This window comes from Butyrivibrio sp. INlla16 (assembly GCF_900104155.1).
Classification (GTDB): domain Bacteria; phylum Bacillota; class Clostridia; order Lachnospirales; family Lachnospiraceae; genus Butyrivibrio.
In genome coordinates, this window is sequence record NZ_FMYB01000026.1 from 1 (window position 1) to 55,358 (window position 55,358).

Genomic DNA, 55,358 nt, shown 5'->3' on the forward strand with positions numbered 1-55,358 from the left:
ATGCTTTTCCTTGGAGGCAATGAGGAATCGACCTTGAAAGACCTCAATACCCTGCTGGGAAAAGAAACAATTGATCTATGTAATACCTCTGATACGAAAGGAAATAACCCGACCTACGGAAACAACTACCAGAAGACAGGCCGTGACCTGATGACTCAGGATGAACTGGCGGTCATGGATAATGGCAAGTGTATCTGCAGAATCCGTGGCGTAAGACCTTTTTTATCAGACAAGTATGATATCACCAAACATCCGAGGTACAAGGAGCTTTCGGATTATGACGAGAGCAATGCTTTCGATGTCCAGGACTATCTCAATCTTGACCTGGTACTGACACCGGAAACCGTTGTGAACGCAGAAACGGAAGTCATTCTTGAACCGGATGCCAAAGAATCTGACTCTGCATCGGGAGATGCAGCAGATTCAAAAGCCGGAACGGTGACCGGCACGTAACCATCAATCGTAAGGAGAGGATATGACAGCAACATGGGCGAATGTACAACGCATAAAAAAGGAGCCAGTACAGGGATTCATTCTTTGGACGGAAGATCACTGCACCGGCTGCAGGAGTAATTTTGCTGAAAATTATCCTTTCCCCATTCTATCACAAAAGAGTTCTTCTGCGGGAGAGAAAAAAGAATCCTGCAAAGAAACGTAACAACAAACAACAACTTTAAACAAAGGAAGGGGGATGATTGTGCGGGAGAATGTAAAAAAAGAAAGGAATTACATACAATCAGATTGCGCACAATCGAATATCATGGAATTTTTCAATACAGCAATAACACAGCTTTCAACCGTAGTTTCCGCACTGGGCGCTGGTCTCGGGGCATGGGGAGTCATAAACCTGCTTGAGGGATATGGAAACGACAATCCTGGTGCGAAGAGCCAAGGAATGAAGCATGTTATACCAAATTTGATGGAACATTAAACAAGAAAGGATAAGCATAATCCAGATAGCAGTAGAAGTGATATAGAATACAGCATTTTAAGAAAAGTTCATACAGTAGTTATCGTGAGAACGTGATTAAAAAAAGTCTTAATGAGGAAATTATCATTGAGGCTTTTTTATTTTGCATTGTGACGTTAATTATCGGAGGGAAAGGAGCTGATAAAAATATGTCAACGCCATTAACAAGACATGAGCAGGAAACCATTATCAATTTCAATGCTGGGGAACAGACTGCCACTATATATACAGCTGATAAGGCTGTTATGAGGAAAATTGATGCGTTAGTTGCCGATTTCCCATCCATCTATCGCATCCTATCTGAAACAACCTATGCTAAGACCTACGAAGTGCCTAAAAAGTACATTAGTTATCGTAAGCCAAGGAGGCTAACTGAAGAGCAGAGAGAGCAAGCAAGAAATAGAATAAAGATTCTTAACAACGCTACAACAAATTTTAACAATATTTTAGATGGTTTGCATTGAAAAAAGCCTGTTTCTAAAATATAATTAAATTAGAGAAATAGCGAGGAAAATATTGTATGGCAGAGACAAATAATTTCATAGATTTGGATGAAGTAAAGACTGAGGACGGAGGATTTGTTAAGCGAACCGTTAAAGATAGCGTATTTTCAGATTTATTCGAGAAAAAGGAGAATGTACTTAAACTTTACAAAAAGCTTCATCCAGAAGATGTTGATGTTACTGAAGATGATTTGTCAGATATTACAATTCAGAATGTCTTAATAAATGATGTATTTAATGATTTGGGCTTTATGGTAAGAGATAGGTTGATGATTTTGGCAGAGGCTCAGAGTACATGGACTGTAAATATTATCATCAGGGCATTGATTTATTTAGCAAGGTCTTATCAGTTATACTTCGATGATGTAAGAGAAGAACTGTATAGTGAGAAAAAGATGGAGCTTCCTGAGCCAGAGCTGTATGTTATTTATGTAGGTGATGGGGATAAGCCTTCTGAAATATCATTGTCAAACGAGTTTTTTGGCGGAAGAAATACATCACTTGAAGTTAAGGTAAAGGTTATTTCTGAATCCGATAGTGACGATATAGTAAATCAGTATATAATCTTTTCTAAGGTTTATAATGAACAGCGTGCAATATACGGTAGGACAAAAGAAGCAATAGAAGAGACAATTCGTATCTGTAAAGATAGGAACATTTTAAAGGATTATCTGGAAAGTCGTGAAAAGGAGGTTGTTACAATGATGATGGCTTTATTTGATGAAAAAGAAGTAATGGAAACTCATGTACTTAACAGAGAAGTTGAATCTTATGTAAGCGCTTGTAAATCATTTGGCGCAACCATTGAAGAAACAATAGAAAAAGTTGTTAATCAGTTTAGACTTAAGGAATTTACAGCGAAAAAAATGGTTGAAAGATTCTGGTAATCAAAGTTTAAGGGTATAGAATGGCTTGAATTTAATATTGTTACCCATAGCGGGCTGACTAATCATAATTGATGAGTCGCTCGCTATTTTTATTATTGGCGGTTGTGATTCTAGGAGTCATGCCGCTTTTTTAATGTGAGGAGATGTGATTATGGAGAAGCAAGAAAAAATCTATGGTTATGCGAGGGTTTCAACCCGAGAGCAAAATGAGGACAGACAGATTATTGCACTTAAGGAGATGGGAGTTCCTGAGAGCAATATTTTTTTGGATAAGCTGTCTGGAAAAAACTTTGAAAGGCCGCAGTATAAGAAGCTTCTTCGTAAGCTTAATGAGGATTCGGTGCTCTACATCAAGTCTATTGACCGTTTAGGACGTAGCTATCGTGATCTCAGCGAGCAATGATGAGCTATACAGAAATTGACAAGTTATTGCATCCGGACGGTTACTATACAGGGAGCTATGACTATATCACCCAGCTCATATACAGATTTCAGAGAACCTACAAGACATACTTCCCTGATAATGCACTTTTTAGCTGCGACCGGAACTCACAGAAATACTATTTCAGGGATGAGCTCAATATCAAGTCTGACCTGGATGAGCTTCAAAGGCTTTTTGACCTTGCTTTATCGGAAAGTAATCCGAATCGGAAGCTGGTAATTATGAGAAGGTTTGTCTGGCTATATGGGGATGGGATACTTCCGGAGTACGATGAGTGGCCACTGCTGAAAGAAGTGCGGCATAAGTATGAGACCCTTTACTATAGGATTCTTAGAATGATGGTGCCGAATATCCGCAGTGAAATGTCAAATTCGGCAGACCAGAAGTTTTTTGATGATATATTGTGATTATTTATCATCAAAACCTTATTTTGGTACTTTGTGAGCGCTTTTTTCGATGCTTTTAACTTGAATATTCTCATCTAAAACAAAAAACTGTTTTAGATGAGAATATTGTGCTATAATATGCTTAATTCAAGGCATGGAGGTATCGAAAAATGCTGATCAGTTTCAAGTTCAATAATTTCTGTTCATTTAACGTAGACAGTGAATTCAGCATGGAAGCACCTACAGGAAAGGTTAAGACCAGATTCCCGGATAATTATGTATCTGCGGGTAATGGCTATGATCTGCTGAAAACAGCAGTTATAGTCGGAGAAAATGCAGGTGGTAAGTCTAACTTTATCGGCAGCCTTAAATTTCTTAAGGGACTTTTTGATAACAATCTGCAGGTGCAGTCGATCGGGGCTTATGTTAATTCGTCAAGCCTCCTTAGTGACAAGAATCCTGTGCAGTCGTTTGAAGTCACCTTTGTTGCAAGTGGTCAGAAGGTTTATAAATATGCTCTGTCCATAGACAGTAAGGGGATAGTTTCCGAAGGCTTATACAAACAGAGTAAGAGAAAAGCGACGTTTATAACAAGATTTCTTGTAGAACGTGGTGCTGATGGCAGATATTCAGAAACTGAAGGCAAGACTAAGGAGCTTACGACTGCGCTGAAGAACAGTAATAACAGCTATGGTCTGTTCGTAAGTAAGCTGGCTCTTCTCGGAGATGAGGATGCCATTAATGTTGCTGACTGGTTCAAGAATATATTGCTTCCAGGAGCTGTGCCTGTTGATCAGGAAAATGATCCTGCCAGAAAAGATGAAGACATTCGGATATTCAAGGACAAAAAGTTCCTGGATATATTCAGAATGGTAGATTACAGTATTGACAGTGTTGAGGTCGATCCTGACAAGCCATATTCAAAAACATTGGTCATCAGGAAAGATGCTGATGGCAATGAGATAAAGCGAGAACTTCAGCAGGATTCAACAGGTGTGCGTGAGTTCTTTGCCTGGGCAGTACAGATATTCAGAGTGGTATATGAAAACAGAGTTGTCTTTGCTGACGAGATGGACAGGGTTCTGAATCCTATTCTTTCGGACAGGGTTGTGGCATTTGTCAACGGAACAGAACACAGGGGGCAGTTTGTTTTCTCAACACATAATGTCCTGCATCTCAATCTTAAGACATACATGAAAGAGCAGATATATTTTATTACAAAGAGCAAGGATAGTCTGACATCAGAGATATACTCGCTTGCGGATTTCCCGGATGTAAGATATGAGACTACCAAGGTCTATGAATTCTACATGAAAGGCATTCTGGGAGGTACGGCATTTGAGTAGAAAACAGCGTGTTTTAAAGAAAAGGTATGCCATTTTCTGTGAAGGCGACAGTGAATATAACTACATAGAGAAGATGCGCAAGAATCAGGGAGTAGAACTTGTTCTTAAACCTATAAATATGCACGGAGGTGGCTATTCCAATTTTCTCAGGCAGATAAAGAAAGAGTCACAGACTAATTATCTTGCGAAGTTCATTATTGTAGATGCAGACAGAATAGAGACAGTTCCAGGAGAGAAGGAACATTTCATAGAATTGATGAATTATTGCCAGCTTCAGAATCAAAAGGGCAATATACCGCATTTTGTCATCGCGGATAATCCCGACTTTGAGTATGCGGCCTGTCTTCATGACTCAAAATATAATGGTCAGAATACCAAGACCTATATCGAGAAAGACTGGGGTTATAAGGCCATAGAGATATTCAAGGCAGATAAAAATATATATGATTTTCTTAATTCCCAAAGCCGCGTATACACTAACCTGCTGGATGCAATAAGGGGACAGAAGAAGCTCGTATGTAACGAGTATGAGATCAAGAAAAAGAGCTTCGATATAGTCATTAAGAAGGCGGTTCTTGATTTTAATAGTCTTGCACATAAAGGAACGAACATAGAAGAGTTCTTTGATGTGATTGAGTGGTAGGAAACGATTGTGGGCTGCAAGTGTATTGCAGCCCTTTTTATGATTTTGGCATTGTTATTGGTAAAATGAATTTACAGCAATATATCATATATGGTATATTGTCCAAAGAGGAGGCGCAAGGATGACTTTTAAGGAGTATAAAGAGAAAGCACTTAAAGATTCTGAAATCAAGATGATTTATGATTCTATGCAACCAGAATATAATCTTCTTGAGCAATTGGTTACTGCACGTAAAGAACTGGGGATGACTCAGAAAGAACTTGCAGAGAAGGCAAATCTGAAACAGTCCAATATAAGCAGATTTGAAAATGGAGGTGTCTCCCCTACTTTCGAATTCGCAGAAAAGATTGCCAGGGCATTAGGATTTACCATTCAGTATCAGCTTAAGCCTATGAAATGATAGAAGAATATTGTAAAATACAGAAAGATGCAGACGCTGCATCATACATTTCTATAGCAGAGAACCCTGCTGTGAGTGGGAACTATTGAAGCAGAGAACCCTACTGCGAGTGGGAGCTATTAAAAGCGGTGAATCCTACCGATAAGTGGAAACGATTATGGGCTGTAAGTGTATTGCAGCCCTTTTACGTTATTTAGAATAAAACATTTTAAAAAGTGTTATGTAAGCGGTAAACAAACAGCGTCTAGATAATGCTCATCCAAATGTATAGACTTCTATTGATAAGATATTGGTCTGGATGAGCTTGTTTTATGGGTCACAAAAGTCACAAAAGTTCGCAGTTTTTTGTGACTTTTGTGTTTAAGGTACGCAAATTATCCTGCCACATCGTGTCAGGGGGTGATTACGTTTTTGATTGTCTCAAATTATGCGGAATTCTGCCCCGAATCTACTAGGGCGATTGACTTCACTCTTTTTGGCGCCTTAGGAATTTCAGGCTCAGGAAACATCCCAGAGTAGAGAATACGCCTGGTTTTATTTATATCCTTTACATATTCGTGGAATGATTCTGACCATGGCATCATTTCTTCAAAGCCCTCCGGATCTACAACATTACCCTCATCGTCAAGGTGCTTGGGCATCTTCTCAAGGAGATATTTAATGTATTCATAGGGATTTACCTTGTTTGCCTTTGCTGTTTCAACAATGGAATACATGGCAGCATTTACATTCGCGCCCACAAGTGTATCGGCAAAAAGCCAGTTGGCTCTGCCCCTGGAATACGAGGATATATACCTTTCACTTGAGCCATTATCAATCGGGATATTTCCGTCTTCAAGAAATCTGCGGAGATACTTTTCCTGATTTATTGCATAGGAAACAGCCTTGGAAAGCTTCTCGGAACGTAGTTCGTCAGAAGCATCTAATTCATGTATATATACAAACAGTGCTTCAACTTTAGGTGCGACAAACTCTTTTCTTGCAGCCAGCCTGTCATCAGCAGTCATGTTCTTAAGTTTCATTTCTTCGTGATAGATTTCTCTTATGAGCATGAGCACTTTTGTCTCAGGCATCTGCATTATCTCATCTTCAGACATGTTCTTAAGGTCATTTACAAAAAGGGAAAGTGCAAAATATCTGCGGCAGTGCATCATACACCCCGTAACAGAGATCCTGCCTTCGCTTTCTGACTCGATTACATGGTAAGATATGTAAGCATCACAAGTCAGGTACCCATGGAATTCAAGTAATAGCTTCCTGAGATGGTCTGTACCTCTTGTCTGTTCATATATGAAGATGATTATCGGATGTCCGTCATAGAGTTCACCAGTGCTGTGCACCCAGAGAAAGCCCTTGGTTCCAGGGGCACGTCCATCATGTAACACTTGAAGATATGTTTCATCACAATTATGGTAAGGGCATAGCAGCATAAGCTGTGTCATGTGTTTTATGACCGGAGTCATAATGAGTGGCACAAGTTCGTTTACCCAGCCTATTATCACCTGGCGTGATAGTTCAAGGCCCTGCATGGAATAGTCTGCAGCCTGTCTGAAAAACGGCAGTGCAAGAACAAATTTTCTGTACAGTATGTCTGCCAGGATTGACGCTGATATATAGGTTCTGTCTTTTAAGGGGTTTTTATAAGGAATGGTAGTCATCACATGCTCAAGGCCGGATGAGATTACCGGAGTGAGTATCTTTTTTACATACAATGGTTTTTCTATCTTTTCGACAACATAATGCTCATGCCACATGGCTATGCGCCAGTTGCCTTCGCCATAGTCATTGTTAAGCTTATCGATGTCAAGGTCATAGATCAGCTGTGCAGGAAGTTCTTTCAGCGATTCAAGGAGTCTGCTTATTTTCGATCCTTTTCCACTTTTCCTGTCTTTACCAGATTTGCTTCCTTTATGACCTTCAGGATTATCTTCTCCGTTTTCTTCCAGGGATTTCTTATAGTCATCAAGGCTAATTATAATACGGCTTCCATTGCTTTCTTCTTCGCAGTCCTCTGTCTGGCTTTCATCTTCGAATTCTTTAGGAGGATTCTCGGAAGCATTGAGTGTATCAAGGAACTTTTCGGTGTTTCTCCCAAAAATGGCTCTATTCTTTAGTTCAAGCTGATCCGTCAGCTTCTTTACAGTTTTCTTCAGCTGTTCATTCTCAATCAGGGCATCTTCATAATCCTTTTTTAGCTGTTGGAACTGGATTACACCCTCTGTAGTGATTCTTTCGTTTGCACGTTGATTGCGGAGCAGCTCCTCATATTTCATGTGAAGATCAACATATCCTGAGAGCAGACTTTCCCAGTCAAGTTTTCTGGCTTCCTCATAGAATCTTTCTTCATCTGCTCTCATGACTGTTTGCTCCCCCTGAACCACTTAAGACCATTTCTTTAAAAGCACTTCCAACGCATTAAGTATTTCTTGTTTTTCTTTCGTCAGACGCCTGTTCTCTTCCTTAAGGGAACTGATCTGTGCATCTTTTTGCGCAAGAAGATCAACCTGGTCTGTTATGGCTTCGGGAGATGTCCCCAACTGCTGTATATCTGCGGCAGTTGTTCTTTTCTTTCCGCTTTTTCCGGTAGACACTATTTCACCTGTTTCTTCATCAATCTTGCCAATGAGCGTACGTTTTGAGCGGGGCTGCTTCTTTTCCTTATCCCAGTAGGACTCGGATTCATATACATAGGTTATACCGGAACGTTTATCAGTGTGCTTTACTATTGACATCTTTATACCCTCCATAGTGATATTTTAGCACATACCTATGCTAGTGTCAATAACCTAGTGGTAATTATTTATAAAATATCACTAGGTTTCTATCGCTTCCAGTTCACCATCACAGGCTCGGGTTCATGCTTCTTACCAATTGAAGGATCAATATCAAAGCCATCCATCAGTCGCATAAATTCCTCACCATTTATTATTCTCGCCTCTGCTTCTGTACGGGGCCATTTGAAAGTACCTTCAGTTAGTCTTACGTATATCATCACAAATCTGTCTCCAGTCCACAGAACGCCCTTGAGCCGATCTTTCCTTGTTCCGCAGAAGAGAAACAGAGTATCTTTTTCCAGAGGATCTTTGTTGTACTGATACCGTATAATAGAGCAGAGTCCATCAATACCCTTTCTTAAATCACACCTTCCGATCAGGATAATGATTTTTGAAAAAGTAATACCATCTTTGTTAAGCATGTTTCACCGCCTTTAGAACTGATAAAAGTATCTGTTCATCAACATTTCCTGAAACATTGATAGAAAAGCCACCATATGTAATGGACATAGCAGCTAGTGAAGTATCAATAGTACCGCCGGAAATGCAGGGGCGTCCTTCTGCACGGCTATCTGAGATTTCCATAGCACAGTCAGATGAAGACGTGGTAGCCAGTTCAAAAAAAGCAGGTTTTTCGCCTGAGGAATCATTGAAGGATTGGGCTGGAGTAGGGGGAGTGTCTAAGTACCCGGCTTCTCTTGCGAGTTTTTCCCGAAATATTTTTTGCCACTTAAAAAAGGCACCTTTGCTTATTCCGTTTTGTCTGCAAAAATCATGCTTGCTCAAACCACTCTTGATCTGTTCTTCAAAGATTGGTATCCAACTTTCAAGGCGGATATCCATTACAAATTTGTCCATAATAATAGCCCTCCAATACCAATAGTTTCTCTAAGAGAATACTACTGATCTTGAAGGGCTTTTCCTAGACGCGGTTTGTTTACCGCTTACAGTGTTATCGACCGGCCACTGAGATACGTATATAAGTGTGCTATAATCCCGTTATCGACAAAAGCGATGACGATGCTGCCAGGAAGGAGTATTATGAACGAAGAATTATTGGCGGTAGAGACTCATCCAATAACGGAGATGCGAGCTGAGCCGTTGAAAGTCACATGCCCGAAATGTACAAGATGGTCAGGAGTAGAAGTTCCGGAAGGATCAACTGTGATTGCTCACTGTAAGACCTGCGGTCTGACATATGTAGCAAAGTGTGTAAACAGTCAGCTGATTACCTACAAATCAAAACGGCGTGATGATAGTGGTTTTCTGGGGGAGAAGCAGCACATCAATGGCGAGACATTTTGTCTCGGTCGTAGCAAGGCAAGAAGTATAAGGCAGCATGCAAATAAGAAATAGACATCCATTATGAAAATGGGAAGATCAATATAAGATCTGTTATGAGATATCAGGGCAAGGCGGTATGTTCACTCCCTGATAATCAAGAGTTTGCAAAGAGTTAGATTCGACAAGTAACAAGAGCATCGTCAGAAACCTGCAAAACGTATTTAGTCTGTGATAGTATTCACGGACTGCGTTTTGCAGGTTTTTTCTTTTGTCTAAAGGACTTGTAAGTCCTACAGAGCATACAGATTGGCTGTGTGTTCTCCGGGCTGATAAGACCGGTAACAATGAACCATGAAAACTGAATAGAGGAAAGCAGGACGTATGAAGCAGACGAGCCGTTTGTCTGATACGCGATGAACCGCCTGCCGGTATGATACCGGTCAGTGACTGCGGGTGCTACGCTGGCATCCGGGCTAAGGTAGGAAGCGACAAATATCAGGCTCAGACGGGAGTGGGTTCCCGGAGGCGATGACTTATGCTTACAGATAATGATACTTCCGCGAAGGCGGTCCAATAAAGGATGGTGCGAGTCCAATGTGAGCCTGTACCCACAGGCTACCTGTTTTAACACTCCTCATGAAATTTGTGTATTACTTCTTTTAGTATACATATCCCTGCGACAAAGACAGGTCCTTCTGTAAAAATCCATTACATCTATACTGTATTACGCTTAAAATTAATATGATAAAATAGATATACGGCTGTTAAATGGATTTCTACAGGTGGATGTGCCTGGTCAACGATTTTAACAGAAAGGGAATGAGCAATGAAAAGAGAAATCGATCAGAAGAAATTTGTAAGACTGGCAGACGGGCCGGAAATCTATGATGTGAGCTATAACACATTTGTTAAGATGGCTAAGGCTGCTCATGCGATTCACAAGTGGGGATCAGGTGTTACACTTATCAATACGGCAGATCTTGACAGATATCTTGAGCACTACCGTGTAGATGAACCGCTTCCTGAAGAAGCATGATCACGAAATTCTGCTGATTGGTTTTGATAGTCTGAGCCTGATATTTGCTGAAAAACTTGTCGATGTCATATTGACATAGTGTAAGACAATAAATATAATAATATCAGGTCAGGAAAGGAGGATGCTCAGATGGCAAAGATGGGGAGACCCTTTGCGGAAAATCCCAAGAATGTTCAGATAACCATACGAGTGACGGCTGATGAGAAAGCTGCACTGGATGAGTATTCTGCCAGACATGATCAGACCATGACGCAGACGCTTGTGAGCTCGTTTAAGTATATGCTGGCTCACGAAAAAAGAAAACGGTAGCTGACTATCATACGGACTGTCTTTTCCTTATTCAAAAGTAAGGAGGCGGCAGTGGGTAAAAGAAAAAACAAGTATGATCCCAATAAGATTCTTCTGAGGGATAATGAAGGCTACAGAAGCAGTAAGAAATTGTATACTTACAGGTATACGGACCCGTTTGGGAAGAGAAGGACGATCTACGCCAAGACACTTAAGGAACTCAGACGTGCCGAGGAATATCTGGTAAGAGACAGGGTAGATGGTATAAAGACCTACTTATCTGATGAGGTTGTTGTAAATGACATCTTTGCCAGATATATGGCTACCAAATACGGTCTCAGTGACAGAACCATGATCGGGTATCAGTATTTCTATGATCACTTTGTCAAAAACAAGCTTGGTTCTAAGAAAGTCACAAGCATCGGGTATTCTGATATCAAGATTTTCTACGTCGAGCTTCTTGAGAAGAACAAACTCACAGTAAATACAGTGTCGAACATCCAGTGTGTACTTAGACCTGCTTTCCAGATGGCTGTCAGGGATGGGCTTATCAGACTTAATCCCTGTGACAATATCATGAGAGAAGTCACTCAGGCAGCCGGTGCGGAAAAAGGAAAGAGACATGCACTGACAAGAGAACAGCAGAGAGCCTTTATGGATTTTGTTGCTGAACATCCTGTCTATAGTCACTGGACACCGTTGTTCACAGTAATGTTCGGGACTGGCATGAGGATTGGCGAAGTTTCGGGACTGCGTTGGGACGATGTGGATTACAAGAAGAGAGTTGTGAACGTCAGACAGACTGTATACTACGGTCTTGGCAAGGACGGAAGCAGCGATTTTCATTTGACAGATCCCAAGTCTGATGCAGGATTCAGGAAGATTCCCATGCTTACCGGAGTGCGTGAAGCTTTTCAGGAAGAATACGAGTTCCAGAAGAGTTCCGATTCATTTAATAGAACCAAGGTGGACGGAGTTGATGGGTTCGTGTTCAGGAGCAGATTCGGATCTCCCATAACCCAGGGTAATCTTAACAAGACAATCAGCCGTATAACTGAAGAGTACAATGCTCTCGAAATCGTGAATGCAGAGAGGGAGAACAGGGAACCTGTAATTATTCCCCACTTCACGTGTCATGTTATCAGGCACACGTTCTGCACTCGCCTTTGCGAGAAGGAAAACAATCTGAAAGCTATCCAGTATATCATGGGTCACGCTGATATACAGACTACCATGAATATATACGCAGAAGCGACGAAGGAATCAACCGCTGAAGCAATGGCTAAGCTTGACGATGACGATGATATCATTTGAGGAAAAATGTCCGCAGATGATACCGTACACAATACGGAGGTGTACCACAAATACACCGAAGTGCAGGAGGTACAATAAAGGTCATTAATGTAGAACGGGTTTCTTTCAGGATATGGATAACGAGATGATTTGAAGTATCCTGCGGTGATGTTAGGATTGACGGAATAAAAAGGCCGTCACTCAAATCACTGGATAAGTAAACCTCAGCATTCTCAAGGGTTTGCGATGCATCAGAAATTCATGTACGCCAAAAGTACACCACAGCGCTGTAAGCAGTGTGAAGTGTAATGAGGTATTTGAAGAAAATGCTTCGGAGGTGGAGGTGGGAAACGATATGTGCTCAGAACGTTTCCGGCGTATCAAAAATCGAGGTACACCATAAGTACATCAAATCTCCGGTGCTAACATGAAGCATAATGATGTAACAATCTAAAGCCCGAAAGAACTGGAAAGTGACGTAATTAAGGATAATGATGCGATAAGAAGTTTGATGGCATCATAAATCCTACTATGAAGTCACTCAACAAGTAAACCTCAGTATTCATAAGGGTTTGCGAGGCATCAAAAAATCATATACGCCATTTGTACACCATAACACTGTAAGTAGTGTGAAGTGTAATGAAGTATATGAAGAAAATGCTCCGGAGGTGGAGTCAGGAAAACAGAAAAAGTTCACAGAGTTTCCTGTACACCAAAAAATCGAAAGTACGCCAAGAGTACACCAGATATCCGAGAGCAATATGAAATATAATGGTGCAAAAATCAAAAACCTGAAGGAACTGAAAAGTGATGTAATGAAGGACAATGGTGCGAAATGAGGTTTGATTGCATCATAATCCCGACGTTGAAGAGTGCAAAGTAACAATAGATGTATTTAGCAGTCGATAAATGCTAAGAAATGGAAATACATGGAAATAGGTACACCGATGTGTTACCGATTCTACGGCATTTATTTACATATATATCCAGATAATGGAAAAATTGCTGTTTTTGGTACGACACTCATAGACATCAGATGACAATCTGAAAATGGGTGCAGAAACCGCTTTAAGATGAAAATCGAATAGAGAAACAGTTTCAGAAGAATGGTCTTTGAAACTTTTTAGGCACTTACTTTTAGTAGAAATACTACAGGTAAGTGCCTTTTTATTTTGCGCTGGAAAGGAGAGCGATGGATGGGAAAAACATAGCAAAAGGTCCTGATCTTGAAAAATACATCAATGATCAGAACAGGAAAAGATTCATCAAATATGCCGAGGGAGCAAGACTTTTCGGCATGAGGTACTGGACATTTGTAAGGTTCTGCAAGAAGGCAGGTGCCGTGATCACACTAAGAAAAACAGCAATAGTAGATCTGGATATTCTGGAAGATTACATCGAGCAGTTCAATGAATATCGGGATCCGGCAGAAATGGAGGACTCTATGCCAAGGAGAAAAGAAAAAGCACCAATTGATGAGAGGATGGTGCGCGGTAAAAAGTATGTGAGGCTGGATGAGGCTGCAGATCTGTATTCAGTCAGCACCAAGACGATTGAAAAATGGGCTGAGCAGTCCAAAGCAAAGTACAAGATTGATGGAGTGGTTCTTTTTAATACAGAAAAAATAGATATGTTCATTGAAAACATAGGACGGGAGGACTAATACATGTGCAAGGTAATTTCAATCGCAAATCAAAAGGGAGGAGTCGGTAAGACAGTAACTGCCGTAAATCTGGCAATTGGCCTTGCCAAAGAGGGCAAGAAAGTTTTGGCAATCGACAATGATCCGCAGGGGAGTCTGACCGTGAGCCTTGGCTACAATGAGCCTGACAATCTGGATTATTCCCTTGCTACTGTGATGATGAAAATTATAAATGATGAGCCCTGGGATGTAAAGGGCGGACTTCTACACCACAGTGAAGGAATTGACATCATGCCTGGAAACATTGAACTGTCTGGGCTTGAGATAACACTTACCGGAGTTCTCAGCAGGGAAACAGTGCTCAGGGAATATGTAAATGCAGCCAGAGAACAGTATGACGCAATTATTCTGGACTGCATGCCATCACTGGGCATGATGACTATTAACGCTCTGGCCTGTGCGGATTCAGTACTCATCCCTTGTTCTGTTGGATATCTTCCACTGAAAGGCCTTCAGCAGTTGATCAAGACCATAGGGCGTGTGAAGAGGCAGCTCAATCCGAAGCTTGAGATTGAAGGAATCCTGCTCACGATGGTAGATACGAGAACCAATTATGCAAAAGACATTATTGAAAAGGTTAATGAATTTTATGCTGACAAAATAAATGTTTTCAAGAATCAGATTCCAATGTCGGTCAGAGCTGCAGAGATTTCAGCTGAGGGAACAAGCCTTTATGCTTATGATCCGAATGGTAAGGCTTCAAACGCTTATATGGCACTGGTAAAAGAGATTGCAAGAAAGGTGGGCTAAATTATGGCAAGCAGAGTTGGACAGAAAATTCAGATGACAAGTATAGATGAGCTCTTGGGAGTTCCTTCAACAGAAGGGACTTCCGACATAGATGTGATGATGATCTTTCCTTTTAAAAATCATCCCTTCAAGGTACTGGATGATGAAAAAATGGATGAACTTGTGGACAGCATCAAGATGAACGGAGTTCTTACTCCTGTAATTGTAAGGCCTGATGGCGACAGATATGAAATGATCTCCGGTCACAGGAGACTACATGCTGCCAAGAGAGCTGGCTTAAGGAAAATACCTGCGATTGTAAAAGAAATGCAGGATGATGACGCCATAATTTTCATGGTTGATTCAAACCTCCAGCGCGAGGAGATACTACCAAGTGAGAAGGCATTCTCTTATAAGATGAAGCTTGATGCTATGAAAAGGCAGGGTGCACGTAAGGATTTAACTTCGTCCCTAGTAGGGACGAAGTTGCGCTCCGATGAAGAATTGGCTCAGAAAGCGGGAGAAAGCAAGAACTCAATCCACAGGTATATAAGGCTCACAGAGCTGATTCCGGAACTATTGGACCTTGTAGATGATAAGGATCTTCCATTATATACAGCCGTTGAAATGTCTTACTTCGCTCGGGAAATCCAGAAATGGTTTTATGAGTACTGCAATGAAAACAGAATCCCTAAATGGAATGAAGTAGCTGCTATCAGAAATGGATTCAAGCAGGGAGAGCTTACACAGCAAAAGCTCATTGATGTTTTAAATGGAAACATGGAGGCACCTTCTGATCCCAAGAAGCTGACTTTCACAGAAAGAAAGCTCAATAAATATTTTCCGGCTTATATGTCACTGAAAGAGCGTGAAGATATAATAATCAGCCTCTTGGAGAAATGGAAGCTGGAGCAGGAACAGTAATCGTAATACAGAAATGTACATGTAAATACAATTATGTCCAAGGATGCTGTGTTTGAAAACAGGACATGGCAACAAAATTTAGGAGGAGCCCATTTAGGGAAAAGAATATGAGATTTGATTATTTTTATGGTAAAGAGGCTGACATGATGACTTTTTACCGGATACCCAAATTGTTGATTACAGACCCATATTTTGAAGATCTGGATAATGAGGCCAAGCTCATGTATGGCTTGTTGCTTGATAGGATGTCACTTTCTACCAAGAACGGATGGTATGACAACCAGCACAGAGTCTATATCATCTATGGGCAGAAGAAGCTCATGCAGGATCTACATCGTGGGAGAAATAAGGTGTATGACATGCTCAATGCTCTTGAGAAGATAGGGCTCATTGAGCGTGAGAAGGACAGAAAGTACAATCCTGACAAGATCTATGTGAAGATGTTTGTAGACCAGGCTGCTGAACGCAGACCTAGAAAGATTGCAGTGTCTGAAACGCAAACACCGGAAAAGAAAAATAACATCATCAGAATCACTGGACCATCCATGAAGAAATCAGAGAGCTGCGAAAATGATATGTTTGAAATCCAAACATCAGAGGCTTCTCCCGTGTTTGAAAATCAAGCATATGAAAATGCTCCATGTACTGATTCCAAACACGATATGTTTGATTCGCAAACATATGCATGTACCGAAGATAAACATGCTCATGTTTGTAATTCAAACACTAATAATACAGAGATTAATAAAACTGATTATAGTTATACTGAGTCTCATCCAATCTGCACTGGGGATGAGATGGGAGAGGATGAGAGTTGTGCAAATTACAGAGAGATCGTAAGTCAGAATATTGAGACAGAAAGGCTCTGTAATGATTACCCTAATGACGAAGAAAAGATCAGAGGCTTAGAAAGCCTGATAGTAGACATCGTGACATCCAGCAGAGATTCCATGGTTATTGGCAGTGAAGAACGTGATATGGATGACGTCAGGGAGAGGTTTCTTGGTCTCAAAAGATTCCACATCGAGGATGTGATCGCTAACTGGGATAAGCTTACCAAAGTTCCCAAGAATCCCAGGGCGTATCTGCTGGCGATGCTCTATAACTCACCAACAACTGCTGATGCGCAGATAAAGGCACAGGTAAACCATGACATGGCTTATTGCAGCCGTGACAATGCAACTATCAACTACGATGAACTTGAAGAACTTTTATTGGAGAACTGAAGATTATGATAATTAAACTATTCGCAAAGATAATACTGTTTCCTGTATTCCTGATCACTTGTTTTATCAGAACCTGGGCAAAAGTAATCGCAAAGATTGGCTCCATGGTACTGGGGCTGATCTACCTGCTGATGTTCATAGTGATCGCATTCCATTTCTGCAGACATGAATGGACTCCGATGCTGTTCACAATAGGGATGTCATTTGGATTATTCCTTGTTTCTTTCTGCGCTGTTGCGGTGGGAGTGCTGCTTGACAGCATCAGCGACATGTTGTCAAAGATACTGGCGTCATGACCAGAAAATAATCTGCGAAAAAATTCATAACTTGCACCAAATGCAAATGTTTCAGTGTAAAATAGCATCTATGAAAACGCGTGAGGAAGCACTAAAATATGGTCTGTCTTTTCCAGACACATGCCTGGGGCATTAGCGCAGTTGGGAGCGCATCACACTGGCAGTGTGGGGGTCACGAGTTCGAGTCTCGTATGCTCCATACTATTTGGAGAATAGAAGCTTTAGGGAACTTTTTGCATATAATTCTTAGCAAAAGTTCCCTAAAGCTGTTTTAGAAAAACGGTACATATGCCACAAATCTAAAATGAGCATTGATTTTCATGATGACATGAAATATACTTTAGAAAAACGGTACATGTACCGCAAATCTAAAATAGGAGCAAAGAAATGTATATTTCCAGACAACGATATTTGGATAGACTGATCAGTCATATGAACAATGGCTTGATTAAGGTTATTACTGGAATAAGGAGATGTGGAAAATCATATCTCTTATTTGAGATTTTTTATAACTACCTAATTGAACAGGGGATTCCGGAAGACAACATCATAGCAGTGCCACTGGATGATGAAGACTATGCTGATTACAGAGACCCCAAAAAACTAAATGAGTACATCAAGGGCAGGATTGTTGACAACAAGCAGAAATACTACGTTTTTATTGACGAAGCGCAGTATGCCATAACAAAAGAGGAAATGAAGAATCCGGATATTCCAATAAGGCTTTATGGCTTGTTGAACGGTCTGTTAAGAAAAGAAAATGTGGATGTATATGTTACTGGCAGCAATTCAAAATTTCTTTCGTCGGACGTAATGACTGAGTTCCGCGGAAGAGGGGATGAGATTCACATTGCACCACTGTCTTTTTCTGAGTATTTGCCTGCTTCCGGGAAAGATAAGTTTGATGCCTGGCAGGATTACACCTATTATGGTGGACTCCCTCATATACTTGCTGAGCCGGACGATCAGTCCAAAGCTTCTTACCTTGAGCGATTGAATAATGAAATTTACCTGCGTGATATCTGTGAGAGGTATGATATCCACGATGAAAATGGAATGGAAGAGCTGATGAAGTTGGTAGCTTCCGCAATAGGGTCTCTCACCAATCCGCAGAAGGTTTCAGATACTTTTGCCAGCAGTGGTCGTAAAGGGATATCTATGCCTACCATTGCCAATTATCTGAAGTATCTTCAGGAAAGCTTCATGATACAGAAGGCTGAACGTTATGACATCAAGGGACGTAAGTATATCAGCACTCCGGCTAAGTATTATTACACTGATATTGGATTAAGGAATGCCTTTCTGAATTTTAGACAGTATGAAGAAACTCATATCATGGAGAACATCATATACAATGAGCTGATCTATCGCGGATATAACGTTGATGTAGGAGTTGTAGAAATCAGAGTTGAAGAAGACGGAAAAAAGGTAAGGAAGCAGCTTGAAGTAGACTTTGTGGTGAATCAGGGAAGTAAAAGGTATTACATACAGTCGGCTTTTGCTTTGCCTGATAAAGAAAAGATGGATCAGGAGCAGGCTTCGCTCATAAAGATAGCCGATTCATTCAAGAAAATCATCATTGTAGGCGGGAATGCGAAGATATGGAGAAATGAGCAGGGAATCACAATAATGAGCCTGTTTGATTTTCTGCAGAATGAAGATAGTTTGGATTATTGAAAATTAAACCACAACATATTGTATTTGAACACTATAAATAGTACAATAATTTGTAGATGAAACTACTGACATGTTTTGATTGGAGGAAACGATGATTACTGAATTTCCGAAGCGACTGTTGATTGATGGTTTTGTTTACGAAAAGAAAAGTCCTCATAATGGCGGTGGAGCCTATTATGACTCCAAGGATAATCCATCTGAGATAACCAGCAAGTTCATCTGTCTGTATCCTAACGGAGAGCTCACATACAACTGGAACGGATTGGAGCAGAAGTGGAACAAGACATATTCAGTAATAAAAGAAATAGTATGAGCAACTAAACTTTTTGATATAGAAAAGACGAGAGGGCAGGAATCCTGCCCTCCGATTATTTTACAAACCTTTTATAATCCTGTCTGTCGTCAACTATGTATTCAATCTTGATTACTTTAGAATCGTAGTAAGTTTGGTAAACTGCCCAGAGATGACGCCATATGTGATATGCTCGGTATTTCTTGGGAAGATCTTCGAGCCTTCCAGTTCCGGCTTCTGGATTCTTTTCCAACGTATCAAGCATGGATTCGTAGTTGTCAATCAGATCGTTGGCAACTTCCGGACCGTTGTCTGCTTCACAGGTATCAACCCACATAAAGAGAATTTCCCTGGCTTCGGGGGATATATCAACAGTGTATTTATCCATTGTGCCTTGACCTCAATTCTGCAAGTACGTCACGTGCATTATAGTCGGGCCTTCCTGCGAGTCTTTTCTCTTCGATTTCTACAAGCTTTTCCCTAAGAGCAAGAGTGCGTTCTCTTTCGTCATAAGTTTCGATATCCATGACTACGAGATCACCTTCGCCGTTTTTGGTGAGGAAAACAGGGGATTTGGTCTCTTTGCACAGATCTGATATTTCATTGTAATTCTGTCTTATCTTAGCTGATGGTCTAATTATTGTCTGCATCAGATTACCTCCTATATGATAGTAGTATTATAACCATATTATAACTAAATTATGCTATATTGTAAATTGCGTAGACCAATTGTAGACTTTTTGTAGACCTGCAGTAGATTTTATTCTTAAAATAGCCATGTTATTATTATAATGCGCCAAGTGATATGAGATACGAAACATCCCACATCGCAAAGCGCATTTTCTTTTGCAAAAGAAATACGAACCAATTTGACGAATCACTGTGTTCTGACATTTGTGTCATAACCCAGTGATTTTTGTTTGCACAAAATCATGTGAAGAAGAGAGGAAAATAACATGGACTTTGAGACATTTAAAGAGAACCTTGCTAAGGACGTAAAGACAATTCTGGATGAGAGAACAGGCGGCAACACAACAGTTGAGACCCGCACAGTTGATAAGATGAATGAGACTTATGATGCAATCACGGTTAAGCCAGAGGACAGCATCATCGGAGTAAACCTCAATGCTTCCGCACTATATAAGGAGTATGAGGACGGAAGATCTTACGACACCATCGTAAACAGCGCTGCTGATGTAGCTTCAAATGCTCTTGATAACAAGCCGGCATTTGATGTGGATGCTTTCACTGATTATGACAAGATGAAGTCAACACTTGCCATGGAGGTTGTTTCCGCAGAAAGAAACGCAGAGCTCCTTGAAACTGTTCCCCATAAGAACATGGAGGACATGGCAGTTGTTTATCGCTTTGTTCTTGGAGATACTGAGGCGGGCACAGGAACAATCCTTGTGACGAATCAGATGGTTGATAACTACGGAATAACTGCTGATCAGCTCCACGCTGACGCTGTTCAGAACGCACCTGAGATCAGACCTCTTGTAATCCAGGGCATGGGGGAAGTGCTTGCCAAGCAGATGGGAGTTGATGATCTTGAGATGCTTGGTCTTAATATTCCACCTGAGCAGGAGCAGATGTTTGTTGCTTCTGTAGAGGGAAATGTCCACGGCGCAGGCGTTCTTGCGTACCAGGACTTCATGGACAAGGCTGCGGAAAGAGTCGATGGCTCTTTCTTTATTTTGCCCAGCAGCATCCATGAAATTCTGATCATTCCTGACAATGGTAAGTTTGATCTCCAGAGCCTTGAGAACATGGTAAAAGAGGTAAATGCCACAACTGTAGATCCTGCAGACCAGCTTACTGACAGCGTATACCACTACGATGCCCAGGATAAAGTGTTTGAGCTGGGTGAGAAGTATGTGGAGCGTCAGGCTGCAAAAGAGGCAGGAATCCATGAGACTTCTGAAAAGAAATCTCTCCTTGGAGACCTTAAGGCAGCCAGGGATGAGGCTTCCAAGCAGGTCAAGAAGGATGTTGTTGAAAAGGCCGCAAAGGCCAAGGGTGGCGAAGCCATCTGATAATCAAATTAGCTAAATAGACTTGGTGTTCCTTTCATTTTTCCTTTGTAAGTGGGCGCTGGCTTTGGGTATACCCCGGGCTGGCGCCTATTCTTTTCTAAAGGCTGGCACCAATTGTTGGAGGTTAATACAGATGTCACAGGCATATAACAGAGAAAAATACAGCGGAGGCAAGGCTTTTTGCGGAACAAGAGACCCGATTCCTACATCGGGAATGAAACCACATAACTGCAAGACTCCATGTCCATATGGTAACGGTACAACATTCTGCTTTCCGTGCATGGCTAAGATAATGGACGAGCACAGGCAGAATAAGAAGGCGGTGATGCTATGAACGAAGAAATATCGGAAAAGACCTGTCAGCTGGCCGCAGATACCGGTAAAATAACTGGACGGATTCTGTGGGCAATCCTCAAGGAATATTTAAGGAAACGTGCTGAGAAAAAAGCTCTTCCCAAAGAGGGCAAGCAGACAGTAAAAGAGCTTGTGAAACAGGGGCAGGGTGCCACCAGCATGGATGTTGATGGTGACAGCGTCCGTACATTCAAGCGCATAGCCAATAAATACGGCGTTGATTTTGCCATCGTAAAGCACAAGGATGTGGATCCGCCCAAGTTCACTGTCTTTTTCAAGGCAAAAGATATGGATGCCATCACTGCGGTGGTGCAGGACTACACTGCCAAGATAGTGAAGCGCCAGGATAAAGAAAAGCCCAGCGTTATCGCAAAGCTGCGTCAGCTCAAGGATTTCATTGCAAAGCATCCTCGCAAGGTAAAAGAGAAATTTAAGGAGAATGTCAGATGAACTCAAAGACCAAGAAGACAATTATCCTGAATATCCCGTACTTTGTAGTGGGTCTCTTTTGCACTAACTTTGGAGAAGCGTGGCGCATATCCTGGGGAACTACGGTTGCAGAAAAGGTTCAGGGCATGGTCATATACGGAGGATTCGGAGAAGCCTTTTCGAACTTTTTTCCAAGCTTTCATCCCTTTGACCTTGCTGTTGGAATAGCGTGTGGGGCAGCACTTAGGCTGGCGGTCTACCTTAAAGGTAAGAATGCCAGGCACTTTCGACACAACGTCGAATACGGCTCAGCCCGGTGGGGGAAACATGAGGACATAGAACCTTTTATAGACCCGGATTTTTTTAAGAACGTTATCCTGTCCCAGACGGAGCGCATTACCATGAACTCCAGGCCAAAGCTCTTTAAGTTTGCAAGGAATAAAAATGTGCTGGTCATAGGCGGTTCCGGTTCAGGTAAGACAAGATTCTTTATCCTGCCTAACCTCCTTCAGATGCATTCATCCTACGTGGTCACTGATCCGAAAGGGGATATCGTAAATCTTGTGGGCAAGCTCTTTGTGAAGGCTGGTTACAGGGTAAAGATCTTCAATACCATCAACTTTAACAAGAGTATGCATTATAACCCCTTCGCATATCTGCACTCGGAAAAAGATATATTGAAGCTGGTAACTACGCTGATGGTCAACACCAAGGGCGAAGGAACTCCCGGAGATCCGTTCTGGGAGAAAGCAGAAAAACTGCTGTATACGGCGCTCATTGGATATATCTACTATGAAGCACCGGAAGAGGAAAAGAATTTCAATACTCTACTGGAAATGATCAATTCCATGGAAGTCAGGGAAGACGACGAAAACTTCAAAAACGCAGTAGATATCCTGTTTGACAGGCTTGCCAAAAGAGATCCGGACCACTTTGCAGTAAGGCAGTATGTCAAATTTAAGATGGCTGCCGGCAAAACTTCGAAATCTATTCTCGTGAGCTGCGGTGCAAGACTTGCGTGCTTTGATATTAAGGCACTCAGAGACCTTACATCTTATGATGAACTGGAACTTGATACCCTGGGAGATAAAAAGACAATTTTGTTCCTGATCATGTCAGATACGGACGCAACATTTAACTTCCTGATATCTATGATCTACACCCAGATGTTTAATCTCCTTTGTGAAAAGGCAGATGATGTCTACGGTGGAAGGCTTCCTGTACATGTGAGATGCCTTATCGATGAGTGTGCCAATATCGGACAGATACCGAATCTTGAAAAACTTATGGCGACCATCAGAAGCCGTGAGATTTCTGCGGCGCTGGTGCTGCAGGCTAAGTCTCAGCTAAAGGCTATCTATAAAGATAACTGCGAGACCATCATAGGCAACTGCGACAGCCAGATCTTCCTTGGAGGCTCAGAGCAGACAACGCTTAAAGATCTCAATACCATTTTGGGTAAGGAGACCATTGACATGTACAACACCGGAGAATCCAGGGGGACATCCCAGAGCTACAACATGAACTACCAGAAGCTCGGTCACGACCTTATGAGCGTTGATGAGCTTGCTGTCATGGATGGCAGCAAATGTATCGTACAGGTGAGGGGCGTAAGACCTTTCCTGTCTGACAAATATGATCTTACGCAGCATCCTAACTATAAGTATACAGCGGATGCAGATAAAAAGAACTGGTTTGATGTGGAAAAATTTTTAAGCCACAAGCTGGTTCTGAAACGTGACGACGAATATGATGTCGTCACTGTAACAGAGGAAGATTAGAGCTTATTGCTGTGTCGATAAAGGGCATGGCTCTAAAAGCTTTATCTTATATGTATGGCCATACGCCGGAAATCAGTCGACGGGTTTCTGGCAGCAACTATCAACCGGCATTCCAGTAAACATGCGGAATGTCGCTAACAAACAAAAACTATTTGCAGAAAGGAGAGGGTGCTGCTATAATAGTTGCATACATGATGTAGCTAATATAGTAGCACCTATAATAGCTACTATGGCATTCTTCAATTCAGCGGTCGGCAGCTTGCAGACCATCGTAATCGCACTCGGCGCAGGCCTCGGAATCTGGGGCGTTATCAACCTTCTTGAAGGTTATGGAAATGACAATCCAGGCGCCAAATCACAGGGAATGAAACAGTTAATGGCTGGTGGAGGTGTGGCACTTATCGGTACTACACTTGTTCCTCTTCTTGCTGGATTATTCTGATTGAAAATAGCTATTATTCGTGATACTATATTCGTGAAAGGCAGGTGCCATCATGAATATAGACACGAATACTATGCTATCAATCACTGATGCAAATCATAACTTTTCCAAGGTAACTAAGGTCGTAGACAAGTATGGGTCAGCTCTTATCCTAAAGAGCAACGAACCGAAGTACATGATACTTGACCTTGCAAATGTAGACGAGAAGGCGCTTGAAGCCATAATGAAAAAGATCGCTAAAAGTGGAAAGAAAACAGATAGGTAAGGCATCTTGCATCCTTGAAGTTGTGGTTCATCCAGCGAAGATAATGAAAATTGAATATTGTAACCTTTAGGGGCTGATCATCATAACCGGTGGTCAGCCTTATTTTTTACAAAAAACTACTAACAATGAAAATTAGAGGAGGGGTGTTTTGGAGAGAGTATTACAAGAAATAGAAGAATACCTGAAGAACCTGATTATCCCTTACCTTATGAGTCACTTGAGCAACATGTTTGATTCTGTTAATTCAGAAGTCGGCAGCATTGCATCGGAGGTTGGAAGAACGCCTTCAGCGTTTTCGCCATCTGTGTTTGGAATGATACGCAATATCTCTGAAACAGTGATATTGCCAATAGCAGGAATAATATTGACGTTTGTTGCCTGTTATGAACTGATACAGCTGATCATAAGCTATAACAACCTGGCGAACTTTGAGACCTGGTTCATCTTTAAATGGATCTTCAAGACTGCCATTGCAGTGGAGCTGATAACACACACATTTGATTTTACAATGGCGGTGTTTGATGTGGCACAGCATGTGGTGGCAAGCGCGGGAAGTCTTATCGGAGCTTCGACAGCGGTTGATGCATCAGCGCTGGCTGGTATGCAGAGCACACTTGAAGCCATGGATATCTGGAGCCTTGTGGCATTGTATTTCCAGGTTTCCATCATCATGATAATAACGCAGCTTCTTTCAAAGATAATCTTTGTGATCATATATGTGAGAATGATTGAGATATACATGTATGTCTCAATGGCTCCGATCCCATTTGCTACCTTCGGGAACAGGGAGCAGAGCACAATCGGAATGAACTATGTTAAGAGCCTTTTTGCTCTTGGCTTCCAGGGATTTCTTATCATGATCTGCGTTGGGATATATGCGATGCTCATTCAGACACTTGCTTTCTCAAGCGATATAGTTGGCTCTTTATGGGGAGTCTTGGGATATACGATACTGCTGGCATTCTCACTGTTTAAGACAAACACAGTGGCTAAGGCGATCCTGCAGTGTCATTAACTTTAGGGAAGGAGGAAAACCAGAAATGAACAATTCAGCATGGATTTACATTTTTGGTTACTTATATGGCAGCTTCGTACATTAGTGTCCCCAGGGACTTAACAAAGGTAAAAAGCAAGATCTTATTTAACCTCACAAAAAGGCAGCTCATATGCTTTTCAGTGGCGGCACTCATAGGAGTTCCGTCATTTTTTCTTATAAAGAGCGTGGCTGAGGTAAACGTGGCAGTTATGGGAATGATGGTGATCATGATGCCCATCTTTTTCTTTGCCATGTATGAAAAGAACGGACGGCCTCTGGAAGTATACCTGGGGCACTTTATTGAGGCAATTTTCATAAGGCCCAAGAAGCGTCCGTACAAAACGGATAACTACTATGCAGCGCTTATGCGCCTTGCTAAAACAGAACAGGAGGTGGAGGAAATTGTTCGTGCTTCCATGGAACAGGGATAAGGAAAAAAGAGAATTTACAGTGCCGGAGGGCTTATCAAAAGAACAGCAGAAGGAAGTAAAAAGGATCATCAAGGAAGCCCAGAAAAATGACGGCACTCCAAGGACTGCACAGCAGACAATTACTTTTGACAGGATGTTTCCTGATGGCATCTGCAGAGTGGGGGATGATTATTATACCAAGACCATCCAGTTCCAGGATATCAATTATCAGCTTGCACAGCAGGAGGATAAGATGGAGATATTCGAGGAATGGTGCAGCTTCCTTAACTTCTTTGACAGCTCAGTGCATTTCCAGCTTTCATTCATGAACTTCGCTACGGAGATTGAGGATTTTGAGAAAAAGATAGCGATAGACCATCAGAACGACGGCTTCAATGAAGTAAGGGATGAGTATTCCGGAGTTCTTTTAAAGAACATGCAGGCTGGTAACAACGGTCTTACAAAAGTAAAATACATAAGCTTCGGGATCCATGCTGATTCCATGAAGTCAGCAAAACCCCGTCTGGTCCATATCGAGATGGATATCTTAAACAACTTTAAGAGGCTGGGAGTAAGAGCTGAAACGCTTGATGGAGAGCAGAGACTTGAGCTTATGCACAGGCAGATGCACATGGGAGATAATGCGAAGTTCCACTTTGACTGGAAGTACCTTGTGCAGTCGGGACTTTCTGTAAAAGATTTCATCGCGCCAAGTTCATTTGAGTTTCCAACAGGAAGATATTTCAAGATGGGCGATACCTGGTGTGCCATGAGCTTTCTTTCAATCGATGCATCAGATATCAGCGATAGGATGCTTGCAGATTTCCTTGGCATGGAGTCCAGCCAGATCGTTACAATGCATCTTCAGTCCGTGGATCAGAACGAAGCCATAAAGACTGTAAAGCATACGATCACTGAGCTCGACCGCTCCAAGATCGAGGAGCAGAAAAAGGCAGTGCGTGCCGGATATGATATCGACATCATCCCTTCTGACCTTGCTACTTATGGCAAGGATGCAAAAGACCTGCTAAAAGAGCTCCAGTCCCAGAACGAGAGAATGTTCCTTCTGACATTTATTATCATGAATACCGGAAGAACAAAGCAGGAACTGGAAAACAATATATTTCAGGCATCTTCAATAGCTCAGAAACATTCATGTAATCTGGTGCGTCTCGACTTCCAGCAGGAGCAGGGACTTGTAAGTACCCTTCCTCTTGCCTATAACGAAGTTGATATCCAGCGCGGCATGACTACTTCAAGTACAGCGATCTTTGTGCCGTTTACGACTCAGGAGCTGTTCCAGGATCACAAGGGTGCTCTATATTATGGACTCAATGCACTTTCAAACAATCTTATCATGGTTGACAGAAAGCTACTTAAGAACCCTAACGGCCTTATACTTGGTACTCCCGGTTCCGGTAAGTCTTTTGCAGCTAAAAGAGAAATCGCAAATGCATTCCTCGTAACTGACGATGATATCATCATCACTGATCCGGAAAATGAATATCGTGCAATGGTGGAATATCTTGGCGGACAGGTGGTAAGGATAAGTCCTACCTCTGACCAGTACGTCAATCCAATGGATATCACCATGAATTATTCTGAGGATGATAATCCTGTAATGCTGAAGGTTGATTTTATCCTGTCCCTATGCGAACTCATCATGGGCTGTAAGGACGGACTTCCGCCTACAGAAAGAACAGTCATCGACAGATGTGTAAGGTTAGTATACAGGAAATATCTGGAGGATCCAAGACCGGAGAACATCCCGATACTGGAAGATCTCTATAACCTTCTTTTGCAGCAGGAAGAGCCGGAGGCTAAGTATGTAGCCACAGCTCTTGAAATATATGTATCAGGATCCCTCAACGTCTTTAACCACAGGACCAACGTGGAACTTCATAACCGTCTGGTATGCTTCGATATCAAAGACCTGGGCAAGCAGCTTAAGAAGATAGGCATGCTCATTATTGAGGATCAGGTCTGGTGCAGGGTTTCGGAGAACAGGGAAGCAGGAAAGTCCACAAGATACTATATGGACGAGCTACACCTTCTTTTACGCGAGGAACAGACTGCAGCATACACTGTAGAAATCTGGAAGCGCTTCAGAAAGTGGGGCGGTATGCCGACAGGCATAACTCAGAACGTAAAAGACCTTTTGGCATCAAGGGAAGTAGAGAATATATTTGAAAATTCCGACTTCATTCTTATGCTTAATCAGGCCATAGGGGACAGGGCAATCCTGGCGAAACAGCTCAACATAAGTCCGCATCAGCTCTCATATGTGACACATTCGGGAGAAGGTGAAGGACTTATTTTTTATGGCAACGTTATACTGCCGTTTATCGACAGATTCCCGAAGGATACCAAGCTCTATGAAGTTATCAACACCAAGTTCATAGAGCAGAATAAAGTGGCAGATGAAACAACCGGTGCATGAGCACTGTAAATCGAGAGGAGAAGTTAAATGGATGAGGGATTATACACAAGAATTCCTTCCACGGATAAGGGGACAACCCCGGAGGGAGTGCAAACAGGAAGACTTAAGACCTATGGCAGGAAGCTGAAGAATAAGACAAGTGCCAGTAAGTATTATGGAGAGAAGATGGAAAAAAGACAGGGCGTAGATTATATTTTTGCCACACCTCATAGCATGGCTTTCAATCATGATGCCGACAAGGTTAAAAGAGCTTTCGAGGAACTGAGCAAGGCTGTGTATGCGGCCAGAGTTGACGTACATATTGATCTTGGATGTGAAATGTTCTGCCATCCGGGAAATGTATTAAACTGTATTAGTAAGCTAAAAGATGGGATTTATCCCTCATTTGGACAGTATGTGCTCACAGAGTTACCAACATATGGAATAGGCCTCAAGGATGCTCTTTTCTGTGTTAATAAATTACGCGAAGAGGGTTATACACCAGTGCTGGCCCATGTTGAAAGGTATGAGTTTACTGACGTTGAGAGTATTTCTTTTCTAAAGGAAAAGGGAGCTCTAGTACAGATAAATGCGTATAGCTTAAGCAAAATGGAATCAGCTTCAACGAGGAAGATTGCTACGGAACTTGTCAAATTTGGGCTTGTGGATTTCATAGGAAGCGATGCTCATAGGCTGGATCATAGGCCGCCTATGATAGAAGAGGGGGTCAGAAAGCTCTTAGAGCTTACTTCAGAAGAGCAGGCAATGTGGATCCTGGCAGGGAATCCCAAAGAGAGACTATTGCGAGGCTGTTGATTATAGATAGGATGGAGGAAATGACATGGCGGTAAAAGGAGCAGTTTTAGGCGATATACTTGGAGCACAGTTTGAGTTTGACAGGCCAAAGGATCTCGACTGGAAGAATGTACCTCTGGCAGAAGGCGATGCAATTGGTTTCACAGATGATACAGTAATGACTCTGGCAATAAAGAAAGCGTTGAAGACCGGAGCAGATCTGGTTGAGACCATGGTATCTATTGGCCGCGAGTATCCATTTGCCGGTTATGGCGGGAGGTTTTTCAACTGGATAAATGGGAATAACCATGAGCCTTACAACAGCTGGGGCAATGGCTCAGCAATGAGAGCATCCTTTGTGGGAGAGTTCTATGAGGACTACGACGAGATGCAGAAGATGGCTGAGGCCACAGCAGTTGTTTCACACAATCATCCTGAAGGAATCAAGGGAGCAGTTGTTACCGCAACCTGCATATGGATGGCAAAGCACGGTAAGAGCAAGCAGGAGATCTGCGATTACGTTCTGGAACAGTACCCGAAGGACGATTACGAGTACAGCATTGCCTACAGCCTTGATGAGATCAGACCTCGCTATAAATGGAATGAGAGCTGCCAGGGCTCAGTACCTGCAGCCATGAGATGTTTCTACGAGAGCAGTGACTATGAAAGCTTCATCCGAAATGTCTTTTCCCTGGAATGTGATTCTGATACCTTCGGAGCAATCGCTGGTGGCGTAGCAGAAGAGTTCTATGGCGGATTTGGAAGCGTTGATGCGGAAGGTTTACTGAAGAAGTATCTGACACCGGATTTGTATGAAATACTGATGATGTAATGAGCGAGAGCTGGGATAATGTTCCTGGCTCTTTTTCGGTATAGGAAAAGCACATGTTTGGTATATAATAGTGGTATCTGTTTTCAAGGAGAAAAGCTATGGTTGGAGGATATAAGGTTATAACCTTGTGTGGTAGTACGCGTTTTAAGGAGGAGTTCATGGAAACTCAAAAGCGGCTTACTCTGCAGGGTAATATTGTTATAAGCGTCGGACTGTTCGGCCACTCCGGTGATAATGAGGTCTGGGAGAACATGGACGAAGGAACCCAGACAAAGACTAAGGAAATGCTAGATGATATCCACAAACGGAAGATTGACATGAGCGATGGTATCTACGTTATCAACGTTGGAGGTTATATTGGCAGCAGCACAAAGTCAGAGATTGCTTATGCTCTTGAGCATGGAAAGACTGTAGAATATCTGGAGCTGGTTGATTAAGATGAAAAAACTGAAAATAACTTTTAATTCTCCCGTAGTACTGGGATTTATATTTTTAAGTCTGGCAGTGTTGATTCTGGGATTTGCCACATTGGGCAAAAGCAATGAGCTTTTGTTCATGACATATCATTCTTCATTAGCAAATCCGCTGACTTATGTGAGATTCTTTACTCATGTTCTTGGACATAGTGGATGGGAGCATTATATTGGCAATGCATCATATATTCTTTTGCTTGGTCCAATGCTTGAGGAAAAGTACGGAAGCAAGAGGATTGTAGAGGTCATACTTATTACTGCACTTGTAACCGGGCTTGTAAACTATTTCCTATTTTGGAACGTGGCTTTATGTGGAGCCAGTGGAGTGGTTTTTGCATTTATTCTATTAACATCCTTTACCAGCTTCAAGAACGGCGAGATTCCGCTGACATTTATACTGGTGACGATAGTCTTCATAGGGCAGCAGGTGTACGAGGGACTGTTCCTGCAGGATAACATATCAAATCTGTCACATATTATTGGCGGTGTTATCGGCGCTGTTGTGGGATATAGACTTAATAAGAAGTGAGACTAAGTGGAGCAACAAATGGAGTTTGATAAGGATGATTATATCGAGAAGTATAAATTAGAAGAGATGGAGGGAGTTCTTTCTCACATCAGAGGGCTAAAAGATCACGAGGAAGAGGATATTACGAAAGATCTGTTTGACGAGTATCCGGATTATATAAGCGACGATGTTCAACAGGTCTTATTTCACAGGACGGCAAGGAAAAAGTATGTAACAGCCCTTTGGAAAGATGGTTTTGAAGTAATCAATGTGTCGAGAGCATTCAGCAATTTGGAGCCAATAACCTTGGAGGAGTGTGTTGCAGCTTTTGTCTATGAGCCTGAGGCAATTGAAGATCTGACTCACTTGATGGATTGAAAGAGCGGCAATCATGTATAAGATCGAAACATTTATTCCTAAAGAATCCCTTCAGGTCATTCGACAGGCGTTATTGGAAGTGGATGCAGGTCATATAGGAAATTACCGGGGATGCTTGTCATATTATCCTGTTACCGGCGTATGGTTTTCTGAGGAAGGCTCTAATCCTACGATTGGCAGGCAAGGTGAGTGGAGTGAAGAACCGGAACTAAAGGTGGAAGTAAATGTTGAGGATGCCAACAAGGATAGAACTGTAGAGGCAATTCGGCGATTTCATCCATATGAGGAACCGGTAATCAACGTAATCAAGCTGGATACTGGTGATAGCGCAGCTTTTAAGCGTATTAAGGAAATGGAGACAATCCTTGATACAGCTTTGCAGAAACTGGGTGCAGAAGATATTGAAGAGTTGAAGGCGTATCAGCCTGAGATAGATAGGCTTGCAGCATATTATAGCAGCCAGGACTGGAAAGATGACTTTGCTCTGGATGAAGCCGGAAAGCTCCCGGCAGATTTGAAGAGAGGTGTGCTGTCAGAGGATGGCATTTACAATATGCTGGAGAGATACAAGGAATTGCTGGATTCCATAGACTAAAAAAGTATGTGGGCTCTATCGCTTTGTATGGCGGTAGAGCTCTTTTTCCAATATAATAGAGGGAGCTAATTGCGAACAATACGTTTTGTGGGAGAGTGTTTATGAGTAATGCAGTAATAATCTATGCTTCAACCCATCATGGAAATACCAAGAAGGTCGTTGAGGCTATTGCAAAAGAGTTTGATGTGGAGCTGGTGGATGCAACACAGGTTCACGAGAAGGATCTGACCGGATATGATCTTATCGGTTTTGCTTCCGGCATTTACGCAGCGCAGTTCCATCAGCAGATAAAGAACTTTGCCCAGGTAAATCTTCCTCAGAATAAGAAGATCTTTTTTATCATGACAAGTGCCATGAACAAGGATTTCACCAAGTCTATGGCGGATTCCATCAAGGGCAAGAAGGCTGAGATTGTCGGCAAGTTTACCTGTCATGGTTACAACACATTCGGTCCATTTAAGCTTGTTGGGGGTACCAGCAAGGGTCATCCGGATGAGAATGACTTAAAGGATGCAGTCGAGTTTTACAGAACTCTTGTAAGAGTTGGAAAAGCCTGATCATTTGCCATGCAGAAGATACGATGTGTGGTTGAACGAATTACATATCAGAATCCGGAAAACGGGTACTCTGTCTTAAAGTGCAGGGTAAAGGATTATTCAGAGCTGGTTCCTGTCATTGGTAATCTTCTTGATGCCAATGTGGGATCAGTTCTTTTAGTGGACGGAAGCTGGAAGGTGGATGCCAAGTACGGCAAGCAGTTCGTGGCTGAGAACTGGGAGGAGACTCTTCCTGCAACGGTATATGGCATGGAGAAGTATCTTGGGTCAGGCCTTATAAAGGGCGTGGGACCGAAGTTTGCAAAACGTATTGTCCAAAAGTTTGGTACAGATACTTTTGACATTATAGAGACTCAGGTAGAGAAGCTTGTAGAAGTTGAAGGTATCGGCAACAAGAGAATAAGGATGATAGCCGAGTCCTGGGAGAAGCAAAAAGAGATCAAGAATATCATGCTCTTTTTGCAGGAGCATCAGGTCAGCACCTCCTATGCAGCCAAGATATTCAAGCAATATGGTAACGAAAGTATTTCTGTGGTGAAGGAGAACCCTTACAAGCTTGCTGATGATATCTGGGGTATTGGATTTAAGACTGCCGATCAGATCGCAATGAAGCTTGGTTTTGAGAAAGAATCCTATGTGAGGCTGCGGAGCGGTCTTATGTATACTCTGTCGGAGCTTTCAAATGACGGTCATGTTTACGCCGAGCGGCAGCAGCTTATAGATAAGGCAAAAGAACTGCTGGAAGCATCCGATGAAACAGTGACCATGACAATGGATGAGATGCTGAAGAAAGAAGAGCTGATTCTTGAGCGGAACATCTCTAAGACAGATGAAGAAGGGAATCCTGTAACACCGATTTACCTGCCACCGTTTTATTATGCTGAAGTTGGCGTTGCATCCAAGCTTAAGAAGCTGGCTGATTCTCCGGCAGGAGATAAGCTGTATTCAAGACTTATGGAAGCAAGGCAGAGGAGCGGAAACAACGAGCTCTCTGTTGATATAGAATCCATTCAGAAAAAGACCGGGATGGCATATGATGATATCCAGGCAGATGCAATCAGACAGGCTGCTATCGCCAAAGTCATGGTTCTGACCGGAGGTCCCGGAACAGGAAAAACCACAACAACCCACGGAATCATTTCTGCCTACAAGGCATATGGTCTTAAGATTCTTCTTGCAGCACCTACAGGAAGAGCGGCCAAGAGGATGACGGAAGCGACCGGAATGGAAGCCAAGACCATCCACAGACTTCTTGAGTGCAAACCACCTGAGGGATATCAGAAGAACGAAGAGAACCCTCTCGAGGGAGATGTGCTTATAATCGATGAGTGTTCCATGATCGATATTATCCTCATGAACTCACTGCTCAAAGCAATTCCTTCAACCATGAGGCTTATTATGGTGGGTGACATAGATCAGTTGCCATCAGTCGGCGCAGGAAATGTCCTGAGAGACATCATCGACTCAATGTCTTTTCCGGTGATCAGACTAACAAGGATATTCAGGCAGGCTCAGAGCAGCCGCATAGTCATGAACGCTCATAGGATCAATGAAGGCAAGATGCCTGACATCAGTAATGGCAAGAATACGGATTTCTTTTTCATGGAAAACGAAGATGCCGATGCTGTTGCAGGAGAGATAGTGAAGCTGGTACAGGCCAATCTCCCCAACTATTATCATGTTGAGCCGTCACAGATCCAGGTGCTGACTCCGATGCAGAGAGGCGTTGTAGGCGCAACCAACCTGAATCTGGCATTGCAGGAGGCTCTTAACCCGGCGGATGAAGAAATATTCATGAGAGGTCGGGGCAAGGTTATGATGCCAAAGCCGTGTCTTCGCAGGAGCGGATATGTGTTCCGCGCTGATGATAAGGTAATGCAGATCAAGAACAACTATGACAAAGAAGTCTTTAACGGTGATATTGGTATCATTGAATCTGTCAATGATACGGACAGGACGCTTACTGTAAACTTTGATGACCGTAGCATAGAATACGATGTGACAGAACTGGATGAGCTGGTACATGCCTATGCTACGACTATTCATAAGGCACAGGGATCAGAATATCCTATAGTGGTTATGCCGGTTCTCATGAACCATTACATAATGCTGCAGAGGAACCTGATCTACACCGGCATCACCAGAGCCAAGAAAATCCTGGTCATTGTCGGAACAAAGAAAGCGCTGTCTTATGCAGTGCGGAACGTAACAGTGACAAAGAGGAATACGCTTCTGAAAGAGAGACTATACAGATAGGAGAATGACAAATGGGAAACAGTGTACCAAAGGAAATGCAGCAGTACTATGATGTTATCGGACAGATTATCACAGTTTTCTGCGAGAAGTATCTTGATGAGGAATATGAAGCACTGTGCTTGAAAGCACTGGCTAAATTGTGCAGGAAGAGACCTTCTCCATTGCTCAAAGGACGTCCATACACATGGGCTGCCGGTATTGTATATGCTGTTGGAACTGCCAATTTCATATTTGACAGAGCTAATAAGCATTATATGTCTGCGGCTGATCTGGCTGACATTTTTGGAGTATCAAAATCTACAGCGTCATCAAAAGCAGCTGAAATAAAGAAAATGCTTAAGATAGATGTATTCAATGGGGAATGGATTGTTCCGTCAGAGATGGAAAGTAATCCGATGATTTGGATGGTAGAAGTTAATGGGCTTGCCATGGATGCCAGACGACTTCCGCTTGAGTATCAGCAGATTTGCTATGAGAAGGGACTTATTCCCTATGTTCCGGCTCTGAAAGAAAAAGATTGATTCGAAGAAGAGGGCGAGCTGGGACTATTTCTTTTGCCAGGAGGATTCTATGTTAAAATTACCCAATTTGACTGCAGACGCAAAAGCTCACAAAATACTGAAAAAGTTTGTGAACGATCGCCTTATAGATATGATGGAGACTATAATTCTTGATGAAGTTGCCTGGAGAATGGCTGTTAAGGGTGAGCTTGATGAGAGTGCAGCCGATAAGAGTTTCGATGAAATGGTGAATTTTGCGGAGCTTATGACGGACATGGATTTTGCTCAGAATGTTTCTTCGCTATACCTGCCTGAGAACTATCCGATAGAGAGGGCTAACCAGGTCTTTTTTGGATTATACAAGCTGCTTAAGGCAAAGAAAGAGTATGTACCGGAGCTTGTAATGGAATATGCACTCAATAGTGTAATCCGGAGGCAGATAAATGAGGTAGATCTGATCAACGAGGAAATGGAAGACGGAATCTTTGATGACATGGACGAAGATGAAGGCTTTTGGGATGCGGATGCTTTTGCTAACATCGATGATGAAGCTCTTCCGTTCTATGATGAAGATCACCCAAGGGATTTCACGGATCCGTTCATCTATGATGACGTTGATATATCGGACCTTGAAGATGATGAAGACGACGAAGAAGAGTATTCTACTGTTATGCCTATACCTGAGCCTGACCGCACGACTGTAAAGAAGGCAATTCTTGAAGATATGGCGGGTGATTATGAAGGCGAGGAACTGGAGGAGGTTACTGAAGACATCATCAATATGTATGAGGATCTCCGCAGGTACGAGGAGAGCTGCTTCTGGGATGTTGATTTCCTTCTGCTTGATAAAGTCACAGAGGAACAGCTGCGTAACTCACCGGTAAATGATTACTTTGGAATAATTGATCCCAAGGAACCTAATGTCGTAGAGTTCCCTTTTAGAGATGAGAGTGGTAAGCGGATCAATATCCAGGCAAATATAGATATCAATCCATGGGATATGGAAGATGATGAGGAACAGTAATGAAGAGGGAAAAATCATACAAGATTGGTTCGATAAAAGACAAATTTGAACTGTATAACAAGGAGGATATCTGTAATTTTGCCAGTCAGATAGGAATGCATGGCTACTCAAAATTAAAGAAAAATGAATTGATTGATGCTGTTGTGGACTTCATCTTGGATCCCGATGTGATGTTTTACCGATTATCGATATTTGATGACCGTGCCATCACTATCTTTGAAAACAGCATCAGTGCTACCTATGAATACCCGGAAAAAGACCATGATATCGTGGCAACATTTAACATGCTTGATTATGCTGTCATTGGTGATAATAAGTTTTTCGTCCCCCAGGATGTTGGCGCTGCTTTTATGAAAGTAAAGGGCGAAAAGTTTGACAAATATAGAAAGCGTGCATCATGGGTGTATAAATGCTTCAGATGGGTTGAGCATCTCTATGGATATGCTCCTGAAGATATAGTTCTTAAGCTCGTTAATCTGAAAAAGTTTGATATGGATAAGGAAGAGCTTGAGGATATATATGATCACTTCCCTTATGACCAATTATGGACAGTTAAGGTTGATTTCATGTACATGGACGATCTTTATGTGGATAACCTTGAGTCATTGAGGCAGCTTAGGATGATGCAGGGAGAAAAAGACTACTATATTCCAACAATTGATGAGATCGAAGAGTTCTATGAAAATCTGGCTTTGATATCAGGCAAGCCATACCAGGATATGCTGGGATTTCTGCAGCGTGAGTTTGGAATGACGTACTATGATGCAGAGGATATACTGCTTGAGCAGTGGGATGACATATCAAGTGGCGGTGATCCTCATGAATCCATGCAGAATTTCTGGAATAACTTCCAGTTCAGGGATGATAAACAGATTCATAGAATAGTCGAGCTTTACAATAATCTCTCTAACAACACTCGAATGAAGAGCAATCGAGGCTTTACACCCAATGAAATGGCAAGAATGATGCCGTACAAGCCGGGACAGCCACTTACAATTGTTCCAGGGAGCAGCAAGGCTGCAGAGATGCTGGCAAAGGCTGCACCTGAGATGAGAAAGATGGGGATGAATGTTGACTTTGAGAGCAATGCGGATACATTGCCGGTTATCAGTATGCCTTATGGTCCGACAGGAGAACAAGTTGTAAGCCAGAAAAAGATATATCCCAATGATCCGTGTCCATGTGGCTCTGGAAAGAAATATAAGAAGTGCTGCGGCAGGAATTAAGAGATTGCTGCAAGACACTACCTCAAGAAGTTGTAAATCGTCCCCAAGTTGTGGACGAATTGGAATCCGCATTGTTACGATGCGGATTCTTCTTTTTCATCGGTGTCCACAGTGGACTTTTTCTTTTTGGTATAGAGTTTTTCCATTTTAAGCATGCCGTAGGTCTTTCTGGAATTGTAAGCTATTACCATTGCTTCGGCATATCCAAGTGAACCGGCACGGCGGTCTTTGGCATTTCTTGAGAGCTCTTTTATCGATATCTGACTGAGCTTTTCCTTGAAGGCTTCATCCCTGATTTCATCACCATAGGCTGCAAGGAATCTGGAAAGACCTTTCAGCACATTGGCGCTTAAGGACATGGGGGCACCTTCCCAAGTGGCTATGATCAGGCCGAGGATACGGCTAAGAGTTTCGTAGCCCTGCTTTTCAAAGATTTCTTCAAGGGTTGATACAGCGCAGATAGTTCCAGGATGAGCGTTTGATGTGATCTCAAGGTCGAAAGACTCAACAAGGTCTTTTATCAGAATCTGCTCATCACTTCCGGCCTCTATGTTGGCCATGAAGATTTCATAGGGCAGAAGAGGCTTTGTATATTTCAGCTGGTTGGCAAAAATATCAGCCTCCTCTTCATATTTCAAATCCTCGTAGACCATGCACCAGACCGGTGTTTCTCTTGAACCTGAGACAAGAGCCACAATCTCTATTGTGTGCTGACCATTGAAAACATAGTTTATTCCGTCACGTCTGCTGACCTTTACAGGATTGATCTGGTATAGATTGAAGTGCGCAGCAGCTTTCTGGACGTGCTTCATTGACAGGTTACGCTGGTACTCCTGGTTTGAAACAAGGTTTTTAATCGGAATCTGCTCAAAATGTACATTGGGCACAAAGGCAGAAAAATCAGTTTGCATCTTTAGTTATCCCCTCCAACTCGTTTTTTATTATCTGTATACTTTTTTCTAAAATCCCCAATTGAAAAATAAGGTTATCTGCGGCTTTCTGTGATACTTCGGAAAGCACGCTTCTCTCCCGGACACGCCGTATAGACTCGGACCATGATGGAACAGTCAGGGCGAGACTGGATACGGCAGCGTCTGGGTCATATTTTGGCATCTGCTTAATCTCAGGAATTATTCTATTTTCAAGGTGCGGTTTATTGCTGTTATCTATATCAACAGGATTGTTTCCTGGTGTTCTTACAGGAGCTTTTTTAATGAGAGTGTAGGAATTTATAGTCTTCAGATAGTTTTCCATCTCATCAGTAGTCATCTGGCTTAGTGTTATCACGCTCTTTTGTGGAATGTTGATTCTGCCTGATAGTAACCGGGTGGCTATATCAGGATTAGTTATTCTGATAAGATCTATGGCAGATGCGTATTTTGAATAAAAGTGGATGGTTGCACATGCGATCCCATAAGCATCGACAATATCTACAATGGAGCGGTGTATATCCCTGCTATACTTTTGCTTAAGCTCTGCAAGAGGGAGCTGGGAAAGAGGTGTTTTGATTTCATCTCTGTAGTACGCATTTTTATGGTACTGGTAGTGTTTCCCAATAAGGTATGCTTTATATGGCGTGTATTCGTTGATATCGTCTGTGAGAAGCTGGCAGATACTGGCAAGCATGACATCCTTGGACTTGAAAGAAAAGGGCTGAGTCTTGATTGTATAGCCTGCATCAACGTATTCCCGGTATTCAAATATCCTGTCCATGAGTATGTTGTTCCATACTGGAAAAGGAGAGGGAGGAATGCCGAGACGGATATTATGCCTTACCATGGCTATAGAACGGGCATCAGGAGGAAGGAAAAGTACTGAAACCTCCGGATCTATTATCAGACTATTGGGCTGCTGCATATTCATCACTGTGAACAAGCTCTGAGTTTGAAATGTCAAATAATACTGTGCGCTCAGAATCTTTCAGTACTCCTTCCATCTTGTAAATCTGTTCATTCTGCCATTCGGGATTTAACCCAAGTAGTTCCCGAACAAGATTTGTGCTGTATAGTTGCACACTCCTTTGGAGAGCCAGTGAATCGGTGTTAACTCTCTGGGCGGTGGGTGTCAGGGTAGCTTCTGCACGTATGCCGATTATACCTTTGCTCGGTGCTACTATCAGTTCAATAAATTTTGGGTGCCCAAGAGCCATGAGAGTAGAGCGGTGTATCCGTATTATGTTGTATTTGAAATCAACCACTAAGATCGGAGAGCGTGATCTGTTCATATTGTTGCTCCTTATCATTGTCTGCAGATTTCTGTTGAGCCTGTTGCTCCTGTTCCGGTTTTGGCGTTATATCGGACGGAGGCGGAGAGTAGCCGGATGCGGTTTCAGTATTGCCTTCGGATACTGGGATTGGTTCAGCTTCCGCGTTGCCATCGGGCCCAGTGTCAGAAGAGTCTGTTTCCGAAGTGGTATCTTTTGCATTGCTATCCTCTGTTTCCGGTGAAGCTGAAGTATCCGCTTCTGCTGGATCCGTTGTTTTTTTCTTGGATTTTGCCTTGGGTTCATCGGCAATGCTGAAGACAGTATAGCCATCAAAGACATTAAGTTTGGTGCTTGCAGCATGCTGGCTGGCCGGGATACCGAACTGGTTTTGCCACTGTTCTGGGAATGACGGTTTGCGGCTGTTCTTTATCTTGCCATCATCAGTTACTTCCCTGAGGTATATCTCAGGAGCAGAGAGGTCAAAAAGGAACAGCGATTCTCCGTTTGATCTGATCATTTTTCCAAGAAACTTGTATCTGTACCCTGAATCCCATTTCATCTCATCACAGAGCATTGCGAAGAATGGTCTGCAAGTTACTTGTTTCGGAGAACGCTTGGCTGTGGCAGAGCACCAGCGGAAGGAATCCCTTTCATCTTCTCTGCAGGGCCTGACTACAAGCTTTTTCTTTTCTTTATTTATCAGTATCTGGATATAATCTGTTTCCGGCATCTTCTTGATACATGCCGTATTTACATATACTTTTGAACCTGCAAATGTTATGGAGGGTTCGAATACATGTGCAAAAAATTCTCCCCTAACAACCTGGAAGTCATCATAGCTGAAAGAATCATCCTCTATGATTTCTACCTGTCCCCTTACTTTTTCATTGATCTGTGAGTCTTCACTCATCGTTGACCTCCTCCGGAATGTTTATGACTTCTTTTAGAGCCTCCTTTATAGAATCTCTGTCTGTAATGTTAAGTGGTGCTAAGTTGCTGTATAGATACCCGGCGTTTTCAGAGTCAAGCTCCGACATGTCGGAAAATAGAAGTGTATTGTACTTGAAGCGGTAGTAGCTGCTACCAAAGCTGGTGATCCAGGCTTCGGGATAGGCTATTATGCTGCTGTCATGTTCAGTAAGGTCGCTCTCAGGTATGTCGGTTTCGTTGTCGCTGTCTACTTGTAGAGGAACACCTTTTGGAATGATCATTTCGTTTTCATTCATGTCAAAGAGCAGTACAGCGCCGTCATCTTTCTTTATGTAGGTTCCAACAATTCTGTATCTACAGTCTGTATTCCAGCCAAATATCTCAAACAGGGTTGGGATGAAAGCTGCTCCGCATATGCCCCTCGCGACTTTCCCGGAAGGAGCGTCCTTGGCCCACTTGAGGGCATGCTTATCATCCTTTTTTACAGAATGCACTACAAATAGCTTCTCTGCGGGATTTATCAAAAACTCTACATAGTCAGTACCAAGCTTCTTTATAGCCTCCATGGTGAACTGGATATTTTTCTTTGAAAAAGTTACGCTAATCTGTTTGGCCGTGCTAAAGAACTGGCTTCTTGCTACTTCATAGCCTCGGAGGTCAAACTCACCGTTGGCTCCCTTGTGGGACTTGGGAGAAGAGTTCTGCTCATCGTCCTCAAATACACTAAGGGACGCATCCAGGTAGTCATCCGCCTTAAAGCCTGCCCATATTGGATTTACATGGACGAATCCCTTAAGAGTACCGCTGTCTATGACCCGCAGTTCCGGGAGAAAGCCTTTGCCTCCGTATCTGACATTTCTTATCATCTGCTGTACTGCTTCAAAATCATCTCTTGAGACGATGGATTCATGATGATCTTCCTGAATATACTGATTGCGGTTGTTGACATTCTTTTTCGATTTATGATCTAGGTAGTTGGGCGTGTAAGTCTTTCTTGAAATAATATCTCCACAGTGTCTTTCGTTTTGAAGTATCTCCATAATGGAGCTCGTGGACCATTGGGTATTACCTATCTTTGTCTTATAGCCAAGGTCTGTCAGTGTTTGAGCAATCTTGGTGGTGGAGATTCCGTACAGGTACATGAAAAAGATGAGCCGGACTATCTTTGCTTCTTCCTCATTTATTATGAGGTTCCCATCTTCATCATGGTCATATCCAAGAAGCTTAGGAGTCAGGAAAATGCCGTGCTTAAAGCGCATCTCTATTGAGGTGTTCATTGAGGTGCTTTTGTTGTGGCTTTCTTCCTGCGCCATGGTTGCTGCAAAGGAAAGCGGCATTTCTGAATCGTCTCTTCTGGTGTAGATATGCTCAACCTCAAAGTAAACTCCAACCGGTGGATTCAGTGCGGCCAGTTCTCTGACCTGTCCTACGCAGTCCACGGTGTTTCTGGCGAATCTTGAAACACTCTTTACGACTATCAGATCTATTAGACCTTTCTTACAATCCTCAATCATCTCTATAAAGGCATCTCTGTGCTTTAAGGAAGTGCCGCTGATGCCTTCATCAGCATAGATCTTTACAAGAGTCCAGTTTGGGTGCTGCATTACAAAATCTTCGTAGTGATTCTTTTGCAGCTCGTATGAAGATGTCTGTCTGGGGTCGCCCGTTGAGACTCTGGCGTATACTGCTACTCGGAGCTTTACGTTTTCATCAAAGATGCTGGCCTCTTCATTAGCGGGGACAACCTTAATGAGCTCCGGTGCGACACCTTTGTACCTGTTACGGATTTTTTCTTTCTGCTGCTCAATTGTTGAGGAACGTTCTTCGGATGTATTCATAGTTACCTCTCAGAATTGGTTGAGGATATGTCATTAAGATCTAAGTTTCTCCACCACTCATCATCATACTTGCTTGCTGTTTCGTAAGCTGAAGGGTTTGACCAGGATGATATTATTGCTTGGTTTTTTGCAGCCACGGTACAGACAAAACTAATGAGTTTGCCATTATTATCAGCTGTACTGATACCAAGATCATCGAAGTAAAAATGTACAGGGGGTTGCAGTGATTGGAATTCTTTAATAATGTCCATGCACTTGAACATGTTACGAATCAGTGCTGATATTTTTAGAACAACGATGAGGTCGATATTACCGTTATTGCAATCCTCCTTCATACGGGAAAATTCAGGTCTCTGTTCAATAAAAGTAGCGGGTCTTTTTTCATCTATGTATTTGCCAACGAGGAGCCATTCGGGGTGTTTGGATAAAATTGAGACATATTTTTCCTCCCGGAGGCTGACAATCAATGCGCTTTCAGGCTCATTTAATTTGATTCTGTCATAAATGGCGACGCGGACCTTGTTGGTATCAGTATTCTTTTCAAGGATGGATGTCTCACAGATCATGATTGCCTCACTATAATTATTTCTTTTAGAAATAATTATAGTCGGCAAACCATTCAAAAAAGTAATGCCATAGGTTAAGTGGTATAGCCATTAGCTATAGTTGATTAAAATAGTTACTTTCTAAAGAACTTATTCTCCTTGAGAAGTCTCTTTGTCTCGCGTGCAATGCCGCAGACAATTTTTCTTTCATACAGATTGCAGTCACTGATGATTGCGTTGATGTCGCAGTCATAGTCGTTCTTACCAGCTTTCTGATTGCCGACAAGTAAGGTGTCAGCAGTAACATCCAGAGCCTCAGCTATCTGAAGTAATCCCTGTAAACTAATCTGCTTTCTGCCAGTCTCTACCTGGCTGATATACTGCTCTGATAAACCTGTCATGCGGGCAAGACCCATCTGCTTGACTTTTTTTGCCTTTCTCACTTCCTGAATACGTTTTCCTAACAACTTAAAATCTATGTTCATTGATAGCCTCCATAAAATTTTTTCAAAATCCCAACTAAAGGCATACCGACTTAAAGTGTGGCTTATTCATTATGATCGCTGGGAACGATAAACTTTAATTAAAGAGACTTGGCGTATAGTGGTGATGGAGCGTATATGGCTAAACAAATAAAACAGGAAAATAAGCAGGATAAGCAGCTTCAAGAGATTGGTTCTCGCATAAGAGACCTGCGAAAGAAAAAGGGACTCACGCAGTTAGAGCTGGCAGATAAAATTGGATGTTCAGAGACTCATTTGAGCAATATAGAAACGGGAAGTGCAAAGATGGGAGTAGACATTGCAATAAGGATAGCAGACTATTTTGGTGTTTCTACCGATTGGATACTTAGAGCAATTAACCCGGGAATGACAGATGTAGAGCTGCTTTCAGACTGTTCTCCATCAGAGCGGGAGTACTACGAAGAATTATTTGGAAGTATCAAGAAGATTTCCAGAAAGCACGGAAAAACAGGGAAATAATATAGTTGCAAAGGAGTGATTCCATGAGTCCCAGGAGGATTGGCTCTTTGTGCTAACTACATAACGGTTGATGTAAGGAGTCTGGTGCCAATATGGCCTGGGCTCTTTTTTCATGGATATTATTACCATAAGTGTATTTATATGTGTCGTTCTCCGCCCAGGGTAGGCAGTAGATGCTAAAGACACGTGGTATGAGGCGCGATTTCGAAAAGTGGCCTCATTTAATAAAATAGTAAGCGGAGAAAAAATATATGAGCAGAGATAAATCACCATATAACGCTGCTGAACAGGAATACATCAGTGACGTAGGTAAAAAATATAGAGAATATCTGAGATATAAGGGGCTTGATTACATATCATATGGCAAAAAGATTAGTCTTGAGGAGTCATCATGTAAAGACTACATGTATTTTCCGACTATCCTTAGACCAGTAGCTATGCGTGAAATGTTTTTGGATAAAATCGACATGAACTGGTTTTTGGGCGATGCGGAGGAGATGTTCAGAAAACTACCAGCGAATCCGACGCCTGTAGATTATGTGATGAATTTTGACAATGCCATGTTCATGCTGGACAGATCGGGGTCTGATCATGATAAATTTGATGCAGGCCTACGAGGTGCACCATATATGGGAAGATGGATTGAGCACGGACGAGATTCTCAGATGCATTAAATTTCATGAATCCAATAAAGCACACAAGGGGAGGCATCCCCTTGTATGTTTTTAGGGTTCATGAAGTTTTGTATTCGTTTTATGAGAGGAGATCAGTGATGACTGAGAGTATTGCAACAAATATGGATGACGGCATGGATGAAAACAGAGACCATGACGATAGTAATGAAGTAAGCAGGCGCAAGTACAGGAGCAAGAAGTGGAAGTACAAGCGGATGGAAAGAAATAAGCCGGACCGGCAGTACATCGAGGATATGTGTTATAGAGAAGGGCTTCTTGGTAAAAATGTTTTCGACACCTGTTATTCCATGCTGAGGGAATTCAGAAAGAAACGCTATGAAGAGCCAAACGATCCGCCGAAAAACTTTACCAAGGAACAGATAACTGAGAGCAAGCTTAATGTACGTCGGGACTTTCTTGAAGCTGTCATAGTTCCCATGGAGCAAAGTGAGGGCGAGCAGGACAGAATCATAAAAGAAGTCGTTAAACTCCCATGGCTGGATGATAAGCTCGAAATAATAATGGCACATATTATGGAATATCCTCAATGGGGAGAACAGTATGTAGAAATCTTGGATAAGTACTATTTTCATCCGGTGGTTGAGAAGGATGAGGCTACAGATAGGAACAAAGATATATGGGAAATAGTTAAAATGAGCAAAAGCAGGTTCTATGACAGACACAAGGAAGCAGTAATGCTCCTTGGAATAGAACTCTGGAGATATGCCAAGAAGAGAGAAATCGAGGACATGGAAAAAAGCATTATTCCCTGGCATGATATCTACCCTGACAGACCGGGAGACGAAATTCCTGACAGAAGAAAACATCCCAGGGATGAATATTGATAAAATTTTAGCAAATTGTCGGAATATTATAGCTCTTTTGCCGTATTGTCAGATTCGATAGGACTAATATAGGACTAATATAGGACTCCACTTTTTCAGATATGTGCTATCATAATAGCGTACTTTCTTCGAAGAAAAATATTTGCTTTATGGAGGAGATTATTTGGAAGAGGTAGTTGATGAGGTCCGGGTGCGTGGCTCTGTAGAGCACTGTAACCGGGTACTAAGAAAAGTAAGGCTCTGCTGCGGAAAGTGCAAAAAGGCTTTTCCCATGAAGTATACGGAAGTGGGAAATTCCAAGATTGTCGCTTTCAGGAACGTGGATTTTAAATGCGAAAGATGCAGCAGGGAAAAGCACATTGACGTTATTACTGAAGGGGCGCTGCTTAAAACAGTGACTGTATGGAACGCAGTGTATATTTGAAACAAACTAAACGAAGGCACCATGATACTGGCTATAGGCCTACAGACGCATGAGTATGATCAGAAGGGGAACTGGCATGACTCATGCCATATATCTGGATATATTTGGACATCCGCTCTCCTGATCGGTACAGGAAGAGGGGATGTTTTTGTGTTTGGGGATAAGGATCATAAAGTTGGGGAGAGGATAAAACTAAAGAGAAAAGCCATGGGATTATCCCAGGAGGAGCTTGCTGAGCGCATGCATGTCACGGCTGCACTGATATCAAATTATGAAAATGACAAGGTGGATATCAAGAGCAGTGTAATGCGTGAACTGGCAGAGCACCTAAACACCTCTGTTGCCTATCTTATGGACGGCGATCCGGAGCTTGACACTGACATCAAAAATCTTATCAGCGTATATCTTATGCTCGGTAGACCTAACGTCCAGAAGGTTGCTCTGGAACAGATGAAAATATTAAACGGGGTTTAAGTTTTGGCTGAAAACATAAGCGATATTTAAATAACTGGGTAAGGTGCATGAGCACTGCGTTCTATAAAATTATCAGTATAGAAACAAGAGCGCATACCGGTATCGCTCTGGATAATCATTTTTCTTTTACGGAGGTATCAGATGATTACTGGAGCAAAAACAATCAGCAAATATCGTGATTTCAGCAACAAGAAGCGTGTGGACTTTATCCTGAAGAATTATGGCAGCATAGGAGAATACATCAGAAGTTATGAGGAAATTCTGTGCGATGACATTCTGGAACAGAGGGCTATTGAGCGCAGAATTGACAAGGGCGACACAGGAGTCAGAGTGCAGACTTCGGAAAAGAGTGATCCTACAGCCATGGTAGCTGTGGACAGAGTGACTCTGGAAGAGAGGTTTTCTCTGGATAATGATTCGGACAGTTTCATGTGCCGGGATTTTGAAATTAACAGAGATGCCCGAACACTAAAGATCATGAAGAGGGACTTCAAATATGTAGTACATGCCATGAACATGCTTTCCCAGCATGACCGCTGTGCCCTAGGAGAGGTGCTCTGCCATGAAAAAACACTGGATACCATCGCTGAAGAAAAGGGAATCCAGTATGAATCAGCCAAAATGTACATTTACAGGAACAGGCTTAAGGTCAGGACCTTGGCTCTGGAGTTTATAGAGAGTGCCTGTGCCTGCTGACAGCTTTTTCAAAAATGCAATGAGCGACAATTGAGCTACAATTGAGAAATCGGAGGTTTTTACTATGACAAAAGATATAAATATTGAAGGACTTGAGGAATTATGCAAGGGGAAGTTCAAGAAACTTCCTCAGTGCATGAATCCAGGCAGAGAACACTATATAAGGAAGACAGATGCTTCTTTGGTATATCCGTTTGGAAGACATTCTATTGATGATATAGCTGAGAAGGCTGGGGCTGTGATCCCTATTAAAGGATGCATTTGCTATGATACTGACAAGATCAACAGGTATTTGGATACTCATGCAGCTCCGGCGACTTGCTGACTAAGACCCCATTTCATGAGTACCGGTATAGCCGGGATACTCCTGTATGGATTATAAAATGGTAATACTAAAATTGTTGTTGAAATAATGGTATTACCGAAATATAATTGGAGTACAGGAGGTGAGTCAAATGGCTAAGGCGGGAAGACCTAAAAAAGATGATGCTATCACACATACAGTATCAGTGAAATTCAATAATCAGGACTATGATGTGCTGGTGGAATACTGCAAGAACCATGGAATGACTATGTCTCACCTGATAAGGTATGGTATTCAACTCCAGCTGGAAGCAGAGGAGAAATCATTGGAACGCCTGGATTGAATAAAGTTCTTTGCTGCCGATTGCTCATGGAGGGTACTTGTTATGGCCGAAGACGTAAAGCTGGAAGGGCTTGAGAAGCTTTGTAAAGGCAAACTTAAGAAGATACCGCAGTGTTTTAATCCCGGAAGGGAGAAGTATATCAGAAAAGTAGATGCTCCTTTGGTTTATCCGCTCGGCAGACACACTATTGATGACATAGCTGAGAAGGCTGGTGCTGTTGTCCCAATCAATGGCTGTATTCTTTATGATACGGAGATTATAAATAAGTACATAGACAGCTTTAGAGTGGTAAAATAGAATGCCAGCGCGAGGAGAAATCAAGATGAAGCCAGACGATGCTTTTGAAAGATTAAGAGAAGATGGGCAGAAAAATCCAATGACGGATGAGGAAGTTGATACTTTCGTTAAGAAAGCTGCGGATGGTAGGAAACATAAGGAACAGTCCGTTGATTACGAACATTTCGGTGAGAAGATGGCTGATGGCAGACTTACAGAGCCCTCTGATGGTACAAGGTATCGACTGAGAGAAGCTATACAGTACTCAGAAGAACTGGGGAGACCTCTGACAGAGGAAGAGTTGGCACAATTCGAGGTGAAATAAGAGCAAGTTATTGAATTACAAATTCAATGACAAGGGACAGCCTGAAGAGTATAATTTCAACACGGGATTCAGGCATGAAAAGTGATTATTATGAAAGGGTTTTGATAAAGGACATGGGAGCAAAGGATAAAACAGAAAAATCTCTTGAAGATTGCAATGATGTTTTTGCCGATATCGTAAACGTCCTCCTTTTTGATGGTGAAGAGATTATTTCGCCTGATGATCTTCTGGAAGGGAGTCCATACAGTAATTATACTGAAAATGGAAAAATCAGAGATCAGGAGCGAGACATTTATAAATATTGGAATAACAGCCAGATAAGGCTGGCTGCCATTGGATTCGAGAATGAAACCGATGAAGAGGAGGATATGCCGCTTAGGGTTATTAATTATGATGCGGCAGGCTATAGAGCTCAGCTTTCAAAGGATAACAATAATGACCGTTACCCTGTAGTCTCACTTGTGTTATACTATGGGTACGAGAACAGATGGAGTAAGGCTAAGACTTTATATGAGCGCCTGGTTATTCCAGAGAAGCTTAAGAAATATGTTTTTGATTACGGAATGAACCTATTTGAGATAGCATATCTTGAAGATGAACAGGTTGCTAAGTTCAAAAGCGATTTTCGACTTGTTGCAGACTATTTTGTTCAGATGAGAAAAACAGGTGAATATGTTCCACCAACCGACAAAATAGTGCATGTTCAAGAAATGCTTGCTCTTATGAGTGCGCTAACAAACGATAACAGATTTGTCGATATATATGATGAAGTTAAAGGAAAGGAGCGAGTTAGTATGTGTACGGTCCTGGATGTAGTTGAAGCAAAAGGAAAAAGCAAGGGTATTACAGAAGCCACGACAATAACAAGAAATGAAGATATAAAATCTTTGGCAGAGTATTTTGTCGAGAAAACACCTTCTTTGCCATATGATGAAGCATTGAAGATGGCGGAGGATATCCTTAAGAAATGAGTTGCCCTACTTTGGATAAATATGAAAATAACGGCATAGCAATAGGAGATATTAAGGCAACAGTTACAGAATCTCAGTATTATCATGCTTCATATGATGACACAATAAGGCGTGTTGCTGAAAAGTTTAATCTTTCTGAAGATGATGCAGAAGAACAAGTTAAGCTATACTGGGAATAAGTAAGCAATCGAAAATAGAATAGGGCAACATGATACGGGCTATAGGCTTGAAGACGCATGATTATGACCATGGATGCATGGCATGTACCTTGCGTGTCATGTAAATGATGGGATTTCCCTCTACTGATCAGATGGTCGGCAGAGGGATTTTTTTGACCAAAAATGACACAGGAAAATTGTATATCGAAGAATGGTTTTTAGTGTTGACGCATGGCAAACGCTGGTAATATCATAATTGTATAAGTGGTGAGTTCAGCAGTAATGTGCGGAATTCTCATTACTTCAAGCGCAAATTATAAACCGGCTTATGCCCATGTGGGCAGGAACAGGAGGCCAGCACAAAGACCATTCTTCACCGAAAGGAAGGTGATAGAATGTCAAGACCGAAGGCAGACAGTAAAAATACAAGAAAAGATAAAAATGGATATGCACTCCGCAAAGGAGAGAGCCAGAAAAAAGATGGCAGGTATGTATACAACTACAAGGATGGCTTTAAGAAGAGACGATTTGTATATGCAAATACTCTGATGGAGCTCCGCGAAAAAGAAAAGCTGGTCATGAAAGAGATGGCTTACGAGCTTGATTATGCAAGCGCATCAAAGATGACTCTTAATACTTTGTACGACAGATACATTAGCCAGAATTACAAGGTGATGGATTCCACCAGAGCCGGGTATAACAGTCTGTACAATTGCCGTGTCAGAAATGGATTCGGGCTTAAGCGAATTGTTGATATCAAATACTCCGATCTGAAGATCTTTTATCACAGCTTACTGGTAGATGAAGGACTATCAGGTTCTACAGTAGAACGTATCAACAATCTGATTCAGCCATCCCTGAAACTTGCTGTAAGGGATCAGCTTCTTCTCAGGAATCCTGCAGAAGGTGTTTTGACTGAGATTAAAGCAAGTGATGATTGGGTTGAAGGAGAGAGATTTGCACTTTCTATTCCACAGCAGAGATCCTTTATGAACTTCATTTACAATTCCACGGAGTTCAAAGGCTGGTATCCGCTGATTGCAACGCTGATAGGTACCGGAATGAGGATTTCAGAATGCCTCGGGCTCGAATGGAAGGACATCGATCTATCGGAGAGATTCATCAGTGTAAATCATACTTTGGAATACAGACCTGTTGATGATACCGGCAAGTGCATTAAGAGAATTGAGTTGCCGAAGACTGAGGCTGGAACAAGACTCATACCAATTTTTGATGAAGTGATGGAAGCAATCATTCTTGAGTATCAGTATCAGAAAGTCCTTGGGTTCTGTACGGAAGAAGTAGATGGGCATTCGGGATTTGTTTTCTGTACATCTGAGCATAAGACCTATCTGCAGGGAGCTGTGAACAGAGCAATCAAAAGCATCATTGCAGCCCACAATGAAGCAGAAGAGGTGTTGGCAGCGGAAGATGGAAGAGAGCCCATCATATTGCCTCATTTTACATGCCACAACTTACGCCATACTTTCTGCACCAGACTTTGTGAAGTGGAGTCAAATGTCAAAGTTATCCAGGATATTATGGGGCACTCAGACTTCAGTACAACGATGGATATTTACACAGAAGTGCATAAAGAAAAGAAACAGGAAGTATTGTCTTACCTTCAGGGAAAGTTTATAATTAGATAGTAAAGTTAAAAATACGTTATGTATTTTTGAAAAAAGTAGTGTCATTCGGTTTTTATTTCAAGCGGATGATACCAGAAATCAGCATAAAACCTAAATTCCAAAGAGTGTCGTTTGAAATGGATTTGACACTCGATTGACACCAAAAGCAGGAAAATAATTCCAGCTATATACAAAATTTGGAATTGGGTAAATTCTAAGCTATACATCTATCGGTAGGATTTGACACCTATATACTCCAGCACCGGAGCAATCCCGACTTTGAAGTCGATGAAATAACCTATGGACGAATAGAGAAGAAAGATGTGCCATAGAAATCCAAATTTATCCAATGGGGACACCTGATTACACCGTTTTCATTGGAGCTCTATACCTCGAAATGGGTCTGTATGGACTGAACTCAGAGAACTAAATACCGCTCTATTACCTGTAAGACCTCGGTTTTCAGCAGTTATAAAAGTTACTTTTTGAATGAAAAAAGAGGAACAGTTGATTATTTAAGATAAGATTTACCGGCTTATTTCTAAAGATGTAAATGGGAACCGGAAAAGATCTGACAGGCTGATAGAAAAGATATAGGTTTTCTGTTTTAAAATTCCTCAAAATTCAAAAAGAGATCATTCAAAATAATAAAGACATGTATGTTTTCCACGGAAATGGAGAATATGCATGTCTTTTTTCTTACTTCATTTCTGAATACATCTTGGGATTACCGGAAAGGAGCCCAGGATGCATGTATGCCCGCTTTCAAGAGCTGTTCATGTACCATGGAGCCAACGGCACTTGACCTGAAGGCTGTGTATGGTGGTTTTACCCTAACAAAAACATGATCGGAATCGGTTTGGGGTCTGGCATTTTTTAAGTAATTGATTATTGCTTCACCAACATCTGAAAGCAACGGGAGTTCCAGGGAGTTACCTGTTTTGACCTGTGTCAGGTGTATTTTATCGTTCTCCCAGTCAATGTTTGAAAAACGGAGATTAGCCACATCGCTGCTTCTAAGCCCCAGCCGAGCGATTAGGAGAATCATGGCATAATTCCTTATGCCACACGGATTGCCCATGTCAATTGAAGCCAACGTTTCACGAACTTCATCTGCGGAGTAGACAGATGGGAGACTGCTGTTCCTTTTGTAATGCGGATTGGGGAGCTTGGGGAATAAGTTATTTTGCATTATTCCTTGATCGTAACAGTACTTGAGATAGTATCTGACGGTTCTCATGATCTGGTTGATTGAGGCCTTTTCAAAGGAAGCGGAAAGCGATTCCATGAACTTAAGAACCATCGGAACTGTAATGCTATCCAAAGATTCAACTCCTTCATCTTCCAAAAAAGAAAAGAATCGAGAAAGATAAAGTTTTGAAACCTGAATGCTCTTGGCAACAATGCCAATCTTTTCTCTGTAGCCAATGTAGGCATCTGCACTCTCTTTAAATGGAACAGGAAAAACATAATCTTTCCTTGTAGATACAAGATTCACATAAACAGTCCCTGTTCTTTGATACTCGGAAATAGCGTTAATACAGCGAAGATAGATAGCATTCCACTTTTTGGTTTTGATCTTTTCAGACATGGAATAATGATCCTCTAAAAACTGGATGCCAACATCCATGCTGAAAGAATCAATACTATGCTCGGAAGCATATCTGATGAATTGGCAGCTAACCCTTTGGAATATCTTCCTGTAGTGCTCAGAGGCTTCGGCTTTTTCCAGAGCCTCCAATGTACCATCCACCAACAGTTGTAATGAGTTTTGTGTTTCCATTTGTAAATATCCTCCTTATGAAAAAATAACTTCATAAGGATGCGATATTATGCAAAGTAAATCAATGTAACAATGCAGTATTTTCAAGATGTTGCGGCCAAAACTTTACATAATCTACAACTATACATAACCCACTTTATGTGAAGCTTCACATAAAGTCGGAAAAACCGTCACCTGCGTAAATTTAGGTATTGGACTTGCAAGAGAAGGGAAAAAGGTTTTGATTATCGATTCGGATCCACAAGGTTCCCTGACAATCAGCCTTGGTTGTGATGAACCGGACAGCCTTGATTATTCGCTTGCAAATGCTCTGATAGGAATTATAAACGATGAACCAATAGATGTCACTAAGGGACTTATCCATCATGAAGAGGGAGTTGATATAATGCCCGGTAATATCGAGCTTTCAAGCTTGGAAATCACTCTAACCGGTGTTATCAGCAGGGAAACAATCCTCAGAGAGTACGTTGATAAGGCAAGAGAACTGTATGACTACATCATAATCGATTGTATGCCGTCTCTTGGAATGATGACAATTAACGCGCTGGCTTGCGCAGATTCAGTTTTAATCCCTGTACAGGCTGCATATTTGCCGGTTAAAGGTCTTCAGCAGCTTATTAAGACTATTGGAAGGGTAAAGCGCCAGCTCAATCCGAAGCTCGAAATAGAAGGGATTCTGATAACAATGGTGGATAACCGCACCAATTATGCCAAGGATATCACAGCGCAGGTTTATGAGGCATATTCTTCTACAGTAAATGTATTTCCGATTGAAATACCGCTTTCTGTAAGAGCTGCAGAAATCAGTGCATCCGGTAGCAGTCTTTATGTATATGATCCCAAAGGAAAAGCAGCATTTGCTTATACAGCCCTTATAAAGGAGGTTCTGAATCATGCCAAGTAGAGTAGGAAAGCAGGTAAAACTTGCAAGTATAGATGAACTCCTCGGTGTTCCAAGCACCGAGGGTACTGTAGATCTCGATGTTATGACTATTTATCCTTTTGAAAATCATCCATTCAGAGTTGTTGATGATGAAAAGATGGATGAGCTTGTTGAAAGTATAAAAGAAAGCGGAGTATTAACGCCAGTGTTGGTCAGGCCGGATGATGAGGGTACTTATGAAATGATTTCCGGTCACAGAAGACTTCATGCTGCTAAAAGAGCAGGACTGCGTAAAATACCTGCAATTATCAAGGAAATGACCAATGACGACGCTATAATCGCCATGGTTAATGCAAATATGCAGAGGGAGGAGATTCTGCCAAGTGAAAAAGCATTTGCTTTCAAAATGAAGATGGATGCAATTAAACACTAAGGAAAAGAACTCACAGGAACTTTGTTTCTTGAAGCAACAAAGTCAAATTCTGGTGACATAGTTGGACAGGCAAGTGGATTAAATAGAACTCAGGTATTTCGCTATATAAGACTTACTGAGCTTATTCCTAAACTTCTGAACATGGTGGATTCTGGAAAGTTAGCGGTATTTGTTGCAGTCGAGATTTCATATTTAAATCATAGATACCAGCAGTGGCTTTACGAATTTATCACTGAAAACGGCATGATAAAGCAGGAACAACTCATGGATCTCCGAAAATATCGTGATGATGATTCCCTTACGCAGGAACAGATGATAGACATTCTAATTCAGAGTAGGGCTACACCACAGACAAGAAAGAAAATCACAATTACTGAGCGAAAGCTGAATCAGTATTTTCCAGCATATTACTCACAGACAGAAATAGAGAGAGTTATTGTAGGATTGTTGGAGCAGTGGAAGCAGTCGCAGGAAGGAGAGGAAAGCTGATATGATGGATTATTTCTATAATACCCAGGCTGAGCAGTTTGCTTCTGTAGAGATACCAAAGGCGCTTCTTACGGGGAAGAGCTTTTCTTCCCTGTCAGCTCCATCCAAGATACTTTACGCAGTTCTTTTGGACAAAATGGGTGAAGCAAAACGCCATAACTGGTTCGATGATGAAAACCGTGTTTATGTACTTTATCCGCTTAGCAAGCTGGAAGATGATATCAATTTTTCAAGACATACCATTATTGATTGCATGACAGAGCTTGAAGAGTTCGGGCTCATATATAAGCTACAGGTAAAAGGAAAGCCAAGCAAGATTTATGTTAAGAATTTCAATCGCAGACGCAGATTTCAGATGATTGGGTAGTGCAGAATCTGCACCACCTAAATCCACAGAGCGCCACAGAGAATCATAGAAGGGAGGAAAAAGGATTGAGCGAAAGAATCATATTTGACTATTTCACCGGTCAAGAATCTGAAATGCTATCCTTTTACAGAATACCAAAGCTGCTGTTTACAGACGCTTATTTTAAGGGGCTAGGGGTGTATGCAAAGACTTTATACGGCCTAATGCTCGATAGAATGTCCCTTTCCCTTAAGAATAAGTGGTTTGATGAGCAGCAGAGAGCCTTTATCTACTTTGCACAGCAGGAAGCAGCCGATATGTTGGGGGTCAAGGCTGATAAGATAAGAGATTTATACAAGGAACTTGAGCAGTTTGGGCTTATTGAGCGCA

General features: G+C 41.9%; 70 protein-coding genes, 1 tRNA gene and 4 pseudogenes (1 of these 75 running past the window's edge). 61 read left to right on the plus strand and 14 right to left on the minus strand.

The genetic code is table 11. The annotated features are described in order from the left end of the window. The 9 genes and pseudogenes from BLR42_RS12655 to BLR42_RS12700 all read left to right on the plus strand — a co-directional run. Positions 1-453: TraM recognition domain-containing protein (locus BLR42_RS12655; RefSeq protein WP_091869692.1), on the plus strand; the 453-nt coding region annotated here is incomplete at its 5' end. A gap of 307 nt (positions 454-760) precedes the next feature. Further along, positions 761-901 (plus strand): annotated as a pseudogene (locus BLR42_RS23930) (Maff2 family mobile element protein); the annotation flags it as partial. A gap of 122 nt (positions 902-1,023) precedes the next feature. Then, positions 1,024-1,434, plus strand: coding sequence for a hypothetical protein (locus BLR42_RS12670; protein ID WP_330387354.1), 411 nt, complete (start codon positions 1,024-1,026; stop codon positions 1,432-1,434). A gap of 56 nt (positions 1,435-1,490) precedes the next feature. Further along, on the plus strand, positions 1,491-2,360 hold the full coding sequence (locus BLR42_RS12675) for a hypothetical protein (protein ID WP_091869698.1): 870 nt from the start codon (positions 1,491-1,493) through the stop codon (positions 2,358-2,360). Positions 2,361-2,511: 151 nt separating this feature from the next. Beyond that, a pseudogene (locus tag BLR42_RS12680) lies at positions 2,512-2,760 on the plus strand (recombinase family protein); the annotation flags it as partial. 2 nt (positions 2,761-2,762) lie between these two features. Beyond that, positions 2,763-3,209, plus strand: coding sequence for a hypothetical protein (locus BLR42_RS12685; RefSeq protein WP_139165154.1), 447 nt, complete (start codon positions 2,763-2,765; stop codon positions 3,207-3,209). 149 nt (positions 3,210-3,358) lie between these two features. After that, on the plus strand, positions 3,359-4,534 hold the full coding sequence (locus BLR42_RS12690) for an AAA family ATPase (RefSeq protein ID WP_091869707.1): 1,176 nt from the start codon (positions 3,359-3,361) through the stop codon (positions 4,532-4,534). Further along, entirely contained in the window at positions 4,527-5,177 is a 651-nt protein-coding gene (locus BLR42_RS12695; protein WP_091869710.1) for an RloB domain-containing protein, read from the plus strand. The genes BLR42_RS12690 and BLR42_RS12695 overlap by 8 nt, the downstream gene beginning before the upstream one ends. Before the next feature lie 121 nt (positions 5,178-5,298). After that, a complete protein-coding gene (locus tag BLR42_RS12700) occupies positions 5,299-5,577 on the plus strand; it encodes a helix-turn-helix domain-containing protein (protein WP_091869713.1) in 279 nt (92 codons plus the stop codon). Positions 5,578-6,002: 425 nt separating this feature from the next. Here BLR42_RS12700 and BLR42_RS12705 read toward each other — a convergent pair whose 3' ends face one another. The 4 genes from BLR42_RS12705 to BLR42_RS12720 all read right to left on the minus strand — a co-directional run bounded on the left by BLR42_RS12705 (position 6,003) and on the right by BLR42_RS12720 (position 9,209). Continuing rightward, on the minus strand, positions 6,003-7,934 hold the full coding sequence (locus tag BLR42_RS12705) for an IS66 family transposase (RefSeq protein ID WP_091869716.1): 1,932 nt from the start codon (positions 7,932-7,934) through the stop codon (positions 6,003-6,005). A gap of 24 nt (positions 7,935-7,958) precedes the next feature. Further along, positions 7,959-8,309 (minus strand): hypothetical protein, encoded by a 351-nt coding sequence (locus BLR42_RS12710; RefSeq protein WP_091869719.1) that lies wholly within the window; start codon positions 8,307-8,309, stop codon positions 7,959-7,961. Positions 8,310-8,398: 89 nt separating this feature from the next. After that, complete coding sequence (gene tnpB / locus BLR42_RS12715) at positions 8,399-8,773, minus strand: IS66 family insertion sequence element accessory protein TnpB (protein ID WP_091869722.1); 375 nt, start codon at positions 8,771-8,773, stop codon at positions 8,399-8,401. Further along, the gene (locus BLR42_RS12720) at positions 8,766-9,209 is read right to left on the minus strand and encodes an IS66 family insertion sequence element accessory protein TnpA (protein WP_091869725.1); all 444 of its coding nucleotides are present in this window, start codon (positions 9,207-9,209) and stop codon (positions 8,766-8,768) included. Before BLR42_RS12720 ends, tnpB begins: the two co-directional genes overlap by 8 nt. A gap of 183 nt (positions 9,210-9,392) precedes the next feature. Between BLR42_RS12720 and BLR42_RS12725 the strand changes: the two genes are divergently transcribed. The 13 genes from BLR42_RS12725 to BLR42_RS12785 all read left to right on the plus strand — a co-directional run bounded on the left by BLR42_RS12725 (position 9,393) and on the right by BLR42_RS12785 (position 19,119). Continuing rightward, positions 9,393-9,707: a hypothetical protein gene (locus BLR42_RS12725; RefSeq protein WP_091869728.1), complete on the plus strand. Its 315-nt coding sequence runs from the start codon at positions 9,393-9,395 to the stop codon at positions 9,705-9,707. Between the two features lie 754 nt (positions 9,708-10,461). Next, complete coding sequence (locus BLR42_RS12730) at positions 10,462-10,671, plus strand: DUF6462 family protein (RefSeq protein ID WP_091869731.1); 210 nt, start codon at positions 10,462-10,464, stop codon at positions 10,669-10,671. 129 nt (positions 10,672-10,800) lie between these two features. After that, positions 10,801-10,980 carry a hypothetical protein gene (locus BLR42_RS12735; RefSeq protein WP_091869734.1) on the plus strand — a complete coding sequence of 60 codons (180 nt, stop codon included), beginning with the start codon at positions 10,801-10,803 and terminating at the stop codon, positions 10,978-10,980. A 51-nt stretch (positions 10,981-11,031) separates the two neighbouring features. Continuing rightward, a complete protein-coding gene (locus tag BLR42_RS12740) occupies positions 11,032-12,273 on the plus strand; it encodes a tyrosine-type recombinase/integrase (RefSeq protein WP_091869737.1) in 1,242 nt (413 codons plus the stop codon). A 608-nt stretch (positions 12,274-12,881) separates the two neighbouring features. After that, positions 12,882-13,091 carry a hypothetical protein gene (locus BLR42_RS12745; RefSeq protein WP_091869742.1) on the plus strand — a complete coding sequence of 70 codons (210 nt, stop codon included), beginning with the start codon at positions 12,882-12,884 and terminating at the stop codon, positions 13,089-13,091. A gap of 353 nt (positions 13,092-13,444) precedes the next feature. Next, on the plus strand, positions 13,445-13,915 hold the full coding sequence (locus BLR42_RS23560; RefSeq protein WP_242879321.1) for a DUF6462 family protein: 471 nt from the start codon (positions 13,445-13,447) through the stop codon (positions 13,913-13,915). Between the two features lie 3 nt (positions 13,916-13,918). After that, a complete protein-coding gene (locus BLR42_RS12755; protein WP_091869745.1) occupies positions 13,919-14,704 on the plus strand; it encodes a ParA family protein in 786 nt (261 codons plus the stop codon). 3 nt (positions 14,705-14,707) lie between these two features. Continuing rightward, complete coding sequence (locus BLR42_RS12760; protein WP_091869747.1) at positions 14,708-15,607, plus strand: ParB/RepB/Spo0J family partition protein; 900 nt, start codon at positions 14,708-14,710, stop codon at positions 15,605-15,607. A 107-nt stretch (positions 15,608-15,714) separates the two neighbouring features. Further along, positions 15,715-16,833 (plus strand): replication initiator protein A, encoded by a 1,119-nt coding sequence (locus BLR42_RS12765; RefSeq protein ID WP_170832761.1) that lies wholly within the window; start codon positions 15,715-15,717, stop codon positions 16,831-16,833. A 5-nt stretch (positions 16,834-16,838) separates the two neighbouring features. After that, on the plus strand, positions 16,839-17,129 hold the full coding sequence (locus tag BLR42_RS12770; protein WP_091869752.1) for a hypothetical protein: 291 nt from the start codon (positions 16,839-16,841) through the stop codon (positions 17,127-17,129). Between the two features lie 126 nt (positions 17,130-17,255). Further along, a tRNA-Ala gene (locus BLR42_RS12775) sits at positions 17,256-17,328 on the plus strand. Between the two features lie 188 nt (positions 17,329-17,516). Beyond that, complete coding sequence (locus BLR42_RS12780; protein WP_091869755.1) at positions 17,517-18,806, plus strand: ATP-binding protein; 1,290 nt, start codon at positions 17,517-17,519, stop codon at positions 18,804-18,806. A 91-nt stretch (positions 18,807-18,897) separates the two neighbouring features. After that, the gene (locus tag BLR42_RS12785) at positions 18,898-19,119 is read left to right on the plus strand and encodes a hypothetical protein (RefSeq protein WP_091869757.1); all 222 of its coding nucleotides are present in this window, start codon (positions 18,898-18,900) and stop codon (positions 19,117-19,119) included. 55 nt (positions 19,120-19,174) lie between these two features. Here BLR42_RS12785 and BLR42_RS12790 read toward each other — a convergent pair whose 3' ends face one another. Further along, positions 19,175-19,486, minus strand: coding sequence for a type II toxin-antitoxin system RelE/ParE family toxin (locus BLR42_RS12790; protein ID WP_091869760.1), 312 nt, complete (start codon positions 19,484-19,486; stop codon positions 19,175-19,177). Further along, positions 19,479-19,748, minus strand: a complete 270-nt coding sequence (locus BLR42_RS12795) for a type II toxin-antitoxin system prevent-host-death family antitoxin (RefSeq protein ID WP_091869763.1) — start codon at positions 19,746-19,748, stop codon at positions 19,479-19,481. The genes BLR42_RS12790 and BLR42_RS12795 overlap by 8 nt, the downstream gene beginning before the upstream one ends. Before the next feature lie 306 nt (positions 19,749-20,054). Here BLR42_RS12795 and BLR42_RS12800 point away from each other — a divergent pair, with 306 nt between their 5' ends. From BLR42_RS12800 to BLR42_RS23565, 21 genes and pseudogenes are all read left to right on the plus strand, one after another. Then, positions 20,055-21,134, plus strand: coding sequence for a DUF5688 family protein (locus BLR42_RS12800; protein WP_207648540.1), 1,080 nt, complete (start codon positions 20,055-20,057; stop codon positions 21,132-21,134). A gap of 133 nt (positions 21,135-21,267) precedes the next feature. After that, the gene (locus tag BLR42_RS12805; protein ID WP_091869766.1) at positions 21,268-21,468 is read left to right on the plus strand and encodes a hypothetical protein; all 201 of its coding nucleotides are present in this window, start codon (positions 21,268-21,270) and stop codon (positions 21,466-21,468) included. Continuing rightward, positions 21,465-21,938, plus strand: a complete 474-nt coding sequence (locus BLR42_RS12810; protein WP_091869768.1) for a PcfB family protein — start codon at positions 21,465-21,467, stop codon at positions 21,936-21,938. The genes BLR42_RS12805 and BLR42_RS12810 overlap by 4 nt, the downstream gene beginning before the upstream one ends. Further along, positions 21,935-23,698, plus strand: coding sequence for a VirD4-like conjugal transfer protein, CD1115 family (locus tag BLR42_RS12815; protein WP_091869772.1), 1,764 nt, complete (start codon positions 21,935-21,937; stop codon positions 23,696-23,698). Before BLR42_RS12810 ends, BLR42_RS12815 begins: the two co-directional genes overlap by 4 nt. A 229-nt stretch (positions 23,699-23,927) precedes the next feature. Further along, complete coding sequence (locus BLR42_RS12820; protein ID WP_091869775.1) at positions 23,928-24,140, plus strand: Maff2 family mobile element protein; 213 nt, start codon at positions 23,928-23,930, stop codon at positions 24,138-24,140. 52 nt (positions 24,141-24,192) lie between these two features. Beyond that, positions 24,193-24,405, plus strand: a complete 213-nt coding sequence (locus tag BLR42_RS12825; protein WP_091869778.1) for a type II toxin-antitoxin system prevent-host-death family antitoxin — start codon at positions 24,193-24,195, stop codon at positions 24,403-24,405. Positions 24,406-24,553: 148 nt separating this feature from the next. After that, the gene (locus tag BLR42_RS12830) at positions 24,554-25,420 is read left to right on the plus strand and encodes a VirB6/TrbL-like conjugal transfer protein, CD1112 family (RefSeq protein ID WP_091869781.1); all 867 of its coding nucleotides are present in this window, start codon (positions 24,554-24,556) and stop codon (positions 25,418-25,420) included. Between the two features lie 65 nt (positions 25,421-25,485). Beyond that, positions 25,486-25,872, plus strand: a complete 387-nt coding sequence (locus BLR42_RS12835; RefSeq protein ID WP_091869912.1) for a PrgI family protein — start codon at positions 25,486-25,488, stop codon at positions 25,870-25,872. Positions 25,873-25,891: 19 nt separating this feature from the next. Beyond that, on the plus strand, positions 25,892-28,291 hold the full coding sequence (locus BLR42_RS12840; protein ID WP_091869915.1) for a VirB4-like conjugal transfer ATPase, CD1110 family: 2,400 nt from the start codon (positions 25,892-25,894) through the stop codon (positions 28,289-28,291). Between the two features lie 27 nt (positions 28,292-28,318). Further along, positions 28,319-29,086, plus strand: coding sequence for a CpsB/CapC family capsule biosynthesis tyrosine phosphatase (locus BLR42_RS12845; RefSeq protein WP_091869784.1), 768 nt, complete (start codon positions 28,319-28,321; stop codon positions 29,084-29,086). A gap of 25 nt (positions 29,087-29,111) precedes the next feature. Next, positions 29,112-29,897 carry an ADP-ribosylglycohydrolase family protein gene (locus BLR42_RS12850; protein WP_091869787.1) on the plus strand — a complete coding sequence of 262 codons (786 nt, stop codon included), beginning with the start codon at positions 29,112-29,114 and terminating at the stop codon, positions 29,895-29,897. Between the two features lie 158 nt (positions 29,898-30,055). Continuing rightward, positions 30,056-30,334, plus strand: coding sequence for a hypothetical protein (locus BLR42_RS12855; RefSeq protein WP_330387356.1), 279 nt, complete (start codon positions 30,056-30,058; stop codon positions 30,332-30,334). A 1-nt stretch (position 30,335) separates the two neighbouring features. Further along, positions 30,336-30,899 (plus strand): rhomboid family intramembrane serine protease, encoded by a 564-nt coding sequence (locus BLR42_RS12860; protein ID WP_091869793.1) that lies wholly within the window; start codon positions 30,336-30,338, stop codon positions 30,897-30,899. Positions 30,900-30,917: 18 nt separating this feature from the next. Beyond that, positions 30,918-31,256: a hypothetical protein gene (locus BLR42_RS12865; protein WP_091869796.1), complete on the plus strand. Its 339-nt coding sequence runs from the start codon at positions 30,918-30,920 to the stop codon at positions 31,254-31,256. Positions 31,257-31,269: 13 nt separating this feature from the next. Further along, a pseudogene (locus BLR42_RS24095) lies at positions 31,270-31,569 on the plus strand (cytochrome C biogenesis protein); the annotation flags it as partial. A gap of 39 nt (positions 31,570-31,608) precedes the next feature. Then, on the plus strand, positions 31,609-31,851 hold the full coding sequence (locus tag BLR42_RS24100) for a DUF4298 domain-containing protein (RefSeq protein ID WP_091869919.1): 243 nt from the start codon (positions 31,609-31,611) through the stop codon (positions 31,849-31,851). A 101-nt stretch (positions 31,852-31,952) separates the two neighbouring features. Further along, a complete protein-coding gene (locus BLR42_RS12880; protein ID WP_091869799.1) occupies positions 31,953-32,408 on the plus strand; it encodes a flavodoxin family protein in 456 nt (151 codons plus the stop codon). Between the two features lie 27 nt (positions 32,409-32,435). After that, entirely contained in the window at positions 32,436-34,664 is a 2,229-nt protein-coding gene (locus BLR42_RS12885; RefSeq protein ID WP_330387358.1) for an SF1B family DNA helicase RecD2, read from the plus strand. Between the two features lie 11 nt (positions 34,665-34,675). After that, complete coding sequence (locus BLR42_RS12890) at positions 34,676-35,185, plus strand: DUF6398 domain-containing protein (protein WP_091869806.1); 510 nt, start codon at positions 34,676-34,678, stop codon at positions 35,183-35,185. Between the two features lie 49 nt (positions 35,186-35,234). Beyond that, positions 35,235-36,188 (plus strand): hypothetical protein, encoded by a 954-nt coding sequence (locus tag BLR42_RS12895; protein ID WP_091869809.1) that lies wholly within the window; start codon positions 35,235-35,237, stop codon positions 36,186-36,188. Beyond that, positions 36,188-37,414, plus strand: a complete 1,227-nt coding sequence (locus BLR42_RS23565) for an SEC-C metal-binding domain-containing protein (RefSeq protein WP_091869812.1) — start codon at positions 36,188-36,190, stop codon at positions 37,412-37,414. The genes BLR42_RS12895 and BLR42_RS23565 overlap by 1 nt, the downstream gene beginning before the upstream one ends. 74 nt (positions 37,415-37,488) lie before the next feature. Here BLR42_RS23565 and BLR42_RS12905 read toward each other — a convergent pair whose 3' ends face one another. The 7 genes from BLR42_RS12905 to BLR42_RS12935 all read right to left on the minus strand — a co-directional run bounded on the left by BLR42_RS12905 (position 37,489) and on the right by BLR42_RS12935 (position 43,418). Further along, complete coding sequence (locus tag BLR42_RS12905; protein WP_091869815.1) at positions 37,489-38,325, minus strand: DUF6551 family protein; 837 nt, start codon at positions 38,323-38,325, stop codon at positions 37,489-37,491. Further along, positions 38,315-39,280, minus strand: a complete 966-nt coding sequence (locus BLR42_RS12910; protein WP_170832762.1) for a hypothetical protein — start codon at positions 39,278-39,280, stop codon at positions 38,315-38,317. The genes BLR42_RS12905 and BLR42_RS12910 overlap by 11 nt, the downstream gene beginning before the upstream one ends. Next, positions 39,255-39,638: a hypothetical protein gene (locus BLR42_RS12915; RefSeq protein ID WP_139165156.1), complete on the minus strand. Its 384-nt coding sequence runs from the start codon at positions 39,636-39,638 to the stop codon at positions 39,255-39,257. The genes BLR42_RS12910 and BLR42_RS12915 overlap by 26 nt, the downstream gene beginning before the upstream one ends. Then, a complete protein-coding gene (locus BLR42_RS12920; RefSeq protein WP_207648541.1) occupies positions 39,604-40,530 on the minus strand; it encodes an integrase in 927 nt (308 codons plus the stop codon). Before BLR42_RS12920 ends, BLR42_RS12915 begins: the two co-directional genes overlap by 35 nt. After that, positions 40,523-42,388 carry a recombinase family protein gene (locus tag BLR42_RS12925; protein ID WP_091869824.1) on the minus strand — a complete coding sequence of 622 codons (1,866 nt, stop codon included), beginning with the start codon at positions 42,386-42,388 and terminating at the stop codon, positions 40,523-40,525. Before BLR42_RS12925 ends, BLR42_RS12920 begins: the two co-directional genes overlap by 8 nt. Before the next feature lie 2 nt (positions 42,389-42,390). Continuing rightward, the gene (locus BLR42_RS12930) at positions 42,391-42,954 is read right to left on the minus strand and encodes a recombinase family protein (protein ID WP_091869828.1); all 564 of its coding nucleotides are present in this window, start codon (positions 42,952-42,954) and stop codon (positions 42,391-42,393) included. Positions 42,955-43,067: 113 nt separating this feature from the next. After that, the gene (locus tag BLR42_RS12935; protein WP_091869831.1) at positions 43,068-43,418 is read right to left on the minus strand and encodes a helix-turn-helix domain-containing protein; all 351 of its coding nucleotides are present in this window, start codon (positions 43,416-43,418) and stop codon (positions 43,068-43,070) included. Positions 43,419-43,553: 135 nt separating this feature from the next. Between BLR42_RS12935 and BLR42_RS12940 the strand changes: the two genes are divergently transcribed. The 13 genes from BLR42_RS12940 (at position 43,554) to BLR42_RS13000 (ending at position 51,055) form a co-directional block, all read left to right on the plus strand. Beyond that, the gene (locus BLR42_RS12940) at positions 43,554-43,916 is read left to right on the plus strand and encodes a helix-turn-helix domain-containing protein (RefSeq protein ID WP_091869833.1); all 363 of its coding nucleotides are present in this window, start codon (positions 43,554-43,556) and stop codon (positions 43,914-43,916) included. A gap of 251 nt (positions 43,917-44,167) precedes the next feature. Further along, positions 44,168-44,590: a hypothetical protein gene (locus BLR42_RS12945; RefSeq protein ID WP_091869835.1), complete on the plus strand. Its 423-nt coding sequence runs from the start codon at positions 44,168-44,170 to the stop codon at positions 44,588-44,590. A gap of 98 nt (positions 44,591-44,688) precedes the next feature. Then, positions 44,689-45,435, plus strand: coding sequence for a hypothetical protein (locus tag BLR42_RS12950; protein WP_091869838.1), 747 nt, complete (start codon positions 44,689-44,691; stop codon positions 45,433-45,435). A 163-nt stretch (positions 45,436-45,598) separates the two neighbouring features. After that, positions 45,599-45,859 (plus strand): hypothetical protein, encoded by a 261-nt coding sequence (locus tag BLR42_RS12955; RefSeq protein ID WP_091869841.1) that lies wholly within the window; start codon positions 45,599-45,601, stop codon positions 45,857-45,859. A 21-nt stretch (positions 45,860-45,880) separates the two neighbouring features. Then, positions 45,881-46,333 carry a helix-turn-helix domain-containing protein gene (locus BLR42_RS12960; RefSeq protein WP_091869843.1) on the plus strand — a complete coding sequence of 151 codons (453 nt, stop codon included), beginning with the start codon at positions 45,881-45,883 and terminating at the stop codon, positions 46,331-46,333. A gap of 141 nt (positions 46,334-46,474) precedes the next feature. After that, complete coding sequence (locus BLR42_RS12965; RefSeq protein WP_091869846.1) at positions 46,475-47,029, plus strand: hypothetical protein; 555 nt, start codon at positions 46,475-46,477, stop codon at positions 47,027-47,029. A 64-nt stretch (positions 47,030-47,093) separates the two neighbouring features. After that, positions 47,094-47,354 carry a DUF6462 family protein gene (locus tag BLR42_RS12970; protein WP_091869849.1) on the plus strand — a complete coding sequence of 87 codons (261 nt, stop codon included), beginning with the start codon at positions 47,094-47,096 and terminating at the stop codon, positions 47,352-47,354. 130 nt (positions 47,355-47,484) lie between these two features. Continuing rightward, complete coding sequence (locus BLR42_RS12975; RefSeq protein WP_091869852.1) at positions 47,485-47,676, plus strand: hypothetical protein; 192 nt, start codon at positions 47,485-47,487, stop codon at positions 47,674-47,676. A 42-nt stretch (positions 47,677-47,718) separates the two neighbouring features. Beyond that, the gene (locus tag BLR42_RS12980; protein WP_091869854.1) at positions 47,719-47,973 is read left to right on the plus strand and encodes a DUF6462 family protein; all 255 of its coding nucleotides are present in this window, start codon (positions 47,719-47,721) and stop codon (positions 47,971-47,973) included. A gap of 25 nt (positions 47,974-47,998) precedes the next feature. Then, entirely contained in the window at positions 47,999-48,277 is a 279-nt protein-coding gene (locus BLR42_RS12985) for a hypothetical protein (protein ID WP_242875314.1), read from the plus strand. A 74-nt stretch (positions 48,278-48,351) separates the two neighbouring features. Continuing rightward, positions 48,352-49,248: an Rpn family recombination-promoting nuclease/putative transposase gene (locus tag BLR42_RS12990; protein WP_170832763.1), complete on the plus strand. Its 897-nt coding sequence runs from the start codon at positions 48,352-48,354 to the stop codon at positions 49,246-49,248. Further along, on the plus strand, positions 49,245-49,427 hold the full coding sequence (locus tag BLR42_RS12995) for a hypothetical protein (RefSeq protein ID WP_091869860.1): 183 nt from the start codon (positions 49,245-49,247) through the stop codon (positions 49,425-49,427). Before BLR42_RS12990 ends, BLR42_RS12995 begins: the two co-directional genes overlap by 4 nt. A 374-nt stretch (positions 49,428-49,801) precedes the next feature. Next, positions 49,802-51,055, plus strand: coding sequence for a site-specific integrase (locus BLR42_RS13000; RefSeq protein WP_091869863.1), 1,254 nt, complete (start codon positions 49,802-49,804; stop codon positions 51,053-51,055). A gap of 706 nt (positions 51,056-51,761) precedes the next feature. Here the strand turns inward: BLR42_RS13000 and BLR42_RS13005 are convergent. Further along, positions 51,762-52,817 (minus strand): tyrosine-type recombinase/integrase, encoded by a 1,056-nt coding sequence (locus BLR42_RS13005; protein ID WP_091869866.1) that lies wholly within the window; start codon positions 52,815-52,817, stop codon positions 51,762-51,764. Between the two features lie 145 nt (positions 52,818-52,962). Here BLR42_RS13005 and BLR42_RS13010 point away from each other — a divergent pair. The 5 genes and pseudogenes from BLR42_RS13010 to BLR42_RS13025 all read left to right on the plus strand — a co-directional run. Next, a pseudogene (locus tag BLR42_RS13010) lies at positions 52,963-53,721 on the plus strand (ParA family protein); the annotation flags it as partial. After that, on the plus strand, positions 53,711-54,133 hold the full coding sequence (locus BLR42_RS23940; protein WP_330387359.1) for a ParB/RepB/Spo0J family partition protein: 423 nt from the start codon (positions 53,711-53,713) through the stop codon (positions 54,131-54,133). The pseudogene BLR42_RS13010 and the gene BLR42_RS23940, both read left to right, overlap by 11 nt. 21 nt (positions 54,134-54,154) lie before the next feature. Next, on the plus strand, positions 54,155-54,622 hold the full coding sequence (locus tag BLR42_RS23945; protein ID WP_330387360.1) for a hypothetical protein: 468 nt from the start codon (positions 54,155-54,157) through the stop codon (positions 54,620-54,622). A gap of 1 nt (position 54,623) precedes the next feature. Next, complete coding sequence (locus BLR42_RS13020; RefSeq protein WP_091869872.1) at positions 54,624-54,989, plus strand: replication initiator protein A; 366 nt, start codon at positions 54,624-54,626, stop codon at positions 54,987-54,989. A gap of 65 nt (positions 54,990-55,054) precedes the next feature. After that, positions 55,055-55,358 carry the beginning of a DUF6017 domain-containing protein gene (locus tag BLR42_RS13025; RefSeq protein ID WP_091869875.1) on the plus strand. The gene runs 647 nt beyond the window's last position, so only the first 304 of its 951 coding nucleotides appear in the window; it begins with the start codon at positions 55,055-55,057; its stop codon lies off the right edge, out of view.

Excerpts from the sequence above, each read along its gene's own strand:
- BLR42_RS12925 (WP_091869824.1), bottom strand. The coding sequence starts at position 42,388 with ATGAATACATCCGAAGAACGTTCCTCAACAATTGAGCAGCAGAAAGAA.
- BLR42_RS12920 (WP_207648541.1), bottom strand. The coding sequence starts at position 40,530 with ATGAGTGAAGACTCACAGATCAATGAAAAAGTAAGGGGACAGGTAGAA.
- BLR42_RS23940 (WP_330387359.1), top strand. The coding sequence starts at position 53,711 with ATGCCAAGTAGAGTAGGAAAGCAGGTAAAACTTGCAAGTATAGATGAA.
- BLR42_RS13000 (WP_091869863.1), top strand. The coding sequence starts at position 49,802 with ATGTCAAGACCGAAGGCAGACAGTAAAAATACAAGAAAAGATAAAAAT.
- BLR42_RS12760 (WP_091869747.1), top strand. The coding sequence starts at position 14,708 with ATGGCAAGCAGAGTTGGACAGAAAATTCAGATGACAAGTATAGATGAG.
- BLR42_RS12895 (WP_091869809.1), top strand. The coding sequence starts at position 35,235 with ATGTTAAAATTACCCAATTTGACTGCAGACGCAAAAGCTCACAAAATA.
- BLR42_RS12845 (WP_091869784.1), top strand. The coding sequence starts at position 28,319 with ATGGATGAGGGATTATACACAAGAATTCCTTCCACGGATAAGGGGACA.
- BLR42_RS12970 (WP_091869849.1), top strand. The coding sequence starts at position 47,094 with ATGACAAAAGATATAAATATTGAAGGACTTGAGGAATTATGCAAGGGG.
- BLR42_RS12770 (WP_091869752.1), top strand. The coding sequence starts at position 16,839 with ATGATAATTAAACTATTCGCAAAGATAATACTGTTTCCTGTATTCCTG.
- BLR42_RS13020 (WP_091869872.1), top strand. The coding sequence starts at position 54,624 with ATGATGGATTATTTCTATAATACCCAGGCTGAGCAGTTTGCTTCTGTA.
- BLR42_RS12815 (WP_091869772.1), top strand. The coding sequence starts at position 21,935 with ATGAACTCAAAGACCAAGAAGACAATTATCCTGAATATCCCGTACTTT.
- BLR42_RS12675 (WP_091869698.1), top strand. The coding sequence starts at position 1,491 with ATGGCAGAGACAAATAATTTCATAGATTTGGATGAAGTAAAGACTGAG.
- BLR42_RS12980 (WP_091869854.1), top strand. The coding sequence starts at position 47,719 with ATGGCCGAAGACGTAAAGCTGGAAGGGCTTGAGAAGCTTTGTAAAGGC.
- BLR42_RS12765 (WP_170832761.1), top strand. The coding sequence starts at position 15,715 with ATGAGATTTGATTATTTTTATGGTAAAGAGGCTGACATGATGACTTTT.
- BLR42_RS12890 (WP_091869806.1), top strand. The coding sequence starts at position 34,676 with ATGGGAAACAGTGTACCAAAGGAAATGCAGCAGTACTATGATGTTATC.
- BLR42_RS12790 (WP_091869760.1), bottom strand. The coding sequence starts at position 19,486 with ATGGATAAATACACTGTTGATATATCCCCCGAAGCCAGGGAAATTCTC.
- BLR42_RS12785 (WP_091869757.1), top strand. The coding sequence starts at position 18,898 with ATGATTACTGAATTTCCGAAGCGACTGTTGATTGATGGTTTTGTTTAC.
- BLR42_RS12960 (WP_091869843.1), top strand. The coding sequence starts at position 45,881 with ATGATACTGGCTATAGGCCTACAGACGCATGAGTATGATCAGAAGGGG.
- BLR42_RS12730 (WP_091869731.1), top strand. The coding sequence starts at position 10,462 with ATGAAAAGAGAAATCGATCAGAAGAAATTTGTAAGACTGGCAGACGGG.
- BLR42_RS12985 (WP_242875314.1), top strand. The coding sequence starts at position 47,999 with ATGAAGCCAGACGATGCTTTTGAAAGATTAAGAGAAGATGGGCAGAAA.
- BLR42_RS12965 (WP_091869846.1), top strand. The coding sequence starts at position 46,475 with ATGATTACTGGAGCAAAAACAATCAGCAAATATCGTGATTTCAGCAAC.
- BLR42_RS12700 (WP_091869713.1), top strand. The coding sequence starts at position 5,299 with ATGACTTTTAAGGAGTATAAAGAGAAAGCACTTAAAGATTCTGAAATC.
- BLR42_RS23560 (WP_242879321.1), top strand. The coding sequence starts at position 13,445 with ATGGATGGGAAAAACATAGCAAAAGGTCCTGATCTTGAAAAATACATC.
- BLR42_RS23565 (WP_091869812.1), top strand. The coding sequence starts at position 36,188 with ATGAAGAGGGAAAAATCATACAAGATTGGTTCGATAAAAGACAAATTT.
- BLR42_RS12725 (WP_091869728.1), top strand. The coding sequence starts at position 9,393 with ATGAACGAAGAATTATTGGCGGTAGAGACTCATCCAATAACGGAGATG.
- BLR42_RS12850 (WP_091869787.1), top strand. The coding sequence starts at position 29,112 with ATGGCGGTAAAAGGAGCAGTTTTAGGCGATATACTTGGAGCACAGTTT.
- BLR42_RS12720 (WP_091869725.1), bottom strand. The coding sequence starts at position 9,209 with ATGGACAAATTTGTAATGGATATCCGCCTTGAAAGTTGGATACCAATC.
- BLR42_RS12880 (WP_091869799.1), top strand. The coding sequence starts at position 31,953 with ATGAGTAATGCAGTAATAATCTATGCTTCAACCCATCATGGAAATACC.
- BLR42_RS12805 (WP_091869766.1), top strand. The coding sequence starts at position 21,268 with ATGTCACAGGCATATAACAGAGAAAAATACAGCGGAGGCAAGGCTTTT.
- BLR42_RS12995 (WP_091869860.1), top strand. The coding sequence starts at position 49,245 with ATGAGTTGCCCTACTTTGGATAAATATGAAAATAACGGCATAGCAATA.
- BLR42_RS12780 (WP_091869755.1), top strand. The coding sequence starts at position 17,517 with ATGTATATTTCCAGACAACGATATTTGGATAGACTGATCAGTCATATG.
- BLR42_RS12930 (WP_091869828.1), bottom strand. The coding sequence starts at position 42,954 with ATGATCTGTGAGACATCCATCCTTGAAAAGAATACTGATACCAACAAG.
- BLR42_RS12835 (WP_091869912.1), top strand. The coding sequence starts at position 25,486 with ATGGCAGCTTCGTACATTAGTGTCCCCAGGGACTTAACAAAGGTAAAA.
- BLR42_RS12825 (WP_091869778.1), top strand. The coding sequence starts at position 24,193 with ATGAATATAGACACGAATACTATGCTATCAATCACTGATGCAAATCAT.
- BLR42_RS12950 (WP_091869838.1), top strand. The coding sequence starts at position 44,689 with ATGACTGAGAGTATTGCAACAAATATGGATGACGGCATGGATGAAAAC.
- BLR42_RS12945 (WP_091869835.1), top strand. The coding sequence starts at position 44,168 with ATGAGCAGAGATAAATCACCATATAACGCTGCTGAACAGGAATACATC.
- BLR42_RS12990 (WP_170832763.1), top strand. The coding sequence starts at position 48,352 with ATGAAAAGTGATTATTATGAAAGGGTTTTGATAAAGGACATGGGAGCA.
- BLR42_RS12710 (WP_091869719.1), bottom strand. The coding sequence starts at position 8,309 with ATGTCAATAGTAAAGCACACTGATAAACGTTCCGGTATAACCTATGTA.
- BLR42_RS12915 (WP_139165156.1), bottom strand. The coding sequence starts at position 39,638 with ATGAACAGATCACGCTCTCCGATCTTAGTGGTTGATTTCAAATACAAC.
- BLR42_RS12685 (WP_139165154.1), top strand. The coding sequence starts at position 2,763 with ATGAGCTATACAGAAATTGACAAGTTATTGCATCCGGACGGTTACTAT.
- BLR42_RS12795 (WP_091869763.1), bottom strand. The coding sequence starts at position 19,748 with ATGCAGACAATAATTAGACCATCAGCTAAGATAAGACAGAATTACAAT.
- BLR42_RS12810 (WP_091869768.1), top strand. The coding sequence starts at position 21,465 with ATGAACGAAGAAATATCGGAAAAGACCTGTCAGCTGGCCGCAGATACC.
- BLR42_RS12940 (WP_091869833.1), top strand. The coding sequence starts at position 43,554 with ATGGCTAAACAAATAAAACAGGAAAATAAGCAGGATAAGCAGCTTCAA.
- BLR42_RS12935 (WP_091869831.1), bottom strand. The coding sequence starts at position 43,418 with ATGAACATAGATTTTAAGTTGTTAGGAAAACGTATTCAGGAAGTGAGA.
- BLR42_RS12855 (WP_330387356.1), top strand. The coding sequence starts at position 30,056 with ATGGAAACTCAAAAGCGGCTTACTCTGCAGGGTAATATTGTTATAAGC.
- BLR42_RS12735 (WP_091869734.1), top strand. The coding sequence starts at position 10,801 with ATGGCAAAGATGGGGAGACCCTTTGCGGAAAATCCCAAGAATGTTCAG.
- BLR42_RS12800 (WP_207648540.1), top strand. The coding sequence starts at position 20,055 with ATGGACTTTGAGACATTTAAAGAGAACCTTGCTAAGGACGTAAAGACA.
- BLR42_RS12860 (WP_091869793.1), top strand. The coding sequence starts at position 30,336 with ATGAAAAAACTGAAAATAACTTTTAATTCTCCCGTAGTACTGGGATTT.
- BLR42_RS24100 (WP_091869919.1), top strand. The coding sequence starts at position 31,609 with ATGGAGACAATCCTTGATACAGCTTTGCAGAAACTGGGTGCAGAAGAT.
- BLR42_RS12905 (WP_091869815.1), bottom strand. The coding sequence starts at position 38,325 with ATGCAAACTGATTTTTCTGCCTTTGTGCCCAATGTACATTTTGAGCAG.
- BLR42_RS12975 (WP_091869852.1), top strand. The coding sequence starts at position 47,485 with ATGGCTAAGGCGGGAAGACCTAAAAAAGATGATGCTATCACACATACA.
- BLR42_RS13005 (WP_091869866.1), bottom strand. The coding sequence starts at position 52,817 with ATGGAAACACAAAACTCATTACAACTGTTGGTGGATGGTACATTGGAG.
- BLR42_RS12690 (WP_091869707.1), top strand. The coding sequence starts at position 3,359 with ATGCTGATCAGTTTCAAGTTCAATAATTTCTGTTCATTTAACGTAGAC.
- tnpB (WP_091869722.1), bottom strand. The coding sequence starts at position 8,773 with ATGCTTAACAAAGATGGTATTACTTTTTCAAAAATCATTATCCTGATC.
- BLR42_RS12820 (WP_091869775.1), top strand. The coding sequence starts at position 23,928 with ATGGCATTCTTCAATTCAGCGGTCGGCAGCTTGCAGACCATCGTAATC.
- BLR42_RS12705 (WP_091869716.1), bottom strand. The coding sequence starts at position 7,934 with ATGAGAGCAGATGAAGAAAGATTCTATGAGGAAGCCAGAAAACTTGAC.
- BLR42_RS12865 (WP_091869796.1), top strand. The coding sequence starts at position 30,918 with ATGGAGTTTGATAAGGATGATTATATCGAGAAGTATAAATTAGAAGAG.
- BLR42_RS12755 (WP_091869745.1), top strand. The coding sequence starts at position 13,919 with ATGTGCAAGGTAATTTCAATCGCAAATCAAAAGGGAGGAGTCGGTAAG.